Source organism: Kolteria novifilia, assembly GCA_007748055.1.
Lineage (GTDB): Bacteria > Planctomycetota > Planctomycetia > Kolteriales > Kolteriaceae > Kolteria > Kolteria novifilia.
The window spans coordinates 2,191,519-2,249,189 of sequence record CP036279.1 but is presented as its reverse complement, the minus strand read 5'-3'; the positions used below and the strand labels follow the sequence as shown (position 1 = coordinate 2,249,189).

Here is a 57,671-nt window from a genome sequence, read left to right as displayed (position 1 = left end):
CTCGGCTAGACCAAGTTGCTCCGCTACCTTCACTCTCGGCTAGACCAAGTTGCTCCGCTACCTTCAATCTTGGCTAGCCCAGATTGCTCCGCTACCTTCACTCTTGGCTAGCCCAACTGCTCCGCTACCTTGACTCTTGGCTAGCCCAGGTTGCTCCGCTACCTGGGCGTGCGAAGCACGCAAGAAGCCTCGGAAAAACTCCCACCCAAACGGTTCATCAAAGCTTACCCAACGCGTGGTGAGTCAAGACCCACCCTGCGTTCGGCTAGCCCAACTGCTCCGCTACCTTCAATCTTGGCTAGACCAAGTCGCTCGTCAATCAACCCTTTCAACATCCGCTCGCAATTTGCCTAACAGAATGAGTCAAGACGCAACGTTCGGAAATGAAGCAGGATGATGATCCGGAGGACGCCCCGGTGTCTCCTAGTGACGGCATTCTCTCCTGAGCCGCGAAGCGGCAGTGGTTACTAGCCAGGGGTGGCAACCCCTGGAATGGAAACCGATCCATTCTCGAAGCCCCGACGGGGCGCAGGTCGTTCGAAGGATACCGGCGCCACCTTCGGGGCTTGATTCAAATCCTTCGTTCACCAGGGGTTGTCACCCCTGGCTACTAACCGGCGCCGCTTCGCGGCTGAGGCATTGCCAATCTTCTTCACTCACTTTCCGGGAATCGCTCCCTTTCGGTGGTGATGTTCAAAGGGTTGGTTGCTCCGCTATCTTCACTCTCGGCTAGCCCAGGTTGCTCCGCTACCTTCACTCTTGGCTAGCCCAACTGCTCCGCTACCTTGACTCTCGGCTAGCCCAACTGCTCCGCTACCTTGACTCTCGGCTAGCCCAGGTTGCTCCGCTACCTGGGCGTGCGAAGCACGCAAGAAGCCTCGGAAAAACTCCCACCCAAACGGTTCATCAAAGCTTACCCAACGCGTGGTGAGTCAAGACCCACCCTACTCGAAGATGGTGGTTTATGTCCCGCCCGAGGACTCTTTCTTGGTCGATCCCTCGGTGGACGAATTCTCCTCCTTCGCGGCGGCGTCTCCCCCTGGAAGTTCCTCCGCGGGAAGGGACTGGAGCGCGTCCGCGGACCAGGGATCCGATCGACTACCGACCGCGTCGCGGATGAAGGCAATCTGCTCGGGTGTGATCGCGGGGGCCGAGTTGCCCCACTCCTGACGGATGAACGAAAGAATCGATGCGATCTCGTCATCCTTGAGGCGGCCACCAAAAGCGGGCATGTTGCCGTTGTACGTCTCCCCTTTGACGCTCACCGGTCCCTGAAGCCCGTTGAGGAGGATTCGCCCCAACACCGACGGCGATCCGAGCACCCATTCCGAACCGGCGAGCGGTGGGAACTTGCCGGCCGCCCCCTGCCCCGACGCTTGATGGCACGCCGCACAGTTGACGGTATAGAGTCGCCGACCCACCGCGATCGGATCGGCCTTCTCGTCGGCCCCGCCGGGGGGCTTTCCGAAGTAGATCGCTTTTTCGTTGTAGACGTCCGGACGGAATCCGCCGCTATAGAGAGCCATGTAAGCACCACCCCAGAAGAGGAGAATGCCGTAGAAGATCGACATCCAGGGCGGCACCGGTTCGAAGCCGTCGCGGGGCTCGGCCTGTTCGCGAATGATCGGGGCGTGGAGATCCTGAACGTTGAACGGCTCGCCCGTCTCCCGACGTTGCTTGCTCGGGTCCATCTCGTTCGGTTCGGGTTCGGGCATCAGGTCTTGATCGGAAAGACTCACTGCTCCGCCTCCGGGAGGGGATAGGTTCGATCTTGCCTGAGAAGATACGCCACGAGCGCTCGGGCTTCCTCCGTCGGGACGATCTCGTAGCCCGGTTCGATGGCGTACTCCTCGGGAAGCTCAAGGGCGTCGTCGGAGGGTTGGCCGACGATCTTTTGCTTCCGGTAGAGGAACGCGTAGGAGGGCATGATCGAGCCCGGCGAGGTGATCCGCGGATTGTAGAGGTGAAGGTGATGCCACTCGACGCTCGGCTGCCGCACGCCGATGTTCGCGAGATCGGGGCCGGTCCGCATCGTCCCGAGCATCACTGGTCGGTCGTAAATGTAGTCGCGTGCGACCGTTCGCCGCGGCCCCCATCCTCGCTCGAAGTCCGCCCCAAAACCCTCTGGACGAACTTGCTGCGTATGGCAGTACATGCAGCCGTCGCGTGAGTAGACGCGTTGTCCGACCAGCGCGAGCCCGGCGATCGGTCGCGGGTAGCTCGATGCGGTCTCCCCGGACTTGGCCGCCGTGAGGTGCTGGAGCTGCACGTAGGGCGTGAAGACGAGCGCCAACCAGCTCGAGGCGAACGTGAAGAAGACGCCGAGGAAGATCAGCGGGCCATGATTCATTGCGGCGCTCCTTCCGACCCGATCATGTCGCGGTATTCCTTGACGTCGCCAAGGATCGTCGGATCACGTCGCGGCTCTCCCCTGTGAAGCAAGTTCAAGACAAACAGGTACGCGAAGACGAGGTGTCCCACCGCCAACATCACCGCGGCGATCGAGCGCGTACGAAGGTATGGCAGCGTGTATTTGACGATATCCATGAACGGGACATTGGCGTCATTGAGCATCTGTCCTTGATACCATCCTGCCCATGTCAGCGAGAGGAAATAGAGCATGATGCCGCCGGCGGTCATCCAAAAGTGAAGCCGGATCAGCCGGGCCGACGCCCACTCCCATTTGGTGAGCCGCGGCACGATGTAGTAGAGGCTGCCAAACATCGTCATCGTGAAAAAGGCGTAAACGCCTAAGTGAGCGTGCGCGACGGTGTAGTGCGTGAAGTGGCTGACCTCGTTGACAGTCCGCAGCGATTGAAGCGCGCCTTGAACACTCACCGCCGTGTAGCTCATCGCTCCAAAGACGATGAACCGCAGCGTCGGGCTGTAGAGGACGAGCCGAAAGTGGTTCACCGTCGTCATGTGATGGTTGATGGCGACGGTACCAACCGGAATGAGCATCATCACGCTCGCGACGATCGAGTACGTGATCAGCCACGCGGGCATCGGCCCGCCGATCAGGTGGTGAATGCCCGCGGAGTTGTAGAAGAAGGCGAGCGCCCAAAAGCCGATGATACTCAAGTAATAGCTGTAGACCGGCCGGCCGATCACCTTCGGTATCAAGTAGTACGCCGACGCGAGTCCGATCGGCGTCAAGTAGAGGCCCAAGTAGTTGTGGGCGAACCACCAGTTGACCGAGGCCTGCAGGACACCGCGCACCGGCTGAAAAAGAATCAGTACGTTCGCGACGACGTAGAGCCAAGGGAACCAGAAAAGCGCCCCGAAGAGATACCACTGCGAGACGTAGATGTGGCCCTCTTGCCGGTCCCCGAAGGTCGTCAGCGCGCTCATCGCGATGACGACGAACGCCAGCGCCAGTAGCGGCGCGACGAAAGGAGGAAACTCGAGCCACTCGACCGACTGCATCTGCCCACCGAGGACACCAATGGCTCCCGCGAGGACGGCGGCATTCCAGAGTCCCGCGGCGCCGACGAGGAGCCTGGGCCAGCGAAGCGGCGCCCGCGCCAGTCGTGCGATCAGCCAGAGAGAGACGCCTAGGCCGACTTGGGCCGTCCAGCCATAGGCCATGGTGTCGAGATGGGCCGAACGGGCCCGTCCGAAGGTCAGCCAAGAGAAGGACTCGAGAAATTCGGGCCAGTGCATCTTCACCGACGCGATGATCGCCAGCGTGGTTCCGACAAGGAGCCAGAAGACCGACGCGGCAAAGAAGGTCAAGACGGGCAGCCGGGTCGACGCATCGATGCCCGCGCGCTCGCGAGCGAAATACGCGCGGCGTTTCTCGGGGGTCCATTCGACGGTCGCGGCGACAGCGTCACTCATGACGAATTGAAGTTCCTTTCACGGTCGGGTCTGGTGGATCGAGTTTGCTCAACTCGTCCTGATCGCAGTCGAGCACTTCCGGTGGCGGGCCACTCTCGCCCGGAAAGCCATCGGTCATCTCGCCGACCGGCTCGTCCGGATCGAAGATCGACACCGCCCCTTGCTGGAACTTCTGGAACTGGTGGGTCCGTATCGCCCAGACAAAGGCGGCGACCACCGTCACTCCGAAGAGGATCACCGTTCCGTAGATCACCCAGTAGACGGCGTGCATCGATCGATCCGTATCTCCCAGTTTCCTCTAATGGGCCACAGGCCCGGCTTCCCTTCTCCCCCTTGGACAAGGGGGATCAAAAAGTCCTCCCCCTTGGACAAGGGGGACACCGATTCTCGTGGTGGGCCACAGGACCACCCTACTTCTCCGTGGCGGCCTCTTCGTCGCCGTCCTTCTTCGAGTCATCCTTGTTCGCGGCGGTGGGCTCTTTCCTCTCGGCCTCTTTCGGCGCCGCTTTGGGCGAGTCTTTCGACGCCGCTTTGGGCGAGTCTTTCGGCGCCGCTTTGGGCGAGTCTTTCGGCGCCGCTTTGGGCGAGTCTTTCGGCGCCGCTTTGGGCGAGTCTTTCGACGCCGCTTTGGGCGAGTCTTTCGGCGCCGCTTTGGGCGAGTCTTTCGGCGCCGCTTTGGGCGGCTCGGGAAAACGTTTGGGATCCTCGGCCAGCAAGGTCATCGCTCGCTCGATCGGGATATGGACGACGCCCTCTTGCTTGTTGACCCAGCCATAACCCTCGAGACGCGCGGCCTCGGACTGACGCAACTCGCGAAGCTTGCCCCGCATCTGTTCGACACGCTGCCGGTCATCATCGCCTCCCGCCCCGGCGATCAAGTACATCGCCGCCAATAGCAGCAGGACCAATCCCAAGCAGACCGCGATCGCAATCATCGTCAGTAGCGGCCGCGTGTGCGGTAGGCGGTTCTCGATCGGCGGCGAGTCGCTCAACGTTTCCTTCTCCTCAGAGGGGGAGGCACCGGGCCCCGATCAGACGTTCTCGAAGGCCAGGGATTCTTGAAGTCGCGGGTCTTGCTTCGGCACCAGCGAACGCCCATCGGCGACCCCGAGCGTCATCCACGCTCCCGCCGACAGAAAGAGCACCACATTGACGATGTCCAGCAGCGAGAAGACCGGGCCCTCGGGGCGGTAGACCGGTTCGATCTGCCAGTAGAGATCGAGCCAGTGAAAGCCGAGCAGCCAGGCGGCACTGAAGCCGAGAATCCAGACCGAACGCTTGGCGTCGCGCCGCAGTAGCAGGCAAAACGGCACGACGAAGTTCCCGATCCCGACCGCCACGGCGATCAACCCCCACGGGCCCTCGGTTCGGCGGATGTACCAGACCGTCTCCTCCGGGATGTTCGCGTACCAGATGAGGAAGTACTGCGAAAACGCGATGTACGCCCAAAAGACGACAAAGCCGAAGAGCAACTTCCCAAGATCGTGCAGGTGTTCCTCGGTGACGATCGCGTGGTACTTCGGGATCTGCCGCAGACAGAGGACCATCAACGTGATCATCGACAGCGACGCCACGATCGCTCCCGACCAGAAGTAGACGCCGAAGATCGTCGAGAACCAGTCGGGCTCGAGCGACATGATCCAGTCGATCGACGCGAAGGTGCTTGTCACGCCGAGCAAGATTAGGCCCACCGGCGCGATCCTGCGGAGCGAGAGGGTTTCTCCCACGTCGCCCGATTCGTCCTGCCGCCACGAGGGGGCGATCGCCCGTCGGGCGAGGTAGGCCCAGACGACGAAGTAAAAGACCGCTCGCAAGAGAAAGAACGGCGTGTTGAGGAAAGCTCGCTTCTCGGGAACAAAGTGGGTCGCGACATCGACCTCCGCGCCCGCCCAGGGGAAGATCCAGCCCATGCCGAAGACAATCGGCATGAAGAAGATCCCCACATAGGGAAGGCTCGCGGTCAGGAACTCCATCGGCCGGCGCACGACGACCGACCAGGCCGCATCGACGAGGTGGTGGATCAAGACCCAAAAGAGCGCCCCCAGAGCGATCGACAGCGCGAAGAGAAATCCGATCAGATACGACACGTAGAAGGACTGGGCCCAGAAGAGCCAGCCGATCGCGCTGAGGGCCGCCGCGCCGAGAAAGACGCCGCCCAAGATGACTCGCGCCCGGGCGACATGCGCGGGGTCGAGCCGGACGTTGACATCGCTGACGGTGTCGGTCTTACTCACCCTTCTCAAGCTCCGCGCGAAACTGTGTGGGGACGTCGTCCATGCTGGCGTTCTGACTCCATTGTAGCGCTCTAACGTAGGCCACCACCGCCCAGCGTTCGGCTGGAGGGATTTGGTGGCCGTAGCCATTCATAAGGCCCTTGCCGTTGGCGATGGTGTGATAGATCTGGCCATCGGGCATCGACCGGACTCGGGGATCGGTCAACTTGGCGATCTCGACGAATCCGTACTCGGTGAGGATGCCGTTGCCGCGCCCGCTGGGTCCATGGCAGACCGCGCAGTAGATGCCATACTGTTGACGCCCCGTTCGCAGCAGGGGCATGTCGGTCGACACCGGGCTCCGCTTGACGTACGTTTCCCCCTCCTTGCCCCGATAGAAAACGTCGTCGGCCTGCAGGAAGTCGGGGTTCGTCGTCGGCGCGCCGGCATCGCCGAAAAAGTCCGCCCCCCCGAACGCGACCGTTCCGGTCGGCGGGGTTCGCTGCGCCCGGCCGTCGCTGAAGAAAGCGCTCTGGCCCTGCGGCTGGTACTTCGGCTGGAAGTCCATGTCGAAGAAGACCATCAGCGGCCGGCCTGGGCCGAGATGCCCCCGAAAGCCGAGGATCCCAACGATCACGGCCACCAGGGCGCCAAAGATCAAGAGCACGCGAAGCACGGTTTACCTCTCCGCCGTCGCAGCGAATTCCAACGACTCAGTCAACGTGATCACTCCTACTTCCGATCGAGGACGCATACGTCACGTCCGCCCGACTCGCGCATTAGCTTGAGCGCTTCCCGAGCATCAAAACAATGATCGCGCGTGTCGAGCATCAGGAAGAAGCCGTCGTCCATCGACCGCTTGAAGATCTCCTTCTCGAAGACGCGATGATGGTAGCGAGGCAGCCCGTTGAGCGCGAACATGCCCAAGACCGCCGCGAACGCCGAGAAGAGAATCGTCACTTCGAAGACAATCGGAATCAGCGGCTCGATCGCGCCGTAGGGCTTGCCCGCCGTGATCAGCGGATACTCGACCGTGTTGACCCAGAGCATTCCCACCAGCGCCAGCAAGGCGCCACTGACCCCCGCGACAAGGACCATGGGAGGGAGCTTCGACTTGCCGAGGCCCATCGCCTTCTCGAGCCCGTGAATCGGAAAGGGCGAGTACGCGTCAAAGTGCTTGTAGCCCGCCGCCTTGGCCTTCTTGCACGCCGCGTACAAGTCGCTCGCACTCTCGTAACGAGCCAGCAACCCGGGAACAAACGATCCATCGGTCGGCAGCGGATCGGCTTCCCCTTCGACCGGCGGGGTCGGCTCACGCTGCGAGTGCGGGTCGGCTTCCGGCAGCAGCGTTTTGACCTCGAAGATCGTGATCATCGGGGCGACGCGAATGAAGAGCAGAAAGAGCGTGAAGAAGAGCCCGAAACTGCCGATGAACTGGGCGAAGTCGACCCAGGTCGGGATGAAGTAGCCCCAGCTCGACGGCAAAAAATCGCGGTGCAGACTCGTCACGATGATGACGAACCGCTCGAACCACATGCCGACGTTCACCAAGATCGAGATCCCGAAGATGAACCACGGCCGGTTGCGCAACGACTTGAACCAGAAGACCTGCGGCGTCAGGACGTTGCAGGAGACCATGATCCAGTACGCCCACCAGTACGGCCCGAGCGCACGGTTGATGAACGTGAACTGCTCATAGGGATTGGCGCTGTACCACGCGGTGAAGAATTCCATCGCGTAGGCGTAGCCAACGATCATGCCGGTCGCCATCAGGACCTGGCACATGAAATCGAGGTGACGATCGGTCACCAGGTTCTCGAAGTGGAAGAGCTGCCGCGCCGGGATCATCAACGTCAGCACCATGCCGAAGCCGGAAAAGATCGCCCCCGCGACGAAATACGGCGGGAAGATCGTCGTATGCCAACCCGGAATCACCGAGGTCGCGAAGTCGAAGCTGACGACGGTATGAACGCTGAGCACCAGCGGGGTCGATAGGCCGGCGAGCAGCAGGTACGCGGTCTCGTAGTTGAGCCAATGGCGTGCCGAACCGCGCCACCCGAGCGAGAGGATACCGTACGACCAACGCTTCAGCGGCGTCGTCGCCCGGTCGCGCAAGGTCGCGAAGTCGGGCACCAGGCCGACGAACCAAAAGAGCGTCGAGACGGTCGCGTATGTGCTGACCGCGAAGACATCCCACAACAGCGGGCTGCGGAAGTTCGGCCAAATCGCGTTGGCGTTGGGAACCGGCGCGAGGAACCAGACCATCCAGATGCGGCCGACGTGGATCAAGGGAAAGAGCCCCGCGCACGCGACCGCGAAAATCGTCATCGCCTCGGCGAAGCGGTTGATGCTGTTGCGCCACCGCTGCCGGAAGAGGAGCAAAATCGCGGAGATCAGGGTGCCGGCATGGCCGATGCCGACCCAGAAGACGAAGTTGGTGATGTCGAACGCCCAGCCGACGGGGCTGTTGAGTCCCCAGACGCCGACGCCGGTGGTGATCAAGTAGAGCGCCGCGAAGCCGCACAGCGCGAGCAAGAGCGTGCTGACGCTGAACGCCGGCATCCACCACGCCGAGGCAGGCCGCTCGACGATCGCGCAGACCTGTTCGGTGATCGACGCGCAGGTGGGCGTTCCCGTCATGATCGGTTGACGCTCGAGCGTCTCCGGTCGCGTGGGTTCGGCTTCATGCGTCACAACGGCCTGAGTCACGTTCTTCGATCCTCGCGTTTTTCGGTCATCGCGAACTTATTGTCCGACGCTCGTGGGCCACCGGCCCTTCTCCCCCTTGGACAAGGGGGGGACAAAAGCGGTGTCCCCTTGGACAAGGGGAGAACTAGAGCAATGTCTTCCGTGGACAAATGGGGACACTGAATGCCACCTGGTGGGTCAAGCCCCACCCTACTCTGTCCTTTGTCAACCTCTCCTAGATGGGACGAGGCCCACTTTACTTCTCTCCTTCACCTTTCTCCTCACTCCCCTCTCCTCTCTCGCTGCGAAGCAGCGCCGTATTGGGGTTGCGGGCCCGAGCGAGGTACGTCGTCCGGGGACGCGTGTTGATCTCCTCGAGCAGTCCGTAGTGGCTCGGATCCTCACGAAGCTTCGAGATACGGCTTTCGGGATCGGAGAGATCGCCGAAGACGATCGCGTCGGCCGCACACGCCTGACCACAAGCGGGCGTCACCATGCCATCCTTGAGCGGTTGCCCGGAGAGCTTCGCTCCCGACTTGGCCTTTTCGATCCGCTGCACGCAGTAGGTGCACTTCTCCATCACGCCTCGCATGCGAACCGTGACGTCCGGGTTCTTGCCCATCTTCTCGGTCTCGGGCATCCCCGAATCGCCGAGGGGACCCAGATAGAGTTCGTTGAGCGGCCTCTCGTTGAAGTCGAACCAGTTGAAGCGGCGGACCTTGTAGGGACAGTTGTTGCCGCAGTAGCGGGTACCGATGCAGCGATTGTAGACCTGGAGGTTTAGCCCCTCGGGACTGTGGACCGTGGCGTTGACGGGGCAGACGATCTCGCAGGGGGCGTTCTCGCAGTGCATGCACGCCACCGGTTGGTGAACGACCTCCGGCTCGTCCGGCTCGCCTTTGAAGTAGCGGTCGATGCGAAGCCAGTGCATCTCGCGGCCGACGGCAATCTGTTCTTTACCGACGATCGGCACGTTGTTCTCGCTCTGGCACGCGATGACACAGGCATTGCAGCCGACGCAGGCGCTGAGGTTGACCACCATCCCCCACTGATGATCGCCATCGAGCGCCGGTGGGGTGACGATGTTCAGCGGGTCGGCGGCCTCGTGGCCCGATCCATGTCCTTGAGCGTGCTCGTGATCGTGACGGTGATCGACCGCCGCCTTCTCCTCGCCGGCGTGGTCGTCGTGATGCTCCATCTCGTGCGAGTCATGGTCGCTCTCGGCGCCAACGATCGTCTCGCGAACCAGGTCACGCCCTTCCATGCTGCCGTGATCTTGGGTCGTCGCGAACGCGTAGCGTTTGCCGGTTCGCTTGATCTCAAGGCCACCGGCGAAATAGGGTTCGGTGCTGGTACGCAGCGGGTAGGCATCAAAACCGACACCGTCACCGACACGTCCCGCACGGCGTCGGCCATAGCCCAAGGCGACCGAGACCGAACCATCCGCTTGTCCGGGAAGCAAAAAGACGGGCGCTTCGGTCACGCGTCCGTCGAGTGTCAACTCGACGACATCGCCGGTACGAACTCCCAATTCCCGCGCCGTCTGGGGACTGACCAGCGCCGCGTTGTCCCACGTCAGCTTGGTCATCGGATCGGGAGCTTCTTGCAACCAGCCGTTGTTGGCGAAGCGGCCGTCAAGGACCGAGGAATCGCCATGGAAGGAGAGCTCGTAGCCTCCCGAGAGACGACGGCGGTCCGATCGTAGCAACGTCGTGACCATGACCGCGGCGTTGCTGGAGAGTCTTGGCGTGATCGGTTTCGCCGCGGTCCCTTCCCAGACGCCTTCGTGGAGGAACCGACGGAATGCCTTGTCGCCTCCCTCGCCGGTTCGCGCCTTGAAGGCCTCCCGGACGAGGTCGTAGGAGAGCGATCGCTTGTCGCCCGCGAGGCGAGCCACGATCTCGAGCGGCGTCCGTCCATCAAAGAGCGGAGCGATCAGCGGTTGCACGGGAGCGTAGGTCCCATCGGGCGACTCGGAATCGCCCCACGCCTCGAGCCAGTGGGCCTCGGGAAGATGCCAAGAGCAGCCGGCGGAGGTCTCGTTGACCGAGACGCCCAACCGAATGGAGTTGGGAACGAGCGAAAGTGCTTCCTTGAAGTCGAGATCGACCGGCGCGTCGTAGGCGGGATTGCCGCCGAGCATGACCAGCGTGTCGACCTTCTTCGACTTGATATCACCGACCAACTCCGCAAGGCTTCCCTCGTCGGCCTTCGGCGCGTCAATGAACGTCACCGTCTTGCCGACGTTGCCAAGAGCGAGATTGAGCAGATTGACCAAGGCATGGACGCTTGCCGGTTGACGTCGCCCGGTGATGACTAGCGAGTGTCCCTCGTGGGCCCGAAGATCCGCGGCAACCTCCTTGACCCAGTCGGTCGGAAGGGGCTTCGCCTCGACCTGTTCGCGTCCCCACAGACGGTCGATGCCGACGATGTCCCAGGCATCGAGTTCGTTGGCGAGCGCCATGACGTAGTGAATGATCTGGCCCGCAGGCAGGCGCAGGCGATGGTCGGCCATGCTTCCGGTCGCCGTGAACGTGTTCTCGACGACGTAGAGGCGATTCATCGACTTGGCATCGTGGTGCTGGTCGTCGGTCCCAGCGTCATGGTGCTGGTCGTCGGTCCCAGCATCATGGTGCTGGTCGTCGGTCCCAGCATCGTGGTGCTGGTCGTCGGTTTCCGTGGTGTTCTCGGGACGGCGCCGCGAGGTGAACTGCCGGACATTGGTCACCGCTTCGGAATCGACGCCGAGGAAATCGACATCGAGCGCGAGGATGACGTCAGCGGCCGCCAGGTCGTGGCGAGGTCGCAACGGCTTGCCGAAGAGGACTTCACTCGCCTCGAGCGCGTCCTCGTCCTCCAAGGTCTCGTAGCGATGCCAGCGCGCCTTCGGGGCTTTCTCGAGCAGGCGCTGCCGCACCAGGTCCAAGCTCGGGCTCCGCCGCCGGTCGCTCAGGATCCGCAACCCTTCGCCTTGGTTCTCGAGGAGCTTCGCCGATCGCTTCGCGAGAAAGTCGTCGAACTCTTGCCAGCTCGAGACCGCGCCGTCGCGAAGAACGTCGCGCGAGCGATCGGGATCGTAAAGATCGAGGACCGCGGCTTGGGTGAAGGCGTCCGTCGCGCCAAGGCTCGCGGGATGTTTCGGGTTCCCCTCGATCTTGGTGGGGCGTCCCTGATGGCTCTCCACCAACACCGGGGCTTGGACGAACGTTCCGGGAATGCTCGAAGCGTAGAAAGTCGGCAATCCCGGTACGACGGTCTCGGGCATCTTCGCGTAGGGAAGAATCTCGATCTCGGGACGTCGGCAGCCGGTCGCCATTCCCGCGAGCCCGAACGACGCGGCCATCAATTGCACGAACCGGCGGCGCGGCACGGCGCCGCGTTCGACCTCGACGGCTTGAGTCGGGAACTCGCGGCGCAGAAACTCCTGGAACTCGGGCGTCTCGGCCAAATCGTCGAGACTGCGCCAGTAGTCGCGTCCCGTCGTGGCGGTCGCCTCGGTGGGAAGGTCAATCACGGGAAGTCGAGAATCGTGCGTCATCGGTGACACGCCTGACACGTCTCCGGAGGATTGATTAGCAGACGCTCCTGGATCTCCAGGCCAACTTGGGCCGCGGTCTTGCCCTCGGGCGGTTGCCAATCGAGATTGGTCACCTCGCTCGGGGGCCGAAGGTTGGGCGTCGGATTACGATGGCAGTCGAGGCACCAGCTCATGCTGAGCGACTCGGCGTGGAAGACGACCTTCATCTGGTTGACCTTGCCATGACACGAGATGCAACTGACGCCCCGCTGCACGTGGACGGCATGGTTGAAGTAGGCATAGTCGGGGAGCTGATGGATCTTCTTCCACCGCACGGGACGACCGCTCTCGTAGCTGGCCCGGACCTCGGCCAAGAGCGGACTGTTGGCTTGGATCTTGGCGTGGCAGTTCATGCAGGTCTGCGTCGCGGGAACGTTGGCGAAGACCGAGTCATCGACATGGGTGTGGCAGTAGAGGCAGGAGAGCCCCAACTGGCCCGCGTGAATCTCGTGGGAGAAGGGAACGGGCTGCTCCGGCCGATACCCGACCCGTGCGTATTTGGGGGTGAAGTAGTACCAGATCACCCCAATGGCCAGCGCGACGAAAAGGACGCCGGCCAGGCCGACCTGAAGGCGTAATTCTCGATCGGTTTTCTCGCTCAAAAGACTCGGCATGAGCCTTTCCTACCTCATTCCTCGACAGTCAAACTCGCCCCTCGGGAGCGTGCTCAAGGGCATCGTATAAGTTGTCGCGACGCGACCAAGGGACAACGCATTGTCAGCCTCCCCCGTTCGGCGCCGAGGACGGCGCGGCGCGGTTTGTTGAACCACGGGTGAAGGCGACAAAGGCAACGAGTCGGCGGTCGCAAGACGGGGAAGAAAAAATCTCGGAACCGGCGAGCCTTGGAAGCGGACGTTCGCCCGTGGGCGGCGGTCTCGACTCCTCGACCCAATGCTAGGCGCGCCCGAAGCGATTTCAGGAATTGACGCGAAAGAAGATCGGCCCAAGGAGGAAGTTCCCCGGTGAGACGGCGGGGCTCGTCGCGCGTCGAGTATTGGTCCTGTTTGGACGCTTTTTTGATCGTTTTGGGGGCAAATGGGGTTCGGCGCGGGGCAAAAAGGGCGCAAAAGTCGTCCATTCTGGTTCAAATTCGGCGTGGGACGATCCATTCGGCCCCATCGCCCATCTCGACGCGAGGTGTCCCTTTCTTTTTCGTGGGCCGATCTGTTACCATTGTGTGGTGAGGGTTGGGTAACCCCTTCCCCTCGATTCACTTACGCCACTCGACGGCATCGTCCATGAGCAGTCTCGACGGACTCAACGCCAGCACCCTACTCGGATCGAGCGCGGTACGCCCAGTCAGCGGCGAATCGGGGTTCTCGTCGACGCTCGCCGATCACGGACGAAATGTCGCTTTCCTGGCTCGATTGGATTCCCATCTCGTCGAAATGTACCAGATGGCGTTCGTCAGTCTCGCGTCGCGTCCGGACTCGCTTCAGTTTGTCTTCGCGACGCTGATTCACTCTTCGATCGCGGGACTGCTGCATCGCCGGGTCGACCAGGACGAACGACGTCGCCGGCTCCGAGAGGTCTTCGATGAAATCCTCTCGGGGAAAGAAGTTACGCGCGACGAGCTGATGCGGATTCTTCGCGACGCGATGGGTGAGTATACCCCGGAGTTCCCGAAGCGAGAGGAGGCGAACGACGACTCCTCCGACGAGCGAGCGAACCAGGAGGAGCCTAAGCGGTCCGACTCCGATTCCGACGAACGGCCGATGCTGGACTTAGTCGTGTGATTGCAAGGAGATAGAGAACCAAACTTCATCAACAGGAGAATTTGCTGACCGGTCGAGGGCCGGGAAACTGATGCCCCCTGTGCGAGTGCCGCGTTGTCGACGGCGAGCAACTTCATTCCCGAACACGGGTTGCGATGACCCGACTCGGTGCGTCCAACGGCGCATCGAGCCCGCCGGGCAACTCGGTGGTACCGATGGACAGGGTTCAAAACGCCCTCTTCCAGTGACTCCGCCAGTGCTGTAGCGAGGGCCTCCACAGTCGAGGAGATATCCCCTACGATTTAGCAGACTTTTTCATCCTGTCGTGACCTATACTTCGGAAGCGATTGCAGCAACTCTGAACGGCTTCTCGCGTCGGCCGAGCGAGAAGGGGCGAACGTGCCGATGCGGCGCGACCGAGAGAGATACCCTCGGCGGGATGATGACGAGGGTCCGCGGCGATCAAGGGACACAGATCGAGAGACGGAAAGAATACGGATGTCGACCGAGTCCAAGGAAAAGCCGATCCTCGCGCGCCACGTGGCCGAAACGCTCATCGTCCCCCCCGAGCAAGGCGACACCCACGCCAATACCAGGGAGACGATCGACCCCGAGGCTCCCACCTCGGTCGAATTCACCAACGATACCGATCACGAGGAGATTCGCGTCCAGCAGGGAGACCTGCGCGGGCTTTCGCTGGGCGAATACGTCATCGAGGGGCAACTCGGTTCCGGGGGCATGGGCGTCATCTACCGGGCCCGTCATCGCCGGATGGACCGCGAAGTCGCTCTGAAGATCCTGCCGCTGCACGTCAGTTCCTCCCCCGACATGGTCCGACGCTTCGAGATGGAGGTCGTCGCGGCGGCCCGCTTGATACACCCCAACATCGTCACCGCCTACGACGCCAGCCAGGACAAGGGACTGCACTATCTCGTCATGGAGTACGTCGAGGGAATCGACCTGGCTCGACTGCTCGACCAGCGCGGCCCCCTGCCCGTCGCCGAGGCGGTCAGCCATATCATTCAAGCGGCCGAGGGGCTCGGGTACGCCCACGCGAAGGGCGTGGTTCATCGAGACATCAAGCCGTCGAACCTCTTGCTCGCCAGCGACGGCACCATCAAGATCCTCGACATGGGCCTCGCGCGACTGGAGTCCGACGCGGCCCGACGCGCGAAGCGATCCTCCGCCGGCCCCCAGGCTCTCGGCGTCGCCGGCACCGTCGACTACATGGCTCCCGAGCAAGCCCGCCAGTTCGACTCGACCGACCAGCGCGCCGACATCTACAGTCTCGGCACCACGCTCTATCATCTCGTCACCGGCAAGGTCCCGTTCCCGGGCGAATCGCTCATCGACAAGCTGATCGAGAACGCAGACGTCGTTCTTCCCAAACACGATCGGCTTCCCTCCTCGATTCACGCCGTGCTCGCGAAGATGACCAAGCGAAACCGGACCCAACGCTACGAGAACGTGGTCGAGGTGATCGACGCCTTGCGGCAAGCGATGGAAACATCAGGTAGCCAAGCCACCGAGTCGGCGGCCCGCCCCACGACGAGCCCCCACGCCCCGACTCCCCAACCCTCACGCGCCCCGTCGAGGGCCGACAAGCGAGCAATCGCCGACGGCCTCCGCGCCATCTCGATCAGCGAGCTGCCCCTGTGCGACACGCTTGAGTTCCCTCTCGAGGATCTCGGCGGCAGACGACTGCTCGAGGCCGGCTACCCGATCAGTCCGCGGCTCCTGCGAGAACTCAACGGCCAGAAAGTCGAAACGGTCTGGGTCCGCGAAAGCGACTGCGTGAAACTGCTCGGCCCCCACTACGCCGAGTCGTTCAACACCTGCCTCGCCCCCGAGACGCTTGATTCGGCGTCGATCGCCACCCAACGACTTGATCGGGAGATCCAACGCACCCGCGTCTCCGAGATCATCCACGGGGGACAAGCCTTCCGCGACCGCTGTCGCTCCCACGGGGCCGCCCCCTACGAGAAGAGTGTCGTCGCCGACTGCGAGCGTGTCTTCGAGGAGTCGCTCGCTCAACTCAATCGAATCATGGGGAACGTTCACTGCGCCGAGGATCAACGCAAGGGGGTGCTCGCTCAAGCAACCACGATCATCAAGAACCTGATGCGGATGCTGACGGTCGACGTCGACGTCGCGATCTCGATCGCCTCGAGACCGGCGGAGGAGAAGTACCTCCTTCGCCATTCCCTCAGCATGGCGACGCTCGGCATGGCGATGGCCGCCGATCTCGGCTACGACGAGAGCAATGTCGTGCTCATCGGCCTCTCGGGACTCTTCCACGACATCGGCATGCGCGAGATCCCCGCGAAGCTGACCCAGCTCCCTCGGAGGCTGCGCCAGCAGGAATACCAGGACGTGATGCGACACATCCAACACACCGCCGACGTGCTGCACCTCTTCCAGTTGCCGCGTTCGGTCCGCTTGGCGTGCTACCAAGTTCACGAGCGGGGCGATGGCAGTGGCTACCCGCGCGGCAAGACCCTCGGCGAGATCCATCCCTACGCCCGCATCTTGGCCGTCGCCGACAGCTATCTCGCCCTCATCTCAAGTCGCCCCTTCCGGCGAGCGATGCTTCCCTACTCGGTCGTCGAGTATTTGCTGCGTCAGACGAACGAGGGAGTCTTCGACCAAATCTCGGTTCGGTCCTTCCTTCAAGTCGTCTCCCTGATGCCGCTGGGGAGCTGGGTCGTTCTCAGCGACGATCGCGCCGGCCGAGTCATTCGGACGAACCCCGAATCGTGGGACGCGCCGGTCCTCGAGATCCACTTCGGAGCCGAGGGGCATGAGCTAACAACCCCCGAGATCGTCGATCTCAAAGAATCTCGGGTCCGCGTGGTGATGCCGATTCGTTCGCCATCGAACTTCCACTCCCTCTAGTGTCCTGATGGGCGAGTTCGTTCATGAAATCTCGGCCCTGAGATTGTGCGGAGGATTGCCCAATCATAGGCGTTTTCCGCATGCCCACGGCGAGCGTGGGACATGGCGCCCAAGCGACTTTTGGTCAATGAATTAACCAATCAGGACACTAGCAGTCCGTTGACTCAAGCGGACCAAGGCGAGAACGAGCCAGTTGGCCGAAATCGAGGAGAAGAAACGCAGGCGAATCCGTCGATTCGTCGAGTTTCGTCGACTCAAGGATCAGCCAAAAGGGCCGTTCGCAGCCGGCAGCAAATAGATCAACGTGCCGCAAGCGGACCTGATGGGGGCCGCCCCCCCGCGTTCGTTGTCACACGCTTCGGCCAACAGCGCCCAAACCGACCGCCGGAGACGGTCTCGCGACTCAACCGCCAAGGCGGGATTCGCTTGACTGTCCCGAGAAGGCTCGTTGAACGGCCGAACGATGAAATACCTTAAGCTCTTCGAGTTGCTCCTGTGACTGCTTGAGCATTGAAGGAATGGCAATCGTCTCGAAACGCTCGTTATCTCCAATCACGGAGTCGAGCGACATCCACAGTGCAATCCGCTCCAAGTTCGCCGCCATCAAACCTTCCAACTCGACCAAACGGCTGAGATCGGAGTATTCCAACAGCGAATCATTCGGCTTGAATCGTCCAAGCTTCTCGGCGAACCACATCGCTCCTTGTTTCAAGGATCTCGAAACGCCGTGGTCGCGTCCGAGGCTACTTCGGATGTCTTCCACCAATGTCTTCTGGGTGTTCACCTCGCCCATGAGTCGGCCGAGGAACTGGCCGAGTTCGTAGCGTTGATTGCTTCGCTGGCAGCGCCCGATCAACTCCATTTCACCGACAATCAACGCCAGATGGTCATCTAGGTAGATACGCAATCGCTCTTCATTCATTCCATCACCTCGCCCCGCGATTACCCGCTCCATTCTCCCCCTCGAACACGTCTTTCCCGCCCATCCCCTTCAGGGGTTGAAGGTCACTTCCCTCCAGGGTCATCGGAGTCAACTCTCGGCAGGAGCCGCTCAGATAATCGGGAAGCGTGGACGCCGTTTCTACTCCTCGTGGCCGCGCTTCGGGAACGAAACGTTCGAGTATCTCAATCGACGTGGTGTTGCAAACGGCTTGCCAACCGGAACGGCACTTGCATAGGTGCGCCCGCGTCGGATGGTGATTGGTTTCCGGTACCAATCACAGGTCAAGTGGGTCTTCACTCGAGGAGGGAACAGATGTCTCACGAACATTTCGCGGCCTGCATTGATGCGTGCGTCAAATGCGCTCAGGAGTGCGAGCATTGCGCGGACGCGTGCCTGACGGAGAAGGAGGTCGCTAGGATGACCGACTGTATTCGAACCGATCGAGACTGCGCGGCGATTTGCTGGGACGCGGCGGCCTTCATGAGTCGAGGGTCACAGTTCAGCGAATCGATCTGTCGACTCTGTGTGGAGATCTGCGAAAAGTGTGCGTCGATCTGTGGTCAACATCAGACGGAGCATTGCAAACGCTGCGCGAATGCCTGTGGTCAATGTGCCGAGAAATGCCGCGAGATGGCCGGCGCGACCGTGTAGGAGTTGATGGCAAATAGGCCAGTATGGTCAACGAAGAACCAGGTCTTGAAGCAGACCGAATGGAGATCGTCCTCCCGTTCGGTCTGTCTTTCTTCGTCAGCTTCAGCAGCCAGCACGTTCGTTCGAGCGGACTGACACGGGAACGAGAGATCACGACCGAGATCCTGGTGAAGAAACGCCGAAATTAGCCAAACGGATCGTTCGTAGCCGGCAGCAAAGGAATCAACGGCCTGCGAGTGCACTGTCAAGCGTCCAAGTTCAAGTTGACGGTGAAACAACTCGTTCTCACTGGCTGACAAGCGGCCAGTGGCACCCGAAAATCAGGTCTTGACGGAGCCTAATGTCTTAGTTGGCAAGTTCGTTTCATGAACACTCGGCCATCAGATCGTGGGGAGAGAACCCAATAGAAAACGTTTCCCGCCTGCCCTCGGCCAGCGTGGGCAAGGCGCCAAAGAGTCTCTTGGGCAACGAGCCAATCAATCAGAGTTGCTAAGTTCGTGACAAGGAAACGGTAGGCGACGAAATCGCGTCAATGTCGAACGACCAGCGAAGACCGATCGACGTTGACGCTCTCTCGGGTTGGTGGGCATCAACCACGCAGGTCATCAATCGATACCAAAGCGATTCGATTGACAGCCGGTCAAGCGATGGCCCACTGTTCGACATAAGTTTCGCAGTGCGTCTCCGCGGCGCGATGCGATCCGCAGAAACCGGTCACGCGATGCATGCCGTCGTTCCACTCTTCCTCATCAATCGCGCCATCGAGAAAGGCGCCATGAAGTTGCAACAACAACGCGTCCTTCTCCAACTCACGACGGACGTATTGAAGGTAGAGAGATTCGACAAGTTGATGTTCGTGAAGCATCCTCTGCTCCTTCACCAGATGGCTGAACAGCCGTGAGGAGTTTCCAAGTCAGCGTTCGCGCACGAGCCAGCCCCTAACCTGCGCGAATGATGTGCTAACCCGGTTCCCAACATTCCCCTACCTTTTTTCTACCACCGTTTCCAGCGATCAGCAAGTGAGGACTTCTCATTAACGAGCCAAGTCCCGTCGAGGGGATGAACTACTCTTTCTCAAGTGGCATTCGGATCACGATCTCGGCGCCGACGTGCCCTGTTTCTCCGACGTCGATCGTGCCCGAGTGGGTCTCCACGATCCGCCGTGCGATCGCCATGCCCAGCCCCGTCCCCTGTGTCTTCGTCGTGAAGAATGGTTCAAAAATGCGCTCGGCCACGGGCGTCGGCAAACCAGGTCCATTGTCGCGCAGACGGATCTCCAACGCGGGCCGACCACCTATGCTGCCACGGGACCACGTCGCTTGAATCACGAGCGGATCGGCGCCGGCCGTGAGGGAGTTCTCCACAACGTTGCGAAAGACCTGTTGGAGTCGGTGACGGTCGACGTCTAGCTCGGGAACGACGCCACCGACGGCGGTGCGGTCATGCCGCAGGGATGCCGTTCGCCCGCGCCAGTGTCCGTCGAGATCCTCCCACACGCGATCCAAGAGTTCATCCGGCCGCTCGCGGCGGTAGTCCAACTGGATCGGTGCCGCGTAGTGCCGCACCTCCTCGTAGAGCCGGTGCAGGTGATCCTGGGCGTTCTGAATCCGCGCCACGAGGTCGAGCGACTCGGTCTGTCCATGCAAACGAAGCGACAGACGTTCCAAGCTGGCTTGGCTACGCTGCAGCGCATTGCGGCTCTCGTGAGCCAAGCCGGTCACCATCTCGCCGATGGCGGCCAAGCGTGCCGACTGCAGCAATTGCTGCTCGGCGCGGCGCTGCGGAGTGATGTCCTGAATCTGCACCACGCAATAGCTCGGTCGATTGGCCGCGTCGAGGACGAGCGAGGCATTGAACAACGTCCACACGACTTGCCCACGCCGGTCCAGCATTCGGCACTGCATGCGCCGGCGTTCCCCCTCGCCATGGGAGAACCCCACGAGTGCCGACTCGACCGCGGCGGCATCTTCCGGAGCCGTCAACGCGACGAGTTCGCGGTCGACAAGTTCGTCTTGCGCGTAGCCCAAGCACGCCGCCAGTGAGCGGTTCACCTGGAGGAGCCGCCCATCGAGGGCGACCAGCGCCATGCCGATGGGAGCGTGATCGAAGGCCGAGCGGAACCGGGCATCGCTCTCGCGCAGCGCCTCTTCGGCCTCTTGCCGGCTCGCGATCCGGCGCAGACTCGCCCGAAGCGCTTCGGGATTGACCGGCTTGATGATGTAATCGTCGGTCCCCAAACGAAGCGCCTGCAGCGCTCCGCCGAGGTCCGCGTACCCGGTCACGATGATGATCGCCGCGGCGGGAGCGACCTCCTTGAGGCGGGGTAGAAGTTCCTCGGCGTTCCCATCGGGAAGTCGACGGTCGAGAAGGATCGCGAACTGCTCGTTTGCGGTGGCGATCCGCAGGGCTTCGGCCGCGGTGGGGGCGCTCGCGACGAAATAGCCGTCGAGTTCGAGCAAGTCTTGCAACACCTCGCGGGTGTCCTCGTCATCGTCGATCACCAGGATGCGACGTTGTTTCGAGTCGGTCACGCGTGAGCTTCCCTTGGTATCCCGCTAGTGTCCTGATTGGTTCATTGATTGACGGAAAGACTCTTGGGGGCCATGTCCACGCCTGCGCCGAGCGATCATCCCGGAAGCACTCTTCCCGAGAACACTCCATGCTGAATCCTGGCCCGCGTCATCCGCCACCAAGAAGTCGGTACCAACGCACGAGACGGGCAACGTCATGGGGAACACTCGGGAAACGGCATGCCGTTACGTTCCGATCGCGAGAACGCACGGACCGTGTCGAGAAGTTGCTCCATGTCCAACGGTTTGGGATGGATGACGTCGACCCCAACTTTTTGGGCCTCCTCCGGAAGGCAATCCCGCGTCATTGGATCGGAGGAAATGAGGATCGTTCGCGCCTCGGGCCGGTCCTGACGAAACGAGCGAACAACCCTTCCGTTGTCCTCTTGTCCCAACTTGTAGTCGATCAAGATGACGCGAAACGGATGGCTCTGAACCATCTCGATGGCCCTTTGAGCATCACACGCCCAGCAGGCGCGGTACCCCTGGTCGGCGAGCACGTCCCAGAGCGACTCACACGTATCCTCATCGTCGTCCACCACGAGCACGAGCGGACGATCGAGTACTTCCTCCAGCAACTGGACAAGAGCGGACGATCTAATCGGTTTGAGCACGACTCGGTCGATGCCGACACGCCGCGCCTCGGTTCTTGTCTTGTCGCTCGCGTGGGCTGTCAGGAGCAAGGCGACGGTGGAACGATGATCCTGCTTAAGGAGTCGCCAGAAGGTCAGCCCGTCCATTCCCGGCATGAGCAGATCGATCAAGGCGATGTCGAACGGTCGCGATCCCGCACGGCAAAGGGCACTCTGCCCATCGTGGCAAACGTCGACTTCGTGGTCGAACTCCGTCAAGATGTCGCGGAGGTTCTCGCAAGCATCTCGGTCGTCGTCGACCACGAGAATTCGGGCGGCCGCACTCGTCATGACTCGTCCCCTTTTGGCACTCGCGGCACGCGAATGGTCATGGTGGTACCCTTCCCCGGGGTGCTCTCGACGGACAGCGATCCCTCGTTGCGATTGAGCAACAACTTGGTCAGCGCCAGTCCGAGTCCTATGCCGCGGGCCTTCGTCGAGTAGAGGGGCTCGGTGATCCGCTCGAGATCGACCGGTTCGACGCCGGTTCCCGTATCGCTCACCGAAAGCCGGATCGCGTTGGGCTCGGCGCGGGCTTCGAGATGCAACAAGCCACCCGACTCCATCGACTCGCCCGCGTTGCGGATGATGTTGGCGATCGCAATGCCTATCTGCGCCTTGTCTCCAATCGCCCTGGGCAGTGCGTCGGCACAGTCGACCCGGACATCGATCGTCGGGGGCAGCGACTCCTGGGCAAGGATCTCGTCGATGCAGGCGCGAAGACAGAAGGGAACTTTGGTGGGCATCGGCGTCCTGGCGAAGTCCGCCAACGCCGTGATCACCCGATCGGCCGTTCGGACTTGTCGCTCGATACGCAACAGGTGCTCCACGTACTTTTCGGGCGTGACGCTCTTGGCGTTGAGCAGGTAGTAGGCGGAGGTCCCGACCACGTTGAGCGGATTGCGCAACTCGTGGGCGACGCCACCGGCAACCTGACCGATCGTCGCCATGCGTTCCTGCTCCTGGAGCCGCGCCACGAAGGCGTCCTGATAGGCGTCCTCGATGATCGTCACGTCGAGGTCGATCAGCATGTTCAGCGAGCGGATCGCTTGGCGTTTCGCCTCGAGGTCGCCCGCCCACTCTTGTTCGAGCATCCGCATCAGCCCGGCGCGGAGCCTCGAGAGCGCCACGTTGGTGTAGACCTGATCGAGTCCGATCTCGACGTGTCGGGCACCGACGCGGCGCCGACGACGAACGTAGTCCTCCCCGTAGTCGCCGGAGAGGAGTTGTTCGAGCCAGCCGAGCAGACTGACGCGAAGTCGCTGAATTTGTTCCTGGCCTCCCACGATGACGCTGGCGACCTTCGGCTCGCGCTCGATCGTGGCGTAGAAGTCGTCGATCAGTTCGGGGAGTCTCGCGCGGAGCAGCGGCTTGAGTGAATGGACACGCTCGGCATCCTCGTCCGTCCAGCCGACATAGCGGCGCAGTTCGTCATAGCGAAGCCATTCCCGAGAAACCGTCACGGCGCCCCTCCGAAGTCACCCCTTCTCCCCATGATCGCCGCGTGGAGTTCCCCTCCCGGCGTGGCGACGATGGTGGAGCATCGGCCCAGAGTTCTTGTCTCGTCTCGAGACCGGATCGTTCACGTACCGCGATCGGGCACCACTTGGGTGGTGGCGATGATCGCTTCGGCGACCTCGATCAACCGTTTGTTTCGGCTACTGGCGATCTTCTGCATGGTGCGAAACGCGTCCTGCTCGCCAACGCCGTCGAGCTTCATGACGATCCCCTTGGCTCGCTCGATGATCTTTCGGTCGCGCAGCGCCTGGCGCAGGTTCGCGGCCTCGTCGTTGAGGGCCCGAAGCTCGCTGAATCGGCGCATCGCGATCGGGATCGTGGTCTGCAGATCGGCCTGTTTGATCGGTTTGACGAGATAGGCCAACACGAAGTCGGACTCGGCGCGGGCGACGGTCTCGGCATCGTGATAGGCCGAAATCAGGATGACCGGCAACGGCCGACGGCGACAGACCTTGGTCACCGCCTCGATCCCGTCCATGTCGGGCATCTTGATATCGGCGATCACCAAATCGGGATCGAATCGATCGCAACAGTCGACCATCTGCTTTCCGTTGGCGGCGGCGGCGACGAGATCGTAGCCCAAATGAGGCAGGATCTCTTCGAAGTAAGCCCGCATCTCGGGCTCGTCATCGGCGACTACGATCCGCAACATCGACGACCCAGTATTCTAGTGACTCGCGCGCAGGGCGAACCGTTTTCGCTCAAATGGTAGATCATCGGTACTAGAGCGGCAACTCGCCGCCTCCCAGCGGTGAGCGAAAGGGAGAAGAGGGTTCCGGTGGGCGGATCGGAGCACCTGTCAGTGGTCGCTCTTTCCGTGAAATGATAAGCCAATCGAGACCCATTGGGAATGCACGAGCCAGAAAAGACGCACGACGGGAGCTAGGGATGAAGATCGTGATGGCGGCCGATCACGCAGGGTTTCCGCTCAAGGAAATCGCGGTCGAGTATCTGCGCAAGCGCGGTCACGAAGTCATCGATCTCGGCACGCACGATCCCCAGCCCGGCGACGACTATCCCGACTTCGCCATCGTCGCCTGCGAGGCGCTCTTGCGAGGCGACGCCCCCAAGGCGGTCGTCGTCTGCGGCAGCGGTGTCGGCGTCTCGGTCGCGTGCAACAAGTTCCCCGGCATCCGCGCCAGCATTTGCCACGACGGCTACTCGGCTCACCAAGGCGTCGAGCACGACAACATGAACGTCCTGTGCCTGGGCGCCCGCATCATCGGCCGCGAACCGGCGCTGGAGATCATCCACGCCTTCGTCAACGCCGAGTTCACCAACGAGGAACGCCACGTCCGCCGACTCGCCAAGGTCCACGAGATCGAACAGCGTTTCCAAAAGACCGACGCGTAGGGTTGCGTTCGATTCCCACGACACTGTCTTGGGTGCCTGCCCACGCTTGCGGTGGGCATCCGGGACACGCTTGCGGTGGGCATGCGGGACACGCCCTTGATTCGCCAAACTCTCGCGAGGCTGCCACAGATTCCTTGTCAGCCAGTGACCACGCGGTTGGGTTTCCTCGACACCAAACCCAAACGATCGTTCGGCCTCTACGCTCCCCGCTCGACACTCGCTTGATAGACGCCACGAGCCTCCTTGCCGCCGCGTAGGACCGCTTCGAGCTGGGCCTTGCCCCCCGGAAAGAGGACGTCGCGGATCACGCACGTGCGCTGCCCCGGTTTGACGGTGGCCTCGCGCGTGTCGTCGCCGATCGTCACCGTGGCGGTCTCCGGCTGATCGCTCGGATCGAAGAGCAGCGTGACATCGTACGATCCGGGCTTCTCCACGTAGAGCTCCCAGTGGCCGATCGAGTTGGCCGCCCACGTTCCTCCACGCCAGTCCTGCCGGGTCAGGACGGTCGGGTTCTCCTTCGGGGAGCCGACATGAATTCGCGGGGGGGCGTAGTTGTCCGGGCGCGTCGAGGAGACATCGTCGAACCATTTGTCGTAGGCTTCCTTCAGCCGAGCGACGACCTGCGGTTTCTGCTTGTGGAGGTTTCTCTTCTCGCCCGGATCATCGGCGAGGTCGTAGAGTTCGAACTTCGGATCTCCCGCGAACGACTCCCGCCCGAAGCCGCTCGGATGGACGAGTTTCCAACGATCGTCGCGAATCATGAAGTGGTGATAGCGTTTCGGCTCGTCCCCGCGATGGGACTGGATGACGATCGTCCGCTCGGGCCAGTCGGCGTCCTTGTCGAGCAGGACCGGCAAAAGGCTTCGGCCATCCATTCGATGATCGGACGACGGAGTCACGCCGCACGCCTCGAGAATGGTCGGCATGATGTCGATGTGCGCGGCCAGTTGCTCGCGAGCGGTTCCACCCTCGAGCCGCGCCGGCCAGTGGACCCAGAGGGGCGAGCGAATGCCGCCTTCGTTCACGCCCCCCTTGTTGCCGCGCAAGTCGCCGACGTAGCGGCGCGAATTCGGTCCGTTGTCCACCATGTAGATCACGATCGTGTTGTCGGCGATCCCGAGGTTCTCGAGTTCCTTCATCAAGCGACCGACGTTTTGGTCGACATTGGTGATCATCGCCGCGATACGCGCGAGCTTGTCGGCCTCCGCTTGACTCCCCTTGCCTTTGCGTTTGGCGATCGCGATCTGATTCATGTCCTTCTTGGCGTAATGCTCGCGAAGGTCCTCGGGCACATCGTGGAAGGGACCGTGAGGCGCGTTGGTCGCGAGGTAAGCGAAGAAGGGACGATGCTGATCATGCTCCCGCTTCATGAACTTCATCGCGGCGTCGAAGTAGACGTCGGTGCAGTAGCCCTTGGTCTTCACTTCCTCGCCGTTGTGAAAGAGGATCGGATCGGTGTAGCGCCGATCGTTCTCGCGTGGCTCGGACGGCTGGGCGAGACCGCCGCCACGGTGGATGAGACTCTCTTGGAAGCCCTGGTCGTTCGGCCGCATCGGGTAACAGTCACCCAGGTGCCACTTGCCGAAGATGCCGGTCGCGTAGCCCGCCTTGGAGAGGGCCTCGGCGACGGTGACTTCCTCCGGGTCCATCATCGAGCGTCCTAAGTAAGTGTCGATGCAGCGCGTGCGGTAGTTGTACCTCCCCGTCATCAGGCACGCGCGCGTCGGCGAGCAGACCGGACTGACGTAGAAGTTGTCGAACGACACGGAGTCTCTGGCGAGGGCATCGATGTTCGGCGTCTCGATGACCGGATTGTTCATCACGCCAAAATCCCCGATCCCTTGATCGTCGGTCATGATCAGGATGACGTTGGGAGCGGTCTCGGACTCGGCCGCCGCAAGGCTCGTGGCCATTCCCCCCAAGAGACAAAGTGTCGTTAGCATCGCCCGCAATCTCATCGGTAAGTTGTCCTCGTACTTCCATTGCGCTTCCGCGCCACCACTGGCCCATGGAGCATGTAGCTTAACAACAACCTGCCAGTGGTGCGCCCACGGAGATGGCCAATCGCTGATAGCCGGCCGTGAATCGTCGCTTGTTAGAGACGGGAATTCGTCGCCCCGCTGATTTGGCCGGCGCTCGTTGAACAACGGGTTGCAGTGCGAGAAAGTTCCCGAGGCGCGCGACGTTTCCCCCCCCGAGGACATTCACCTTAATAGAATGATGGGAATTGAGTGGTCGGGATGCTGGGGAGCGATCCGTCTCGTTGCTGCCTCGCGTCTCGGATGAACCAGGTTCCTACTCGCGTAGGGTCGCAACCGACCATGGACTCAGATCATTCCGCTGCTCGCCACGCGGCGCGGTCGACTCTCGTCGTCGCCTTGACCTTCCTGGCGTGCACCTCCTCCCGGGCAGACGAAGACCAAGAGCGTCAGCCCGCTCCGCCTCCGGTGAAGATCGGCATCGCGACCTCCTCGCCGCGCTCGATTCAATCCGACGACGAGTGGGAGTTCCTGGCGAACGATCTCCAAAAAGCGATCCCCGATCGGCAGTTCCTCAGCGTGATGCTCACCGAGAACGAGGCGATCCGTCAGGGCGCGGAGGGCCAGCTCGACTTCGCCCTCCTTGGTCCCAGCGCCGTCGTCCGCGCGGAGAAGAGACTCGGAACCCGGCCGATCGCCACGATGGTCCGAGTCTTTGGCCCCTACAAGACTCCCTGGGTCGGCGCGACGATCGTCGTCCGTCGGGACAACGAACGGATCAAGTCGCTCGCGGACCTCAAGGGAGCGACCTTCGCCACCAGTGGCAAGACCTTCGTCGAGTTGCAGGTTCCGCTGCGCGAGATTCGCGAACAAGGCGTCGAACCGCGCGGGGACTTCGAGTCGTTTCGCGTCGAACAGGGGGCCGCGATCCGCGCGATCGAGTCCGTGCTCCGTGGTGAGCTCGATGCCGCGGCGGTCCGAGCCGAGATTTTCCGTCGGTTTCAACGCCGGGCACCCGGCAGCGCGAACCAGTTGAGGATCCTCGGCGAACGCAACTTTCCAGACTATCCCTTCAACGTGAGCACGCGTCTCTACCCGGGACTGAGTCTGGTCGCGATGCCTCGAACGCCACCGGAGTTGGTCGCCGCGGTGGAGAAAGCGCTGCTCGAAACACCTCCCCCAGGAGATCTGAAATCGAGCGTCGCCGCCGGCTGGATCGAGCCGCTCGACCATGCCGAAGTCGACCGGCTGCTGCTGGGCTGGCAAGACGATGTGGCGACGCGGGAAGGAGTCGACCTTTCGACCACCACGACCTTGCCCCGCCGGAAGACCTCGATCGACACCTCCACCACCACGCAACAACGTCCGATCGAGCGAACGGTGGGTGGGGAGAACATCTTCGCGTCTCCCTGGACCTTTTACGTCAGCGCCCCGCTCTTCCTCATCGGACTGACGATTTTCATGTACTTCATGCTCCGAACCAATCGTCGACTTCGCTCCCTCCAAACGACGCTGGAATTGGAGTTGACGCAGCGCAACGCCGCCGCCGCGGCCCTCCGCCGGAGCGAACATCGCCTTCAGATGGCACTCGACGCGGCCAAGCTCGGCACGTGGACGTGGAACATCGAGACGAACGAGGTGACGTTCGATGACCGCTGGTACCAAATGATCGGCTACGACCCAGTCGCGATGCCTGCCTCTTACGAGATGTGGCGTCGGCTCGTTCACCCCGAGGACATCGAGCGGGTGGAAGGGATACTCGCCAAATCGATCAACGGGCAATTCTCGACCTACCGGACGGAGATGCGTCTAAAGTCGGGAGAGGGGGCGTGGAAGTGGATCCTCACGTCGGGGGAGACCGTCGAATGGTCGCGTTCGGGTCGCGCCTCGTTGATGGCGGGCGTTCATGTCGACATCGACGAAACCAAACGAGCCTCGACCGCCCTCGCCGTCGCGAAGGAGAGTGCCGAGACGGCCAACCGCGCCAAGAGTGAGTTCCTCGCCAACATGAGCCACGAGATCCGCACGCCGATGACCTCGATCCTCGGCTTCGCGGAACTGCTGCTGGACCGAAGCACTTCCGAGGAAGAACGCGACGAGGCGATCCTGACCATCATGAGGAATGGACGGCACCTCATGGCGATCCTCAACGACATCCTCGACATCTCCAAGATCGAGGCCGGTCAGCTCCTCCTGGAGAACGTTCGTTTCTCCCCCATCGCGATCGTCGATGACGTCGCCTCCTCGATGCGGGTCAAAGCTCTGGAAAAAGGACTCGAGTTCGAAGTCGTCCAAGAGCCTCCGATTCCCGAGGAGATCGAGGGCGACCCGACCCGGCTCCGACAGATCTTGCTCAACCTGATCGGCAACGCCATCAAGTTCACCGAACGCGGCAAGGTTCGGGTCACGATGCGACTCTTCCCGGGAGATCCGGAAAAGCTCGAGATCACCGTCTCGGACACCGGCGTCGGCATGAATCAGGAGACGGTCGACCAGCTCTTCGAACCGTTCCGACAAGCCGACGCCTCCACGACGCGACGCTTCGGCGGCACCGGTCTCGGCCTTTCGATCGCCAGGCACCTCGCCAAGCGGCTAGGCGGGACGATCAACGTCACCAGCGAACCCGGAAAGGGAAGCACCTTCTCGCTCGTCATCCGAACCGGCATGGGCACGATGTCCCTCGGCGCCTCCCAAACCGACGCGACGCCCGCCGCCGACGAACGGCCCGCCACCGACGCCACGTTGAAGGACTCGCGCATCTTGCTCGTCGAGGATGGCGAGGACAATCAGCGTCTGATTCGCTCCTTGTTGGCGCGGCGCGGATGCGAGGTGACGATCGCCGCCAACGGCAAAGTCGCGTACGAACTTGCGTTGGCGGCCGAACACGAAGGCAAACCATTCCATGTCGTGCTGATGGACATGCAGATGCCGGTCATGGATGGGTATGAAGCGACCCGTAAGCTACGAGCCAAAGGTTTTGGGCGACCGATCATCGCCCTGACCGCCGATGCGATGGCAGGGGCGCGAGAGCGCTGCATTCGCGTTGGCTGTGCGGACTATGCCAGCAAGCCGATCGACAAGGTTCGTCTGCTCGAACTCGTCCGCGCGTCGATCACCCGTCGCGAGATGGCCGAACCTTAGCCATCGGATTGGTTCGTTGATCGCTCAATAGGCTCTTGGGCAATGAATGAATCAATCAGGACACTAACGCATCATGGCGACAAAGGTCGCCGCCAGTTCGGGATCGAACTGCGACCCACCGAGTTGAGCGACTCTCGCGAGTGCTTCGTCGATCGAAATCGGACCGCGATAGGTGCGCGACTCGGTCATCGCGTCGAAGGTATCGACCACGGCGATGATGCGAGCGAAGAACGGAATCGCTTCCCCTTCGAGGCCGTACGGATAGCCCTGGCCGTCGAATCGTTCGTGGTGGTGCCGAACCGCGAGCGTCACCTCCTGACTCCGCACCAAGGGACGGAGAAGGTTGGCCCCCAACACCGGATGCGCTTGCACCAGCGTCCATTCGGGAACATCCAACGACTCACGCTTGCGGAGCACTTCCCGAGGCAGAGAGGCCTTGCCGATGTCGTGAAGGAGCGCCGCCTGCTCGAGACGGGCCTGGGACGTCACCTCGAGTGCCAGTTCGCGTCCGAATCGCGCCGCGAGCCGAGCAACCCGCTGTGAGTGGGCGGCAGTCTCGGGAATCCGTTGCCGCAAGAGATGCCAGAGTCGCAGCACGCCGTCTTCCCGCCGCGAGCTTCCGGGAGAAGCCTCCGGGAGAGCAACGAGCACCTGTTTCTCGTCGTGAGCGTCGTTCGATGAAGCACGCCGTAGATAGATTCCGAACTCGTCGCTCTTGATCCGGCTAGACGATCGTCCCGACGCGAAGAGCTCATCGAGCCCCTCGGAACGATCGACCGAGTCGGAGAGAAGAAAGCTCGGGACGGGCGAATTGGCTCCCTGCCGCTCGGTCAGACGTACGTCGACGACGACGATGGGGGCCGTTTGCCGCTTCCAGAGTTCCTCGAGTTCCGTTCGCCCCACCGCGGTGAGCACGCGATACCCCAAGGAGGCGGCTTCATACGCCATTGTCGCGAGCTTGCCCGCATCCGGAGACGCGATCATGACCGTCAGGGGAGACGGGCCACGTCGCTCGATGGCTCCTGGAGGAGATTCATCCTTGGCTCGACGGCTGCCGCCACGAGGAGGAAATAACCGAGAAGAATGTGTCAATGTCATACGACCAGCAAAGAGCACGAGGGGAATACTCCTTGAGGCCCGGTCTCTCCGGGTCTTCGACGATAGATCCCCCGATTTCCATCTCGCTGAAAATCGAGTTGGCGAAGTCGGCCTCTTGCCGTACCGAGAAGTGGCACGACAGGATTTGCGACGAAGGCTCGACGCTATCGGAGGAAGGAAAGTCATGCAATCGAATTCTCCCTCAAAACATGGTTTCCTCGGTCGGCGTCGGAGACCTTTCGCGTCGTGGAAACTTGACCGATTTCTCCCGTCGGTCAATTTGGGCAAGATTGCTCGACGGGGAGTTCTCTCGATGGCGAGCGCCCCGGAGAAAGGTCACTCCCGATCGGCCCGCGCGTCGGCTTGTCCGTGGTGATGCCCCAATGAACCGAAAGAGGACCGCGGCAGGCGGCAAGCAGCTCTTGAGTGATTCCTCCGATCGCATCCGCTCCTCGGACCGGCCGCCAGCTCGGCGGGCGCGTGACGTGAAGGTCCATGTCGACTCGATCGGCCATCTCGTCCGTGCCGAAGGGATCACCCGGCGACGACTGCCGGAGTCTCATCAACCCTGGATCGAGCAGGCCTCCTCCTCTTGGTCCCGGGGAGCGAGCGTCTCAACCGACGAACCATCCGTCGCGCTGGCGACCTACTCCCTCTTCTGCCGCCAACTCCTCCTCCATGCCTGTGAGCTCCCGCAGCTCGAACACCTGACATGGGCATGGCCGACATGGGCGCCCCCCACCCAATGGCTCGACGCGCTGGCCCTCGCTCTCCCCGACATGCCGGAGCTGGCCCCCGAGCGACTGGGCCCGTCGAGCGACCTAGGCGATCTCCCCCGGCTCGCCTTCGAGCACCTCATTGCCCCCAACGCTCGGCGGGCGCTCGGCGAGTTCTATACCCCCGAATGGCTCGCCGACCATCTCGTCGAACAACTTTGGGAACCGAATAGAACCTGGGTCGATCCGACCGCCGGGAGCGGCGCGTTTCTCCTCGCGCTCGGCCGTCAGCGGGCGCGGACCCGAGCCGACGCCGAGATGCTGGCGATCGATCGTGCCCCGTGGGCGGCTCTCGCGGCCGCCGCCAACTGGGCTTGGGCGACGCGACGGCTCCAAGGCCATCCCATCGCCGAACGACCGATCCCCGTCGCGTGCGCGGACCTCCTCGACGAGCCGACGATCGCGGACTCCCTTCCCCGATCGGACATCGTTGTCGGCAATCCCCCTTGGATCACCTGGGACCGACTCCCCGAAGAGCAGCGGACCGCCCTTCGCCCGCTGTGGGAGCACTACGGGCTACTGGCCGAGCGAGGCATGGAGAGCATTCTCGGAGGAGGGAAGAAGGATCTCTCCATGCTGATCGCGTCCGTCGCGATCGACCGACTCCTCAAACGCGATGGGGGACGACTCGGCTTCGTCCTCCCGACCACGCTCTTTAACTCGGCGCGAGCCGCGCGCGGATTCCGTCGCTGGAAACTCCCCGACAAAACCCCGTGGTCGGTCGATCGCGTCGACGACTTCTCGGCGATGACGGTCTTCGCGGGGACCGCGGTCCGTTCGTCGACGTTGGTCGGCCATCTGGGAACATCCACCCGCTACCCGATCGAGTATCGCCTCTGGAGCGATCGCTCGGTGAAGACGACGTGTTGGGCCAGCCCCAGCGACCACGACGACCCACTGTCGGCCTGGAAGCGTTCCGACGAACGGGACTCCGAGCAGCTCGACGCCACGCTCGGCCCCTGCGACTACCACGCCCACCTCGGCATCAACACGGGCGGAGCCAACGGCGTTTACTGGCTCGAACGGATCGGCGTCGTCGGCGACCAGCGCTGGCGGATGCGAAACCTCAGCCATCGCGGCCACCGCCCGATCGCCCAAATCACCGCCGACCTCGAGTCCCACTTGCTCTTCCCGATCCTTCGGGGCAAAGAGGTTCGGGCCTGGCACGCGGAGCCCTCCGCGTGGATCTTGATGGTCCAGGATCCTCGCAAACGGCGCGGTCTTCCCCTCGAGCAAATGCGTGAAGAGGCGCCCCGAGCGCTCGACTACCTATCGCGGTTCGAGGCGACGCTACGGGAGCGAGCCGCCTTTCGGCGCTACTTTCAGCGAACCAGCGGCGAGGCCCAGCTCGTCGACACCGGGCCGTTCTACTCGATGTTCGACGTGGGCGACTACACGCTTTCGCCGGTGAAAGTCGTCTGGAACCGGATGGGTCACCGGCTCGCCGCCGCCGTGGTGACCTCGCGAGAGGGCCGGGTGATCCTCCCGCAGGAGACGCACGCGATGTTTGGACTCGAGGACGAAAGCGAAGCGCACTTTCTGGCGGCGCTGCTCAACAGCGTCTCGGCCCAGCGGGCCCTCGAGAGCTTCGCGCAGGTTGGGGGAAAGAGCTTCGCCACCCCTCGCTCGATTCACCGCCTGCGGCTGGGGCGCTTCGACGCGAAGGACGCGGCCTGCCGGGAGCTCGCCACGCTAAGCCGTCGCGCCCACGAGGAAGCGGCCCAAACGGGGGAAGCATCCGAGCGAACGCGGGAGCTGGTCGACGCCGCCGCCGCCGGGTACTGGGGGCGAACGTCATGACCCTTTCGGCGTCGCCGAACGTCGGCACGGAGATCAAGTGCCACGCGAACGTCACCGCGGCGGGATGGCATCGGCGCGCGAGGCGTGACGGGGCCGGCGGCGGGAACAAAGTTTTGTGAAAATGTCATGAACTCTTTGCGAGGTTGTGCTCTCTGTGAAAAAGTCGTCCCTCTTGGTCAGGTTTCCTGCAGTTTTGTGGGGGTCCAAACGCTCCAAACAGCGGGACTTTGGCCTAAGCGGTTGACTGGTCCCAGGCTAGGAGTCCACGAGGATTGGTCAGTTTGCTTGACGGCTGGTCCCGGCCCACGTATTCTGACGGACTGAGGCCGAAGTGGCGGAATTGGCAGACGCGCTAGGTTGAGGGCCTAGTGGGGATTAAACCCCGTGCAGGTTCAAGTCCTGTCTTCGGCAGTGTGTGATGGAGGGGAAAGGCTTCGCTGAGCGTCACGCGGGTATCGACGCTCGAGAGCGAGATTCGCAAGTACGAACGTGGGCCAGAGTCCCTCTGCCGAGTCGATCGTGGTGGTGGCCTTTCAATGCGGTCGCCGCCACTAACATGCCAGCTTCCGTGCCGCACCGCCTTGCATGGGAGTGACAAAGGGAACCGTTTCCGCTTTCCCACACCGGGAAAGAACGGTACCGTTGTCCTTTAGGTGAGACGGGGTCGACAACGGGTGCTTAGTTTTGTTTGTCTGGCAAGTGTTCGGTGGAGAGGGTGATACCAATGCCGAAGAAGTTGTACGTGGGCGGACTCCCATGGTCTGTCACGTCGGAAGAGCTGGAGCAGTACTTCAGCGCTCATGGGACCGTGCTTTCCGCGACGGTGATCAAGGATCGTGAGACCGGGCGTTCCCGAGGCTTCGGGTTCGTCGAAATGGATTCGCGCGAAGAAGCTGACCAAGCGATCGAGACCCTCAACGGGTCGAGCATGAACGGTCGCACCATTACCGTGAACGAGGCTCGCGAACGGGAGCGTCGTGGCCCCGGAGGACCCGGTGGCGGCGGTGGTGGACATCGCGGTGGCGGAGGAGGCGGCTTTCGCGACCGTTATTGATCAAGCCAGTTTGGGGTGAAGACAAGGAAACATGGAAGTCGCGATGGTCACGAACTGGTGACTTGGGCACCAGTGACCCTCCTCGACTAGCGTCTCGTTGACTCGCTCTTCGGCATTGATTCAGTCACGGCAAGGACCGGAGATCCTTCTCCGGAGCTTCGTTTGTACCGGACCTACCACTGACGTTTGTTTGTATTCGGTTCCGGTCGTAGATACCATGCGACCGACATCGCAGGATCGTTCAACTTCCGCGGGGGCTTCGCGATGGATCGACGATGCCCTCCCCCTATCTCTTTCTGCTAAGCGGCGTTGAGCGAATCGTCCGTTCGCTCTGCGTCCGTCGCTTCTCGACAGCGAGCGCTCGCGTTGCTCCTACCGTTGAGTCCGCGCGCTCACCCAGACTCATTCCGTTTTGTCATCTCGAGGTGATCTCTTTGACTCGTTTTCTATGACGTCAGAGGGCGCGATCCCTTCCGATCGGTGAGCGCCTCCCCTCCGCGCCCTAGCCGTCCGAGAGATCCTGAGCAATGTTGACCCGCGAGGACCTTCGATTTGCCGTCGTCGCTCTTCAGTTCGGGATCGTCGATCGCGAGGAGTTCCTCGACGCTCTCGATGCCAGCCGTCGTGATGCCCGACCATCGCTGATGGAGGACCTCATCGCCTCCGGCCGTCTCGACGAGGAAGCTCGCCACCAAATCGAACGCGAACTTCAGCGACGTGACTCGACCGTCCCCGAGCTCGTCGACGCTTCGCCCGGTTCCACCAGTCCCGATGCCGAGCGAGGAGAGCTCAAGGGAGACGTCTCCTCCAGACTCAAACGAAAACACCTTCATGCCGAAGGGGCCCTAGGACGCGTTTGGATAGTCCATGACGACACCCTCGGGCGCCAAGTCGCTCTCAAGGAACTCAAACCGAGATATGCCGCCGACCCCGACGCCCAACGCTACTTCCTCCGCGAAGCGCAAGTCGCCGGCCAGCTCGAACACCCAAACATCGTTCCCGTCTACGAAGTCGGCATTCAGGAGAATGGCGATCTCTACTACGCAATGCGGCTCATCGATGGTCGTACCCTGGCCCAAGCGATCGACGAACAACATCAACGAGTCGCCAGCGACGCCGCGCGCGCCCTCGACCTACAAGCCCTGCTCGAGGCCTTCGTCAGCGTTTGCCAAGCGATCGCGTTCGCCCACAGCCGAGGCGTCATCCATCGCGACCTCAAACCCGACAACATCATTCTCGGCGAGTTCGGCGAAGTCATCGTGCTCGACTGGGGAACCGCCAAACAAATCGCCACGAACACCCCGTCCCCGGAAACAACCAGCGACGGCGACTCCATCGTCGGCACCCCCGCCTACATGTCACCCGAGCAAGCGCTCGGCGACGACCGACAGACCGACCAGAGGACCGACATCTACGGGCTCGGGGCAATTCTCTTTCACATCCTCACCGGAGAGCCCCCCCACCGCCAAGAGATCGGGGAGAGCCAAACCGTCGCGTTGGCGAACATCGTCCGCCAGCCAACCCCCAGAGCCCGTAGCCGAAACCATCGCGTGCGGCGCGCTCTCGACGCCGTCTGTTCCCACGCCATGGCGGCGAAACCAAGCGATCGCTACTCGAGCGCCGTCGATTTGGCGCGCGACATTCGTTGCTTCCTCGCGGGCGTTCCGGTGTCGGTCTATCGCGAGCCCCCCATCCAGCGTCTGGCGCGGTGGGCGGTCCGTCACACGTTTCTCACTCAAGCGATGGCGCTGCTCGCGACCCTGCTGATCGCCGTCGGCATGTCGATCGTCGTCCAATCGTGGCAGGGGAGCAACTCGGCCGGCCGGCTCGAGCTGATGAACCTGAAGTCCGAGGCCGAGGAACTCGCCTTTTCGATCAATTCCAAGCTGAAGCGACTCCCTTCCCTGGTCGTCCTCTGCGGCCAGCTAAAGAGTGTCTCACGCCTGATCGATACCAAACTCGAGGGAGAGACGAAGAAGTTCGAGGAGGCGCGCCGCCAGTTGGCGTTCGACTTCGCGGCGACGATCGAAGGAAACCCGGACATCTACCAAATGATGTTAATCGATGCCCAGACGGGGCGGCAGTTTCTTTCCGTGAGCCGTGCCTACAACGAGCAACACGCCGAGAGCAGTCAGAACCACCTCATCATCTCCCCACCCGCGAGACTTCGGGTCGAGGAGGGACGACGTTTCTTCGACGAGCCGATGAGCGCGGAGTCGGGCACGGTTTTCATGGAGGAGGTAATGCTCGCGGGGCCCGGCATCGCGGAGGGCCACGACGATGTCGTCGGCATTGGCGCCTCCCAAGCCATCGTCTCGGAGAAAACCGGCGAGAAGGAGGCGGTCCTCGCCATCCTGATCGACTTCGATCTCGCGTTTCCGGGAGTCGTCACCGCCGATCCGGCCAGAGCCATCTACATCGTCGATCGGGATGGCTACGTTTTGTTCGAACCCGATCCGGGGCCGGTGACGAGTCTCTCGGAGGGAACGCGCGAAAAGGTTCAGACCGTCTACCCGAGTCTCGATCCCCTCTTCACCGGCAACTCCTCGGAAGTCGCGATCCTCGGCTCGACTCATGGCGATCAGATCATCTACGGGCAGCGCGTCGTTTGGGACGAGGATCGGCCCGACGAGTACCTCGCCGTGATCGCCACCTACTCCTGGGACGCACTCCTGTCGTCGACCGAACGCTCGCGGCTGATCGTCATGGTCCTGACACCACTGTTGGCCATGCTGGCGATCGGAGGAAGTTACCTCTTCTCGCGGATCCTGACGCGAACCGCGAGCGGACAACTCGGTCGATAGTCTCTTGATTGGCAAGTCCGTGACGTGGAATCGCGTCCACCCATCGTACGGGAACTCGCCGAATCGAAGACGCTTCCGGCATGCCCACGCAAACGAGTCCCTTTCGCATGCCCACGCGAGCGAGTCCCTTTCGCATGCCCACGCGAGCGAGTCCCTTTCGCATGCCCACGCGAGCGTGGGCGTCGACACCCAAAAGTTTTCGGGCAATGAATTAACCAATCACGACAATCGGTCGGCTACTCCTCCGAGTCCGTCTTGTCCTCTTCCTCGTCGAGCACCAGCGAGGCCGAGTTGATGCAGTAGCGGAGCCCGGTCGGCTCGGGGCCATCCTTGAAGACATGACCCAGGTGGGCGTCGCAGCGGCTGCACAAGACCTCGGTGCGCCGCATGAAGAGGGTGTTGTCCGCCTCCTCGCGAATGCTTTGCCCCTCGACGGGCTCGTAGTAGCTCGGCCAGCCTGTCCCCGAATCGAACTTGGCATCCGAATCGAAGAGAGGCTGATTGCAGCAGACGCAGCGATAAACCCCATCCTTCTTGCAGTCGTGATACGCGCCGGTAAAGGCTCGCTCGGTTCCCTTCTGCCTGGTGACGTAGTACTGCTCGGGAGAGAGCTTCTCCTTCCACTCGGCGTTGGTCAGTTCGACACGATCAGATGCCACGTTGTTGACTCCTTCGGGTTTCGGATTCGTCTTGACCACCGCTTGTTGTTGACAGGCGGTCAACGACAAGAACACAGCCGGGACGAACATGCTGGCGACGATCCAAGGCCCTTTTCCCATAGCCGATTCCCTCGTATCCGTGCTGATTCCATACGATGAGTTATTGTAGCGGGCCCTCCCCGTCCTTTCTCGACTCATTCGGCGGCGCTCGAGTCAATCCCGCGCGGAGGCAAATCGTTCATGGACCCTCGACGCCTTGCCATGATCGCAAGTCTCGTCGTCTCGGCCGTGATGCTCTCGGGAAAGTCGTTCGCCTTTTTCCTCACCCATAGCTCGGCCCTGCTCGCCGACGCCCTCGAGTCGGTCGTCCATCTCGCGGCGACGGGATTCGCGGCCTACAGCCTGTGGTACGCGGCTCGACCGGCCGATCGAGACCATCCCTACGGGCATGGCCGCATTGCCTATTTCTCCGCCGGTTTCGAGGGAGCCCTCGTCTTCGCCGCGTCGATCGCGGTGATGGCCAGCGCCGTTCACGGATTCCTTGCCGGGGAACAACTTCACGATCTTGGCATCGGGTTCGTCATCGCGGTCGGTCTGGCCGTGTTGAACCTCATCCTCGGCATGGCGTTGGTCTGGGTTGGGCGAAACCACCACTCGCTCATCCTCGTGGCCAATGGCAAGCACGTCCTCGCCGATGTCTGGACGACACTCGCCGCGATCATCGGTCTCGGGTTGGTCATGCTCACGGGCAACGTCTGGATCGATCCCCTCGCCGCGGGACTGATCGGACTATTGATCATGTGGAGCGGCTGGTCGCTGATTCGGCGGTCGTATCTCGGACTCATGGATCGCGTCGATCCCGAGCAGAGCCAACGCTTGGTCGGCGTCATCGAAAGCGAAGTCGAACGGCTTGGCATCAGCTCGTTTCACCAGCTCCGCTACCGCATCATCAACGACCAGGTCTGGATCGAGTTGCACGTGCAAGTGCCGGGTGATATGAACGTGACCGAAGCCCACCGACGGGTGACCAAACTCGAACACGCCGTCCGCACCTTCTTTGACAACCGGCTCGTCTGGATCGTCACCCATATCGAGCCGATCGACCATCACCGTGCCCATCCTCACGAACACAGAGGGATGATCGATCCGTTGCAATTCGGCACCGAAACGTAGTGAACGAGCCCCTCGCCAACGAGGGATCGAGGAATGAATTGGTCGAGTGGTGAGCGTCAGTTCCGCTCGGGCATCAGGATCATCGTCCGAGGCTTGGGCGCGACGAACGTTTCTCCATCACTTTCGAGACGAAGAATCCGCCGACGCATGTCGATGGTGACCCGATAGCCCGAGAGCAAATCGTGTCCCATCACGATGTCGACGAGGTCGATGCCTTGGAGCGTGACCGGCGGCATGTCCATCGCGGGCCATGGCGGCAAGGTCTTTCCCCCGAGCTCGAGTCCCTTGATCGTCACCCGCGGATTGCTCAACGCATAGAGAAAGACCGACCCCGACGGCGCGCCGTGGTTCGGAAGGTTCTCCGAAGCCCACGTCGGCCAAACGAGAGTGTACGCGAAGTTGCCCGAGTCGATGAGCGTGCGGGCGAAACGGTTCGGCCCGATCTTGCCCTCACTAAGTACGTGCTCGGAAAATGGCCACAGCGGAATGTCCCAAACCGCGTCGGGGTTCTTTGGCTCGGGGAGCGGCTCGTCGGCGCTGACGACCGTCACTTTGCTGTTCGGATAGTCGATCGTGAATCGAAGATGGTGCATCAGGTCGACGCCCAACGCGGCTTTCGCCTTGGTCATCACGAGCGGAGGCGGATTACCCACGTTGATCGGAATGTCCTTGAGGACGAAGTCGCCGATCTTCAGTTCGCGAGCGAATCCCGATTGAGCGGTGAACGAAAGCGAACCGGCCGCGCTGCGGGTCGCGCCGCCGATCTCGACGCCCGCCGCCTCGGCGATCTCACGACTAAAGAGCGTGTGAGACGCCCCGGTGTCGATGATCGCTAGCGGAACCTCCATCCCGTTGATGCTGACCTTGATGCCGTGCATCTTGTACGGGAGCAGCCCAAAGAGGACTCCCGAGGCGTCGAAGGGAAGCTCGCTGCGCTTGCCGGAAGCGATGCGGTAAGGCTCACGACCGTCGAGTTTCGAACGCCAGAATTGCAGGCCCTTCACCCCTTTCTTGTCCCAGACAACGCTGTTGAGCCAAGTGCCGAGGCTCGGATCGGTGAGCGGTTGTCCCAGACGAAGCTGCGCCGTTGCCCACTGCTGAAGAGCCATGACCGTCAGGTCGGTCATCTTGAGCCCGAACGAGAGCGACTCGCGAGCCGTCTTCGACGCGATCGCGGATGCTTCCTCATTCTTACCCGTCGCGAGCAGCGCCTCGGCCTGATCGAGGCGTGCCTGGGCGGTGTTGGGATGGAGCTTCGCGAGCCGCAGCGCTTCCTTCACGTAGGCTCCGAAGTCGCCGAGCTTGTAGAGATAGTCGAGCCGCTGAAACGCGAACTCCGCTTGATTCGGATACGCGGCGTCGGCCCGCTCGAGTTCCGCCAGCGCCTTGCGGCGATCCCCGGCAAGCCAGTACTGACTGATCATCTCCTTGCGAAGCAGCGGGCTGTCGTGCTCGGCTTGCAGTTCCTGGAGATAGGCCAACGCCGACCGATAGGCCTCCGCGGTCAGATCTCCCGTCCAGACCGAGAGAGTGACCGTCGCGGTCTTTGATTCTCCGCCACGCAGGTAGTCGATCGAGACTCGCTGTCCCGGATCGAGATCCTTCATCGTCTTGGCCAGGTTGGCGAAACTGCTGACCGCGTGGCCGTCGATCGACGTGATGATGTCGCCAGGCTCCAGCCCCGCGACGCCGGCCGGCGAGTTGGGAACGACCCAGTAGATCGCCGCCCCCTTGTCGACGAGCCCCGTCTTCTCGGCGAGTTTCTCGGGGTAGCGATGAACCCCGAGCTTGGCCTCTCCGCGAGCGGAATCGACGGTCGAGACGCTGGCCCCGAAGACGATCAGGGCCGTGAAAGCGATGCGATGAAGAGAGAGGAGATGGGATTGGTTCATGGAAACGCCTGGCGAATGACGGTCTTGTGGCACGAGGCGGCGAGTCGCCGCTCCGCTTTCATGTTAGCCTAGCGCGTCCATGCTCTGTCGATTATTCTTCCTCGGTTGCCGCGGAGATTGTCTCGTCGCTTCCCTCGGTGGTCTTGTCTTGAAGCTGGGACGCGATCCGATCGAGCACCCCATTGGCGAACGCGACCGACTCCGCCGAGGAGTAACGGCGGCAGATCTCGAGCGACTCGTTGATCACGACGGCGACCGGGTTCCCCCGCTCGACGGTCAATTCGTACACCGCGAGGCGTAGGACGTTGCGATCGACAGGCGCCAGACGTCCCATCCGCCAGTTCTCGAGGGCGTCGGTGATCGTCGCGTCGATCGCTTGCCGATTGGAGCGCACCCCATCGACGAGTGAACGACAGAACGTCTCCAGTTCGGGGAAGTGAAGCCTCCCGCTTAGGAACGCGTCGATCTCCTCGGGCGACGTGGTCGGATTGACGTCGTAACGGAAGAGGGCCTGCATGGCCACTTCGCGGGCTCGGCGACGGGTGCTCATGAGTTGCTCCCTGGAAGTGCCTCGAGAAGATTGACCATCTCGATCGCGGCGACGGCCGCTTCGAAGCCTTTGTTGCCCGCCTTGGCCCCCGCTCGATTGACCGCTTGCTCCACGGTGTGCGTCGTGAGGACCGCGTTGATCACGGGGATGCCGGTCTCGAGAGCGACCTGGGTCAGTCCCTTTGCCGACTCCCGCACCACGACGTCGTAGTGATCGGTTTCGCCGCGAACGATCGCCCCGAGGCAGATGACCGCCGCGTACTCGCCGCTCTCGGCCAGCCGTTTGGCCACCAGGGCGATCTCGAGGGAACCGGGAACGTGAATCGTGTCGACATTCGCGTCCGCGACGCCATGTCGCCGCAAGCCATCCTGCGCTCCCGCGACCAGATGCTCGACGATGAAGCTATTGAAGCGGGCGGCGATCAGCCCGAACCGCCCCTTGGGAGTTTGAAACCCGCCGCTGAAACTTGCCATGCACCCCTCACTGCCATGCTGATTCCGCACGGCTGCTCGTTGAAATGTGGTCACACGGCTCTTCCGCGCGTGTGAGCTTCCATCCGAGAGGTCATTTTACGGAAGCGCGCCGGAGAGGGCAGCTTTCCAAGGGGAGCTACTTTGGGCAAGAAACGAAGCGAAGCCGGCAGAACCGGCTTCCATCGTTGGTCGAGCGTCGTGGCCGGGCCTTGGGCTTGGCCCGACCTTGCAACAAGAGACCCAGCTTCTAGAAGGAGATCGGGAAGGGATTGTCCTTGCTCGGCGACATCGCCTTTTGCAGGTCACGCTCGACGTCGTTGGGCGTCTCTTCGAACAGTCCGTAGCGGACCGCGTACTCGCGGGCCAAATCAATACGGCGTTGAGCCTCCTTGAACTGTCCCTGCTCGATCATTTCCCGAGCCTCGACGAGGAGCCGCTGGGCCCGCTGCTTGCGATCCTTTTCGCTCATCGCCGAGCGATCGGCCCGACGCGTTTGCTTCTCGGACGACGCGGCCGACGTCGTACTCGGCTTGCGCGAGACGCTTTGTTGACGCGTCGGCGCTTGGGCCACACGCTGCTCGGCGGGACGCGACGAAGCGCGGCCTCCGAGAAGTCCCGCCGCGAGTCCCTTGTGCTCGGAATGATCCTTGCTCTCGCTCTCCTCACGTTTCGGGCTAGCCGTCGTCACCTTCGCGGAATCGGACGACGTCGACGCCTCCTCCTTCGCGCTGGAGCGTCCAAAGCGGAACATGCGGCTCAGGGAGACGAGCTTCACGTCCTTCTCGGGCTCCGAGGGCGCTTTCTCCGCCGCGATGCGAGCGGCCGTCGCGACCACGTCGGTACTCTCGGACGTCGAGGCCAGTTCCTTGCGAGCCGCCGGCACCACATCCGGATTGGTCATCTTCTTGGCGACGGGAATGTCGACAATCGTCGGCTTGGCCGGCTTCGACTCGAGCGCTCGGGGCGTCGGCGGAGCTTGAGAGATCTTCGGCGTGGTGGTCTTCGCCATGGCCGGTGACTTGGTGACGGTTTCCTTGGTCACCGCGACCTCCTTCTCGGTGTCGCTACCCTCGTTGAAGAAGAAACGCTTGATCGGCGATGTCGTCTTCGTCTCCTCCTTCGCGACCTCGACCGGTTGCAACTTGGTCACGGGAACCCGCTTCGCGGGCGTCGCCGCTTGAGTCTGAGACGGGACGGCCGTCGCGTTGGCCACCGCCGGCGACGCTTGGGGCATCATGCGCGGCTGTTGCTGGTAAGGCACTTGCGGCGTTTGCGGGACCTGGGGCCGTTGCGTCTGGGCATACGCCTGCGACCCGGCGTACTGCCGACTTCTGGCCGCATGCTGGACCGGATACTGGTTCATCGTCGACTGTTGCGGAACCTGGTTGGGAATCTGCTGAACGCCGTACTGGTTGGCATTCGGCACCGCTTGCTGATACGGGTTGGCGTTCTGGGCAGGCATCGCGGGCTGGAAGCGGGCCTGGCTCACCGGCTTTTTCAGTCGGCCGCGAGCGGGCAGGACCGAGCCCTTGCGAGCCATGTACTCGACCGCCGTGCGGGCACGTTCGCGGACCTTCGGGTCTTGGTCGGTTTCGGAGACCCTGATGAGGACGTTCATCGCCCGTAGTTTGTAGCTCTTGGCTCGCGCGAGTTTCTCCACGACCTCGAGCCGGACATCGGGCTCGGGATCTCTAGCGAGCACCATTTCGAGGGCATCGAGGGTCCCTGGCGCCGCCCGCCGATCGAGTCGTCCCATCCGTTTGACCGCCTTGACTCGCTCGGAGGCGTCACTGGCGAACAGGCCAACCGTCTGGCGATTGACCGGCCCATACTGGGCTTGGGATGGGCCCGCCAGACTGGCCAGAAAGAACATGACCATCATTGCGGTGCGTGCTTGTCCCATGTTCATCGGCTCCTCTTCCCTTACGAGCGATACGCGAACGACGGGGGAATCCCCATGCTGGTCCCGCGAGTGGCGACTTCCCGGAGGAGGCCGAGCCCACGCGGAGACCATCGGTCATTTACTCTTCGTTCCCTCACGACTGGAGTCTTTAGCAAGACCCGAAAAATCAGTGGTTCCCACCTTTCCCTCCCGACGCGTCTCCCTGGTCCACCATGACTCACTCTTCCCCATCTCGACTCCGCAAGCGAGGCGATTGGGGCCGGCAAAATGCTCGGGCGCGGATGGGCGACATCAATTGGTTTGATTGTGGAGAGGGGTTTTTGCCGATGTAGTCGATGAGCGCCCACTGGGCCAAGCCAGGAATGTTGGACGACGCGGGTCATCGTGCGAGGTTGGAAACGATGGTGAACTCTCGAAAGTTTTGGGCCGTGGTGACGCTCTCGGGCATCACCGGCATCGCATTCCTAGGCGGTCAACTCGTCGCCTCCGACGATCACCCCGATCAGGAGCAGTCTCTCGTTCAGCGAGTGCATGAGGCACGCGACGCCTATCAGGCGAGTTTGGAGCGTTTGCGAGCCTACTACGTCCAAACCCAGGACAGCGAAGCCCAGCGATGGGTCGAGCAGGAGCTCACGGCGTACCACATGATTCTCAAGACGCCGTACATTCTCAATCTCGATCTGCCGAGCCGCGATCTCAGGCCCGATTCGAGCATCATCAACGCCAACCAGATCTTCCGGCAGGCTCTCGATTGGCTCAACAAGTCGTCCTTCACCGAGCGTGAGGCCAATTACAAGCGTGCGGAGCTGCTCCTACAGAGGTTGGTTCACGACTACCCGCGCAGCGACAAGCTCGACGAAGCTTGCTACTACTTGGGCCAGATCTATTCGAGCAAGTACTTTCAGCAGTACCGCCGGGCCGCGGCCTACTACGAACGTGTCTTCCACTACGAGCCGAACACCAATCTCGATGCCCGCAACCGCGCGGCGTTTCTCTACGAGAACTACATCGCCGATCGCCGCCGGGCCGTGGAGTTGTACCAAGAGGTGCTGCGTCGGGAGGTCGATCCCGAGAAGACTCGGGAAGCCAACAAGCGGCTAAGCGCGCTGCTCAACAACCGCACCGCCCAACGCCAGTAGGGAATGAGTCGGGTTCGCCGAGTGTGGTAACCGTGTTCGATCGACTCGTGAGGCCACCGCCGGCTGATTGCCAGCCAGCAAGTAAGAACGATGTCATTGAGGATGTCGGGCCATCACGGCCCTACGAAGTTCGCGATTGGAGCCCGCTCACTCCTGGCCCCTCTCCCATGGGGAGAGGGGGGAATGAAGAGCATGGAGAAGATATGCGGGCGCGACCGGCTGCTTCCAGCCAGGCAAGAGAGTAAGCACGCTCCCTTCGGCTACCCGGACGTTATGGCTTCAGGAAGCCCTTCTCTTCGAGATAGTTCACGACCTGCGCAACGCACTCCGCCACGGAGCTCTCGGCGGCCTTCAGCGTCAGCTCGGCCTTGGCGGGAGCCTCGTAGGGATCGTCAATCCCCGTGAATCCCTTGATCTCCCCCGCGCGAGCCTTCTTGTAGAGCCCCTTCGGATCCCGCTCCTCGCAAACCTCCAACGGCGTGTCGACGAAGCATTCGATGAAGGGCAGCTCTCCTTCGTCATGCAACTTGCGAGCATCGTCGCGGTCGGCACTGTAGGGGCTGATGAAGCTGGTGACGGTGATCATCCCGGCGTCGGCGAAGAGCTTGGCCACTTCGGAAATCCGACGGATGTTCTCCTTGCGATCGTCCGCGGAGAAGCCGAGGTTCTTGTTGAGCCCGTGGCGAACGTTGTCCCCGTCGAGCACGTAAGCCGCATGGCCGCGCTGGTGAAGCACTTGTTCGAGGGCGACGGCGATCGTGCTCTTTCCGCAAGCGGAGAGCCCGGTGAACCAAACGGTGCATCCCTTCTGCTTGAGCAAGTCGCGTCGTTCTTGGCGAGAAAGATGGCCGCTATGCCACGTGATATTGGTCGCTTTGACTTCCGTCATGACGTGAACGCTGTCCTTTCCTGTACTGCCTTCCGGGTTGACTAGGTTTTCTATCTCTTCACCGCGGATCGCGAGGGGAGCGGCTTTCGCCACCTCGCGGACCCTGTTCGAGCACCGATCCGGAAAACCAGGCACTCACGGCATGTTCGGCGTGGCGGGCAATCTGCTGCGCGTCGGAGCGTGAATCTCGAGCCGCACGACCCGCCGAGAAACAGCTAGGATACCGAACCTCAAGGGCACGTCCACATCCTCGAGCGGGAGATCGGCCGCCGCACGCCCTGGAAGCCGTGGCACTTCGGGAAAGTCCGGCCGAGAAAGTTGTCTGGATTTTTTCGCCCGCGCACCCTATCCCCCGACCAAACCAGATTGGCTCTCTCCGTCGTTTGGCGACGACCGAGCACGTTCGACGAGAGGACCCATCCCCATAGCCGAGGCCTCAACAAGACACGAGCAGGCGGCTCGCGCGAAAGGTTTTCGAATGGCCAGCGAACGTTCGACGCAATCATCGACCGACCCGAAGGTGACCATCCACATCTTGCGGGGACGAGCTACGCGGAACTCGCGACCGATGAAGGGACCAACCCTTCTGATCGGTTCGCAGAGTCACTGCGATGTGCAAATGCGCTCTCCCGAGGTCGCCGGCAAACACTGTCTGATCAGCCGTCGTCGTCAACAGGTCCTGGTCACTCAACTCGACCCAAACTTCCCCGTTCTGCTCAACGGTTCCGCGGTCGCCGAAGCCCCGATTCAGCACGGCGACAAGCTCACAATCGGGCCCTTCGAACTCTCGGTGACGATCGAGGGAGGCGTCGCGGTCCCGGAAGAACCCGAAACGACCAACGTTTCCCGACCGGAAATGCCTAGCGCTTCCCAGCCGGCGATGAAGCCGCTGCCTTCCAAGACGACGGCTCCCCCGTTGGCTACGCCCGGCGAGAAGGTCACTGCCGGCACAGCGGACGGACCGCGTCCGGTCTACGCGACGCAAGACACCGATGAGCGCCGCCAGAAGGAGGAGTGGATCCGCCTCGAAGCCGAACGCAAGGAACTCGAGCGTCTCAAGCAGAAACTGCAAGAGCAGCGCGAGGGAATCGATCGTGGCTTCCGCGAGCAATCCGATCGCGAGCAGGAACTCGTCGCCAAGCAGCGAGAGATGCACGAACAGGAAAAGCAGCTCGCCGCCTCCGCCCAAGAGATCGAACAGCAACGTCTTTCCGTCACCGAGGAGATGCTCGAACTCGACAATCGTCAACGCAAGATCGACCACTACAAGAGCCGGCTCGGACGCGTGCGCCGGCGCGTGTTCGAACAGGCCCGCGACCGACGCGGTGGCCTCGGCGAGCGTGCCGCGGAACTCGAGAAGAAGTCGCGCGAAGTCGAACTCCAACAGCGAGAGCTAGAACGGGAGATCGCCCACTGGAAGCAGGTCGGCCAGGATCTCGCCCAGCGGGAAGCCCAGATCAACGAGCGGGCCGACCTCTTTCAGACGCGCAAAGTCGACATCGACAAAGACGAGCGTGAACTGATCACCAAGCGAAACAAGCTCGACCAGGAACTGCAGAACGTCCGCGTCAAGGAACGCTCGCTCGAAACCCTCAAGGAGGATCTCCAACAGCGAAAGATCCGACTCGTCGAGGAGGAGGTCGCTCTCAAGACGGCTCGGGAGACGGTCGACAAGGAGTTCCAAGAGGTTCGCGAACGGGCCGCGGCGGTCCAGAGCCGCCACGAGGAGGTCGAGGGCAAGTCGCGCCTGCTCGAGAAGCAAGAGCAGCACCTCAAGGAACGCGCCGTACAGATCGAAGGGGAACGACTCGCCCATCTGGACCGCGAGCGAGACATCGCCGGGCGTGGTTCCGAGATCGAACAGCGGGAAGCCAACTGCAAGACGCGTGAAGAGGAGTGCCGACGCCGCGTCGAGGAACTGAACGTTCGCGAGCAGACGCTCCTCGAACAGGTCCGCCAGTTCGAGAAGCGCGAGAAGGAACTCGAGCAGGTCTCCGCCTACCACGCCCAGCGCAGCGTCGAGATCGATAAGCGTGCCGCCGAACTCGAAGCGAGCACCAACACGATCGTCGTCGAGTTGGATCAGGACCGCGCCGCGCTCAAGCGCGATCGGGAAGAACTCGACCGGGAGAAGAGCCTCCTCGACCAGGAACGCCAGCGACTACTCTTGCAGCAAGATCAGTCCCTCTCGCGCTTCAGCGAGGTTCGGGAGAAGGCGGTCGAGCTGGCTCAGCGAACGAGCATCCTCCGTTGTCGCGAGGCCTCCATCGATTCGGTCTCGCGTGGCCACCTGGCGCAATTGGAGGAGATCGACCGCGGCCGCAAGGAGATCGAAACGACCCGCGCCGATCTTCAGCTCCGAAGCGAAGCGCTCGAACGTCAACAGAAGCGTTTGGGCGACCAAGCCGAAGCTCAAAGCGCCGAGTCAAAACGGCTTGAGGAACTCGCCAACGCTCTCGAGTCGCGTCAGCAGGAGGTTCTAGGCCGCGAACACGACTGGGTCGACGAAGTCCGAAGCCGCCGGGACGAACTCGAGGAGCTTGCCGGCCAACTCGAGCGAAAACGGCAAGTCCTCGATCGCGACATCATGGCTCATCGCCGCCACGTCAACAAACTCCGCGAAGTCAGTCTCAAGGTGGTCCAGCGCCGCCGCGACATCCACAACGAGATGCGCGACTTCCAGACCACCGAGACGATCAATCGGCAGCAAGTCGAACTGCTTCGCGACAACCTTCGCCGTCTGCGAAGCACGGTGGCGAGCTACTTGGAGGACTCCTCGCGCCGCGATCGCGAACGCGACGAGTGGATGCGAAGCGTCGGCGAGGACAACGCGGTGCTGGGCGAACTCAGTGGCGAGGTCGCCGACCAGATGAACGCGATGCTCGGGCAGATCGAAACGCGGATTTCCACCAACGGCTCGAAGATGGACGGCGACGCCGGGGGAGCGATCTGGAGCGAGGTTCGCGGCTTGGTCACCTCCCTGGGAGCCTGGTCGGAACGTTTCACGCGCATGAAGGAAACATTCCGCGGGCGAGCCGCCTCCGAGGCACGACATGCCGAGGCGATGGTGTCGGGACGCAACACCCTCTCCCGACTCATTCATCTCATCGAGGAGACGGGCGAGCGCAACGAATCGGTCTTCGTCGTCGCCGAGAAGTCCCCGCAAGAGCCAGCCGCGGAGAGTCGCCCCGCGATCGCCGAGCATCACCAGTTGCCGATCGAACTCGAACACGACGACATTCCGATGGTGACGCACGAGATCGCCACGCCAACTCCCCGTGATGTCGCGCCGGCGACTCCGGAGATCGCGAGCACACCTCCCGGCGCCGAGGTTCCAGCGGAAGAGCCCGAGGAACCAGTCGTCTCCCTGCCCATGACGGGCATGGAAGATCGCGAGTTCGTTCAGCGACTGATGCAAACGGGACTCTGCGACGAGACGGCGCTCAAGAGCCACGAACATGAGGCGGCCAACCGTGGGACAACGCTCCAAGCACGCCTGTTGGAAACGGGAGCCCTGAGCGAGTACCAGCTTGGTTGTCTGGCCGAGAACCGGCTCGACGAGTTGAATGTCGGTTCGGCCACGATCCTCGACCGTCTTCACCGGGGAGCGACGGCGACCACCTACAAGGTCAGGCTCGGCGGTTACGATCAACCGATGGCGCTTCGGATCCTCGATCCGCGTTGGAGTCGCGACGAGTCGATGCGCAGCACCTACGCGATCACCGTCAACGCGATGACCGACTTCCGGCATCCGAACGTCGCCAACCTGCACGAACTCTTTGTCACCGACGCCGGCTTCGGTGTCGTTTGCGACTACGTCGACGGTTGGTCGGTGGGCAAGCTCTCCGGATACGGCGTTCCCACGAAAGCGATCGTCCACATGTGCCACCAGGCAGTCAGTGCGATCGCCGCGGCGCAGCGTCGTGGCTTCGTTCACCACAACTTGCGGCCGAGCCGCATCATGATGACCCTCTCGGGCGAGACCCGACTTCTGGGGTACGGCGAGCCGGCTTGGCTCAGCAAGATCCACCGCTGCGAACGCGGGCGGGCCATCACCTCCTACTTGCCGCCCGAGGAACTTCTCACCGATGGCTCCGCGGACGCGCGCGGCGATCTCTTCTCGGTGGCCGTGATCGCGGCGGAACTCGCCACCGGCACCCGAGCGGCCGTCGGCCAGAAGCTCGATCTCCCCGGCGACTTCCCTCGCGGGTTCTCGGCTCTGCTGACGCGACTGCTCCAGGAGCGTCCGCAACAGCGTTGCTCCTCGGTGGGTGAAGTCCTCGACATCCTCGAAGAGATGGTCCTGCAACCCTCGATGGAGGGTGATCCCTGGCCCGAGTTGCCGCAAGTCGTCAACCAGCTTGCCAACCAACCCTCGGAGCAATCGAGCCGAAAAGCGGCTTAGTATTCGGTCCAATGAAGATCTAGGGGCCACTGACTGCACGTCGGCCAGTGCCAAAGCGATAGGTCCCCACCAACACCAGCTTCAAGCTGGAACAGAGCACCGGTGTCCTGATTGGCAAGTTCATCGCATTGGGTCTCGGCCGCTGATCGTGCGGGAGCTTGCCCAACCACACGTGTTTCCCGCATGCCCACGGAGCGCGGGGCACCGCCCCCTCCAAGAGACCCTTCGGTAACGGATCAATCAGTCAGGAGACTACCAACACGAGGTCAGTCGGACGCTTCGGTCGTCGGGACGTGTAGGAAGTAGACCGTGCCATCCCCGTTGCCCGTGGCGACATAGTTGCCACTGGGACTGAAGGCGACGTCCGCCACGATCCCTCCCGGAGGCCCGACGCGGTGAGTCGCCTTCAAGACGCCGACCCGAGCGTCCCATAGATGAACCGCCCCCCGATCGTTGCTGGTCACGAGCGTCTTACCCGTCGGATGAAAGTCGAGGGCGTTGGCTGGAGGCTGCCCCTCGTCGGTCGACCACATCAGGTTCCCGCTCTCGGCGTCCCATGTGTAAATGCGACCCTCCGCGTCCAGCGCGGTCAGTACCCGGTCCGACGGACTGAAGACGACGCGCGTCATCGGGTCGCCCTGCCCCTCGAGACGTCCCCAATTTTCGCCCGTTTCGGGATCCCAGAGAAGGACACTCCCATCCACCATCGAGCCAGCGTCGTGAGGCGCGATGGCGGTCGCGAGGATGTCTCCCGATGGGCTGAAGGTCAAGTCGCTGGCGTGAATCCCCTTCTTGAGCCTGATCGTTCGGGCCGGGGTGATGCCCTCGAGACCGAGGTTCCACAGCAGGATCGCCCCCTGTCGCGTCCCCGCCGCCAAGCGCGTCCCGTCGTCGGTCAGTGCCATACTGACGACATCGCCCTTCACCGGAAAACGTTCCGGGAGGAGCCAGGTGCTCGTGTCGAGCAGCGAGATTTCACCTTGATCGTTGGCAAAGGCGATCAAGGGAGCCAAACGGGCCGCCGTGAGGAGATTGGCGCGATAACCCGGGTCGATGGGGTCGAACTCCTCGCCCGAGGGGACGCTCCAGTGTCGCAGTCGCCCACCCAGGTCCAGGGTGAGCATGTGCCGCGCGTCGCGAGCGAAGACGCACTGTCTCACGCCGGCGATGGGTACGGGGGCGGCGGCCGTTTGATCGGAATCGGCGATCTCGACCAGGTGGTCGCGTGTCCCGAGTGCGATGTGCCTGCCGTCGAGCGATAGCTGGATCGCGGCGATCTCCCCGAAGTCGGTACCTCTTGTCTCGACATCGTTGGCCCGTGGAAAGCGACCGACGACGTACGTTCCCGCGCGTGAACTCACCGCGAACCGATCCCCGCCCGATCCGAGCGAGGTGGTCGCTCCCTTGGGAATCTTCCCGCTGTTGACCTTCGTCCCGTCGCGACGCTCCCAAACCGACAGCGTGCGGCCATCCCCACCAATCCCGACCAACCAACTGGCATGGAGGCTGAACGCGAGCGCATCGACCACTTCTCCCTCCGCCCGAAGCGAGCGCGGCTTACCCGAGCGCAGTTCGACGACGACGATGCCCCCCGAGTCGGCCGCGGCGGCGACGACGGTTCGATCCGGCGAAATCGCCACCGCTCGGTAGCCACCGGGTACGGGGGGAAGGAGTTCTCGCTTCGGAGCGTTCGTTTGCCAATCGAGAACCACCACCGCTCCCTCAAAGGGGCGATCGGCGGCGCGCTCGTTGTCCTCCGATCTCGCGACCTCGGCGACGATCAACTCGCCCTCGGAAGCTCCGGCGGCGACCGCCCCCACTCCCTCGCCCAGGTCGGCGATCAGTTCTCCGGTCAAAAGGCGCCAAACCCGCGCGCGCGACGAGGCACTGACGGAGACGAGGTGTTGGTTGTCGTCGAAAAAGAGGAGCTGCTCGACCGACTCTTCCTCGGAGGGCCACTGTCGCAGGAGGGTCCGCGACTCGACATCCCAGAGCTTGATCATCCCATCGGCACCTGCTGTGGCGACGCGGTCCCCTTGGAGATTGAACGCGACGGCGCCCACCGGTGCCCAGTGTCCCAGTTGCTTCGCGGGCACTTCGAGCAACCCGACCACTTTCGTCTCGGGCGAGAGAAACGACGAGACGGCATCGGTCGTGGTGGTGACGGCGTCGAGGGGACTTGGAAGCAGCGAAAACAGCTCGGCCGCCTTGAGCGACTCATTGGTCCTGGCCCACTTCGAGACGAACTGGTTCAACCGTGTTCGCAAGTCATCGAGCTGGGCCGAGGTCGCCGGCGTTTCGCGAATCGCCGCTACCTCGCGCGTCAACTGCTCGAGCCCGTTGCGACGAACCGTCCTCGGCGTCGGAATCCACTCGGGAACGGTGCTACGTACTTCGCCTCGTTCCAGAAACCAGCGATAGACGACCAACTCATAGCCAGGCCGGTGCAGACGAATCACCCGAAACCCCCAGGAGCCGTCGATCTCGATGGGGCCTTTTTCGGGGACGGGTACACTCTCACCATCGACGATCATCGCGACATTCTTGCGTTGATGCTCGGGCCACTCGAACGTCATGGTCGTCCGCCCCAGCCAGTGCCAACCACCGACAAGCGACGCGATCAGTACGGCGCCGGCGAGGGCGATCACCAGCGCACGCGCGTGGCGCCAACGCTGCTCCGGCGGCCGAAAGGCGGATAAATCGAACCGGGGCTCGCCCAACCATTCGGGCAAGTCGTGCGACTCCACCCGGCGGCCTTCCCGAGAGGCTCTCGGGCGAATGACGGGGCTGGCGACCGTCACGTCGGTCGAATCGAAACCGATTCGGCGCTGCCAACCGCGCAGGGCGTCGTGCAACTCGTCGGGCGTGGCGTAGCGATCGGCCGGCTTCTTCGCCAGCATCTTCGCCAGGATCGCCATCAACGAGGGATCGAGCCCCTCGATCGGCACGATCGGATCGTTGACGTGCTTCATGAGCATGTCGAAGTCGCTGTCGGCCTCGAAGGGAGGATGGCCGGCGAGCAACTCGTAGAAGGTGCACCCCAACCCGTAGATATCGCTCCGGATGTCCGCTTGGCGCGTGTCCTCGGCCTGCTCGGGAGCCATGTAGTCGAGCGTGCCGACGAGGATGCCGGTCTTGGTCAATGCCGTGCCGTCGGAGCCGTCTCCCTCGTGGCCGCCGGTGAGACGAGCGAAGCCGAGGTCGAGGATCTTCACTTCACCCTCGGGAGTGACCAACAAGTTCGAGGGCTTCAGGTCGCGATGAATGACGCCATGCCGGTGGATGCAAGCGAGCCCGTCCGCCGCTTGCGCGATGTAGTCGGTCGCCTGCTCGGCCGAGACAACACCCAAACGGGTCACGAGCTCCTCGAAGTCCTCGCCCGCGACGAGTTCAAATGCGATGTAGTGCAGCCGCCCGTCGGTGCCGATACGCAGGGCGCGCACGATGTTGGGATGCTCGAGTCGCGCGTTGGCGACCGCTTCGCGTCGGAAACGTTTGAGGGTGTTGGGATTACGGCTAACTTTGTCGGGACGCGGGATCTTGAGGGCCACGGTCCGCTTGGTGATGGTGTCGCGCGCGGCGAAGACCGCTCCCATCCCTCCTTCCCCGAGTTTGTCGAGGAGACGGTAGCGGTGATCGATGACGAGACGTCGTCCGCGCGAGGTGTGGATTTGGCGAGCCTGCCACTCGGTCAGCAACCCGTGACGAACGAGTCGTTCGGCGAGATCCTCGGCGTCCTGCCGCTTCAGATCGTCGATGTCACGACAGACGCGTTCGAGGTCTTCGGGGGAAACGAGTTCGCTCTTGAGGACAAGTCGGCGGTATTCGTCGGCCGACATGGGATGAGTCCTTTCGATGCCGACATCGATCGACGTTCGAAGCGATATCCGACACCTTGATTCGCGGGCTAAGAGGCCGTCAATTCCTTGACGACTTGGGCCAGCAACTTGGGATCGCGTCGTTCCAGTAGATGCTCAATCCGTTGTTGCGGCAAACCGGCTTTCGCCAGCGCCTTCTCGGCACGCTTCCAGAGACTGTCCGCCTTTTTCCCTTCGGCGAGGTAAATCTCGGTCGTCAGTTCCGAGAGCCGCTGGCAAAGGATGCCATCGATGTTGTTGTAATAGCGACGGATGATGCGCTTCTGATGCGGCGAATGATCCGCCATGGCTCCATTTCCTCCTCAGGGGCAAAGTTCGTCTTCGCGGCGGCTGGAGTCTGATCGAGTGGGATCGGACGTCTGGCTCGGTCGGCCATCGATTACGACGCTGCTCTCGCGAGATGGAGTCACCTCTAGCTTCCCGTCTTTGCGTCGAACAGTCCAACCCAATCCTTCGGTACTCCACGCGTCTATCAACTCGAGTCTCGGCGGCGCGGTCTAGGTAGGTTGATCGGCCCCGTCGCCGTCGACAGGGTTCGGTTTGCCAATGAGGTTGAACTGACCGTTGCGGAAAGCTTTGGCGATCGCCATGGGGACATCGGCCTCGGCGAGGACGACCTTGGCGCGGTTCTCGACCACCGTCGCCTTCATCTCTTCCTCACGAGCGACCGCCTTGGCGCGTCGAATTTCCGCGTGGGCTTGGGCACGCCGCGTGTCCGCTTCGGCTTGGTCGGCCTGCAGGCGGGCCCCCACATTCTCTCCCACCTCGATATCGGCGATGTCGATCGAGAGGATCTCGAACGCCGTCCCCGCGTCGAGTCCCGAGTTGAGGACCCGTTCGGAAATTCGCTCCGGGTGGTCGAGGACGTCCATGTAGGTATTCGCCGACCCGATCGTGGTGACAATTCCCTCGCCGACGCGGGCGATGATCGTGTCCTCGGTCGCTCCGCCGATCAATTGGTCCAAATTGGTTCGGACCGTAACGCGGGCCCGCGCCTTGAGTTGAATCCCGTCCCTGGCGACGGCATCGATCGTCGTTTTGCCTTTCGCGGGGTCGGGAACGTCAATGATCTTCGGATTGACGCTTGTCTGCACCGCCTCCTCGACATTGCGGCCGGCCAAGTCGATCGCCGAAGCTCGCTTGAAGTCCATCGGGATGTCGGCGCGGCTCGCGGAGATCAACGCCCGCACGACATTGGGAACATTGCCTCCCGCGAGGTAGTGCGACTCGAGTTCCCGGCGGCTGATCTTGATGTTCGACTGGACCGCCATGATGCGTGCCCGCACGATCAGGTCGGCGTTCACCTTCCGGAGGTCCATCCCGATCAGATCGAAGAAGCCGATTCCCGCCTTGGTCGTGAAGCACTGAATCCAAAGTCGGAAATAACGGGTGAAAACAAACAGCATCACCAGAAGAACGATGATGACGACAAAGATGATCAGCCAGGCGATCTGCGGCATGCTCGGCGTTCCTTGATACCGGGTCGCGGTGAATTTGGTTCCCCCACCGCCGTTCCGGTCGTACCTTGGTCAGTTGTCAACATTGTAGCGACTGTCCCCACCGACGTCAGTTCGTCACTCGGAACCGTCCTTCTGAGTTGATAGGGACTTGAAGCGAGGCAAGCGAGACACAATTTCCCATGGCACTCTCCGCTCTCCCACTCTCCTACTGCGCCAACGTTCACCCGGGACGCACCTTCGCGGAAGTGGCTGAAGGACTCAAGCGATACACCGCCCCTCTCCGGGAGCGATTGGGAACGCCGATCGCGGTCGGGATGTGGATGACCCGCGACGCCCTCACCGAGGTCGCGACCGACCCCAAACTCGTCGACTGGCTGCAAGGTTGGCTCCGCGAACACGACTTGACGTGCTACACCATGAACGCGTTCCCGTTCGGTAATTTCCACGCCGAGCGCGTCAAGGAGAACGTCTACCTCCCCGATTGGACCGACGTCCGGCGCGAGGAATACACACGCGACGTCGCCGACCTTCTCGCTCGGCTCTTGCCGGAGGGCGTCGAGGGAAGCCTGTCGACCTCTCCCTGCGCCTTTAAGGCCCTTCACCCTCAAGGCGCGGACGTCGACGTCTATTTTCCCCGCCTCGTCAGCATCGCCCGCCATCTCCAGGACCTACGGCGGCGCACGGGCCGCACCATCCGACTGGCAATCGAACCCGAACCGGGCTGCCTCCTCGAGACGACCGACGAGGCCCTGGGGTTCTTTAAGGATCTGCGCGGCTGGGTGAAGGAGGCCAAGGATGCCGACGCGGTGCGGGAGCACCTTGGGCTCTGCTACGACATCTGCCATCAAGCGGTCGAGTTCGAGGATGTCGCCGAATCGATCGACCGACTCGACGCGGCCGAGATCAGGCTCGTGAAAGTCCACGTCACGTGCGCCTTGGAACTGACCGATCCTCGCGACGAGGCCGCCAGGGAGCACCTGGCACGTTTCGTCGAACCGCGCTACCTTCACCAGACCACCGCCCTGACCGACGATGGACGGCTGCTTTGGTCGACCGACCTGTCGCGGGAACAGACCTCGGCGCCGGCGGAGGACTGGTTGGGCAGCCGGGCGTGGCGGATTCACTTCCACGTGCCGGTCCACGAGGAGTCGCTCGGTCCCTTGGGAACGACGCGGCACGTTCTCGACCGCGCACTCCGGCAAGTGGCGCGACTCGAACAAACACCGCATCTGGAAGTCGAGACCTACACCTGGAATGTCCTTCCGACCGAGCCACAAAATGGCGCTTCGTTTGATCTTGTGAAGGGCCTCTCGGCTGAGTTACAACGGACCACCTCGTTTCTCGAGCAGGTTCGAGCCGAGCAAGGTTAGAGGAGACGCCGGTGACCAGTGCGATGCCCAACGAGTCAGCCCAACAAGAGAAGAGCGGTGGCGAAGGTCTCGGTGGACTGATCGCGATCATCGTCGGCATCGTGCTCGGCGTCCTCCTCGGAGGCTTCTACGGCCGGCAGATGTGGATGGCCCTCAACGGGCCGCACGAGCGGGTGGAGCGGTTGGAAGCGACCGCCGCCCAGAAGGCGCTCTTCGCCGAACGGGCCGACAAAGCCGCCGCCGAAGCGCGTGCCAAGGGCGACAACGCCGCCGCCGACCGCGACGAAGCGAAGGCCAAACGCTACCGAGACGCGATTCCCAAAATCAACAACGAGCGCGAGCGCATCGTGAAGCTCGCCAACGACGCCGACGCCCAGATGAAGGCCGGCCAACTCGGGTTGGCTTACTCGCTGGGCGTCTTCACCTCCTTCGTCGGCGACATCTTCCTGCGCATGCTCAAGGGAATCGTCATCCCGCTCGTCTTCACGAGCATGATCTGCGGCATCACCTCCCTTGGCGACATCCGCCGGGTCGGGAAAATCGGCATCGGGACCGTCGCCTACTACATGCTGACGACCGCGGTCGCGGTCTTCATCGGCATCCTCCTCGTCCAGATGATTCAACCCGGCGTCG

General features: G+C 62.4%; 41 protein-coding genes, 1 tRNA gene and 1 pseudogene (1 of these 43 running past the window's edge). 15 read left to right on the top strand and 28 right to left on the bottom strand.

From position 1 onward, the window contains the following. Positions 1-962 precede the first annotated feature (962 nt). The 11 genes and pseudogenes from Pan216_RS08280 to Pan216_RS08235 all read right to left on the bottom strand — a co-directional run bounded on the left by Pan216_RS08280 (position 963) and on the right by Pan216_RS08235 (position 12,932). Positions 963-1,739, bottom strand: a complete 777-nt coding sequence (locus tag Pan216_RS08280; protein ID WP_145257397.1) for a c-type cytochrome — start codon at positions 1,737-1,739, stop codon at positions 963-965. Beyond that, positions 1,736-2,350: a cbb3-type cytochrome c oxidase subunit II gene (locus tag Pan216_RS08275; RefSeq protein WP_145257394.1), complete on the bottom strand. Its 615-nt coding sequence runs from the start codon at positions 2,348-2,350 to the stop codon at positions 1,736-1,738. Before Pan216_RS08275 ends, Pan216_RS08280 begins: the two co-directional genes overlap by 4 nt. Next, entirely contained in the window at positions 2,347-3,840 is a 1,494-nt protein-coding gene (locus tag Pan216_RS08270; protein ID WP_145257391.1) for a cbb3-type cytochrome c oxidase subunit I, read from the bottom strand. The genes Pan216_RS08275 and Pan216_RS08270 overlap by 4 nt, the downstream gene beginning before the upstream one ends. Next, entirely contained in the window at positions 3,833-4,111 is a 279-nt protein-coding gene (locus Pan216_RS08265) for a cbb3-type cytochrome oxidase assembly protein (protein WP_145257388.1), read from the bottom strand. Before Pan216_RS08265 ends, Pan216_RS08270 begins: the two co-directional genes overlap by 8 nt. A 139-nt stretch (positions 4,112-4,250) precedes the next feature. After that, complete coding sequence (locus Pan216_RS08260; RefSeq protein WP_145257385.1) at positions 4,251-4,832, bottom strand: hypothetical protein; 582 nt, start codon at positions 4,830-4,832, stop codon at positions 4,251-4,253. Positions 4,833-4,871: 39 nt separating this feature from the next. Beyond that, complete coding sequence (locus Pan216_RS08255; RefSeq protein ID WP_145257382.1) at positions 4,872-6,074, bottom strand: quinol:cytochrome C oxidoreductase; 1,203 nt, start codon at positions 6,072-6,074, stop codon at positions 4,872-4,874. After that, positions 6,067-6,729, bottom strand: a complete 663-nt coding sequence (locus tag Pan216_RS08250) for a c-type cytochrome (RefSeq protein ID WP_145257379.1) — start codon at positions 6,727-6,729, stop codon at positions 6,067-6,069. The genes Pan216_RS08255 and Pan216_RS08250 overlap by 8 nt, the downstream gene beginning before the upstream one ends. Before the next feature lie 56 nt (positions 6,730-6,785). Further along, complete coding sequence (locus Pan216_RS28115) at positions 6,786-7,301, bottom strand: DUF3341 domain-containing protein (protein ID WP_419193659.1); 516 nt, start codon at positions 7,299-7,301, stop codon at positions 6,786-6,788. Positions 7,302-7,376: 75 nt separating this feature from the next. Beyond that, positions 7,377-8,693 (bottom strand): annotated as a pseudogene (nrfD, locus tag Pan216_RS08245) (NrfD/PsrC family molybdoenzyme membrane anchor subunit); the annotation flags it as partial. A 304-nt stretch (positions 8,694-8,997) separates the two neighbouring features. After that, a complete protein-coding gene (locus Pan216_RS08240) occupies positions 8,998-12,279 on the bottom strand; it encodes a TAT-variant-translocated molybdopterin oxidoreductase (protein ID WP_145257376.1) in 3,282 nt (1,093 codons plus the stop codon). Beyond that, positions 12,276-12,932: a cytochrome c3 family protein gene (locus Pan216_RS08235; RefSeq protein WP_145257373.1), complete on the bottom strand. Its 657-nt coding sequence runs from the start codon at positions 12,930-12,932 to the stop codon at positions 12,276-12,278. Before Pan216_RS08235 ends, Pan216_RS08240 begins: the two co-directional genes overlap by 4 nt. A 624-nt stretch (positions 12,933-13,556) precedes the next feature. Here Pan216_RS08235 and Pan216_RS08230 point away from each other — a divergent pair. Then, positions 13,557-14,054, top strand: coding sequence for a hypothetical protein (locus tag Pan216_RS08230; protein ID WP_145257371.1), 498 nt, complete (start codon positions 13,557-13,559; stop codon positions 14,052-14,054). Positions 14,055-14,531: 477 nt separating this feature from the next. Then, positions 14,532-16,928: a protein kinase domain-containing protein gene (locus tag Pan216_RS08225; RefSeq protein ID WP_419193403.1), complete on the top strand. Its 2,397-nt coding sequence runs from the start codon at positions 14,532-14,534 to the stop codon at positions 16,926-16,928. A gap of 403 nt (positions 16,929-17,331) precedes the next feature. On the opposite strand, the gene Pan216_RS08220 is transcribed toward Pan216_RS08225, so the two are convergent. Next, positions 17,332-17,625, bottom strand: coding sequence for a hypothetical protein (locus tag Pan216_RS08220; RefSeq protein WP_145257366.1), 294 nt, complete (start codon positions 17,623-17,625; stop codon positions 17,332-17,334). A gap of 30 nt (positions 17,626-17,655) precedes the next feature. On the opposite strand from Pan216_RS08220, the gene Pan216_RS28110 reads away from it, so the two are divergent. Further along, positions 17,656-17,823, top strand: coding sequence for a hypothetical protein (locus Pan216_RS28110; protein ID WP_419193402.1), 168 nt, complete (start codon positions 17,656-17,658; stop codon positions 17,821-17,823). Between the two features lie 360 nt (positions 17,824-18,183). After that, complete coding sequence (locus tag Pan216_RS08215) at positions 18,184-18,522, top strand: four-helix bundle copper-binding protein (RefSeq protein ID WP_145257363.1); 339 nt, start codon at positions 18,184-18,186, stop codon at positions 18,520-18,522. A 640-nt stretch (positions 18,523-19,162) separates the two neighbouring features. On the opposite strand, the gene Pan216_RS08210 is transcribed toward Pan216_RS08215, so the two are convergent. From Pan216_RS08210 to Pan216_RS08190, 5 genes are all read right to left on the bottom strand, one after another. Beyond that, positions 19,163-19,387, bottom strand: a complete 225-nt coding sequence (locus Pan216_RS08210; RefSeq protein ID WP_145257361.1) for a hypothetical protein — start codon at positions 19,385-19,387, stop codon at positions 19,163-19,165. A 199-nt stretch (positions 19,388-19,586) separates the two neighbouring features. Further along, positions 19,587-21,053: a hybrid sensor histidine kinase/response regulator gene (locus Pan216_RS08205; protein WP_145257358.1), complete on the bottom strand. Its 1,467-nt coding sequence runs from the start codon at positions 21,051-21,053 to the stop codon at positions 19,587-19,589. Between the two features lie 194 nt (positions 21,054-21,247). Beyond that, complete coding sequence (locus tag Pan216_RS08200) at positions 21,248-22,015, bottom strand: response regulator (protein WP_145257355.1); 768 nt, start codon at positions 22,013-22,015, stop codon at positions 21,248-21,250. Continuing rightward, positions 22,012-23,187 (bottom strand): protoglobin domain-containing protein, encoded by a 1,176-nt coding sequence (locus Pan216_RS08195; RefSeq protein ID WP_145257353.1) that lies wholly within the window; start codon positions 23,185-23,187, stop codon positions 22,012-22,014. Before Pan216_RS08195 ends, Pan216_RS08200 begins: the two co-directional genes overlap by 4 nt. Before the next feature lie 119 nt (positions 23,188-23,306). Next, a complete protein-coding gene (locus Pan216_RS08190; protein ID WP_145257351.1) occupies positions 23,307-23,894 on the bottom strand; it encodes an ANTAR domain-containing response regulator in 588 nt (195 codons plus the stop codon). Positions 23,895-24,130: 236 nt separating this feature from the next. Here Pan216_RS08190 and rpiB point away from each other — a divergent pair, with 236 nt between their 5' ends. After that, positions 24,131-24,595 (top strand): ribose 5-phosphate isomerase B, encoded by a 465-nt coding sequence (rpiB, locus tag Pan216_RS08185; protein ID WP_145257348.1) that lies wholly within the window; start codon positions 24,131-24,133, stop codon positions 24,593-24,595. A 197-nt stretch (positions 24,596-24,792) separates the two neighbouring features. Here rpiB and Pan216_RS08180 read toward each other — a convergent pair whose 3' ends face one another. Continuing rightward, on the bottom strand, positions 24,793-26,538 hold the full coding sequence (locus Pan216_RS08180) for an arylsulfatase (protein WP_419193401.1): 1,746 nt from the start codon (positions 26,536-26,538) through the stop codon (positions 24,793-24,795). Positions 26,539-26,916: 378 nt separating this feature from the next. Here Pan216_RS08180 and Pan216_RS08175 point away from each other — a divergent pair, with 378 nt between their 5' ends. Further along, the gene (locus tag Pan216_RS08175) at positions 26,917-29,715 is read left to right on the top strand and encodes an ATP-binding protein (protein ID WP_419193400.1); all 2,799 of its coding nucleotides are present in this window, start codon (positions 26,917-26,919) and stop codon (positions 29,713-29,715) included. A gap of 63 nt (positions 29,716-29,778) precedes the next feature. Here Pan216_RS08175 and Pan216_RS08170 read toward each other — a convergent pair whose 3' ends face one another. Continuing rightward, entirely contained in the window at positions 29,779-30,699 is a 921-nt protein-coding gene (locus tag Pan216_RS08170; protein WP_419193399.1) for an HD-GYP domain-containing protein, read from the bottom strand. Between the two features lie 497 nt (positions 30,700-31,196). Between Pan216_RS08170 and Pan216_RS08165 the strand changes: the two genes are divergently transcribed. The 4 genes from Pan216_RS08165 to Pan216_RS08150 all read left to right on the top strand — a co-directional run bounded on the left by Pan216_RS08165 (position 31,197) and on the right by Pan216_RS08150 (position 37,247). Next, positions 31,197-33,389, top strand: a complete 2,193-nt coding sequence (locus Pan216_RS08165; protein ID WP_419193398.1) for an N-6 DNA methylase — start codon at positions 31,197-31,199, stop codon at positions 33,387-33,389. Between the two features lie 325 nt (positions 33,390-33,714). After that, positions 33,715-33,800, top strand: a tRNA-Leu gene (locus Pan216_RS08160). 313 nt (positions 33,801-34,113) lie between these two features. Further along, positions 34,114-34,443, top strand: coding sequence for an RNA recognition motif domain-containing protein (locus tag Pan216_RS08155; RefSeq protein WP_145257335.1), 330 nt, complete (start codon positions 34,114-34,116; stop codon positions 34,441-34,443). A 527-nt stretch (positions 34,444-34,970) separates the two neighbouring features. Continuing rightward, complete coding sequence (locus Pan216_RS08150; protein WP_145257332.1) at positions 34,971-37,247, top strand: serine/threonine-protein kinase; 2,277 nt, start codon at positions 34,971-34,973, stop codon at positions 37,245-37,247. A 236-nt stretch (positions 37,248-37,483) separates the two neighbouring features. On the opposite strand, the gene msrB is transcribed toward Pan216_RS08150, so the two are convergent. Beyond that, entirely contained in the window at positions 37,484-37,906 is a 423-nt protein-coding gene (gene msrB, locus Pan216_RS08145) for a peptide-methionine (R)-S-oxide reductase MsrB (RefSeq protein WP_419193397.1), read from the bottom strand. A 240-nt stretch (positions 37,907-38,146) separates the two neighbouring features. Between msrB and Pan216_RS08140 the strand changes: the two genes are divergently transcribed. Continuing rightward, complete coding sequence (locus Pan216_RS08140; protein ID WP_145257329.1) at positions 38,147-39,079, top strand: cation diffusion facilitator family transporter; 933 nt, start codon at positions 38,147-38,149, stop codon at positions 39,077-39,079. Between the two features lie 56 nt (positions 39,080-39,135). On the opposite strand, the gene Pan216_RS08135 is transcribed toward Pan216_RS08140, so the two are convergent. The 4 genes from Pan216_RS08135 to Pan216_RS08120 form a co-directional block, all read right to left on the bottom strand. After that, on the bottom strand, positions 39,136-40,971 hold the full coding sequence (locus Pan216_RS08135) for a PDZ domain-containing protein (protein WP_145257326.1): 1,836 nt from the start codon (positions 40,969-40,971) through the stop codon (positions 39,136-39,138). Positions 40,972-41,062: 91 nt separating this feature from the next. Continuing rightward, the gene (gene nusB, locus Pan216_RS08130) at positions 41,063-41,521 is read right to left on the bottom strand and encodes a transcription antitermination factor NusB (protein ID WP_145257323.1); all 459 of its coding nucleotides are present in this window, start codon (positions 41,519-41,521) and stop codon (positions 41,063-41,065) included. After that, on the bottom strand, positions 41,518-41,994 hold the full coding sequence (ribH, locus tag Pan216_RS08125) for a 6,7-dimethyl-8-ribityllumazine synthase (RefSeq protein ID WP_145257319.1): 477 nt from the start codon (positions 41,992-41,994) through the stop codon (positions 41,518-41,520). Before ribH ends, nusB begins: the two co-directional genes overlap by 4 nt. A gap of 247 nt (positions 41,995-42,241) precedes the next feature. After that, positions 42,242-43,897: a HEAT repeat domain-containing protein gene (locus Pan216_RS08120; protein WP_419193396.1), complete on the bottom strand. Its 1,656-nt coding sequence runs from the start codon at positions 43,895-43,897 to the stop codon at positions 42,242-42,244. Between the two features lie 401 nt (positions 43,898-44,298). Here Pan216_RS08120 and Pan216_RS08115 point away from each other — a divergent pair, with 401 nt between their 5' ends. After that, positions 44,299-45,036 (top strand): tetratricopeptide repeat protein, encoded by a 738-nt coding sequence (locus tag Pan216_RS08115; protein ID WP_145257313.1) that lies wholly within the window; start codon positions 44,299-44,301, stop codon positions 45,034-45,036. Between the two features lie 271 nt (positions 45,037-45,307). On the opposite strand, the gene cysC is transcribed toward Pan216_RS08115, so the two are convergent. Beyond that, entirely contained in the window at positions 45,308-45,925 is a 618-nt protein-coding gene (gene cysC, locus Pan216_RS08110) for an adenylyl-sulfate kinase (protein ID WP_145257310.1), read from the bottom strand. Positions 45,926-46,403: 478 nt separating this feature from the next. On the opposite strand from cysC, the gene Pan216_RS08105 reads away from it, so the two are divergent. Continuing rightward, on the top strand, positions 46,404-50,330 hold the full coding sequence (locus tag Pan216_RS08105) for a protein kinase domain-containing protein (RefSeq protein WP_145257307.1): 3,927 nt from the start codon (positions 46,404-46,406) through the stop codon (positions 50,328-50,330). A 266-nt stretch (positions 50,331-50,596) separates the two neighbouring features. Here Pan216_RS08105 and Pan216_RS08100 read toward each other — a convergent pair whose 3' ends face one another. From Pan216_RS08100 to floA, 3 genes are all read right to left on the bottom strand, one after another. After that, the gene (locus Pan216_RS08100; protein WP_145257304.1) at positions 50,597-54,169 is read right to left on the bottom strand and encodes a WD40 repeat domain-containing serine/threonine protein kinase; all 3,573 of its coding nucleotides are present in this window, start codon (positions 54,167-54,169) and stop codon (positions 50,597-50,599) included. A 68-nt stretch (positions 54,170-54,237) separates the two neighbouring features. After that, positions 54,238-54,495, bottom strand: a complete 258-nt coding sequence (locus Pan216_RS08095) for a hypothetical protein (RefSeq protein WP_145257301.1) — start codon at positions 54,493-54,495, stop codon at positions 54,238-54,240. Positions 54,496-54,705: 210 nt separating this feature from the next. Next, positions 54,706-55,668 carry a flotillin-like protein FloA gene (gene floA / locus Pan216_RS08090; protein WP_145257298.1) on the bottom strand — a complete coding sequence of 321 codons (963 nt, stop codon included), beginning with the start codon at positions 55,666-55,668 and terminating at the stop codon, positions 54,706-54,708. Between the two features lie 179 nt (positions 55,669-55,847). Between floA and eboE the strand changes: the two genes are divergently transcribed. Continuing rightward, positions 55,848-57,038 carry a metabolite traffic protein EboE gene (eboE, locus tag Pan216_RS08085; protein ID WP_145257295.1) on the top strand — a complete coding sequence of 397 codons (1,191 nt, stop codon included), beginning with the start codon at positions 55,848-55,850 and terminating at the stop codon, positions 57,036-57,038. Positions 57,039-57,049: 11 nt separating this feature from the next. Next, a protein-coding gene (locus Pan216_RS08080; protein WP_419193395.1) for a dicarboxylate/amino acid:cation symporter crosses the window boundary here: on the top strand, positions 57,050-57,671 show its beginning. Its footprint extends 959 nt past the window's final position; the window shows 622 of its 1,581 coding nt (coding positions 1-622); its start codon is at positions 57,050-57,052; its stop codon lies beyond the right edge, outside the window.

Bases quoted from the DNA above. Each gene is read 5' to 3' on its own strand.
- Pan216_RS08275 (WP_145257394.1), bottom strand. From the start codon at position 2,350: ATGAATCATGGCCCGCTGATCTTCCTCGGCGTCTTCTTCACGTTCGCC.
- Pan216_RS08270 (WP_145257391.1), bottom strand. From the start codon at position 3,840: ATGAGTGACGCTGTCGCCGCGACCGTCGAATGGACCCCCGAGAAACGC.
- Pan216_RS08265 (WP_145257388.1), bottom strand. From the start codon at position 4,111: ATGCACGCCGTCTACTGGGTGATCTACGGAACGGTGATCCTCTTCGGA.
- Pan216_RS08240 (WP_145257376.1), bottom strand. From the start codon at position 12,279: ATGACGCACGATTCTCGACTTCCCGTGATTGACCTTCCCACCGAGGCG.
- Pan216_RS08235 (WP_145257373.1), bottom strand. From the start codon at position 12,932: ATGCCGAGTCTTTTGAGCGAGAAAACCGATCGAGAATTACGCCTTCAG.
- Pan216_RS08230 (WP_145257371.1), top strand. From the start codon at position 13,557: ATGAGCAGTCTCGACGGACTCAACGCCAGCACCCTACTCGGATCGAGC.
- Pan216_RS08225 (WP_419193403.1), top strand. From the start codon at position 14,532: ATGTCGACCGAGTCCAAGGAAAAGCCGATCCTCGCGCGCCACGTGGCC.
- Pan216_RS08220 (WP_145257366.1), bottom strand. From the start codon at position 17,625: ATGTGGTTCGCCGAGAAGCTTGGACGATTCAAGCCGAATGATTCGCTG.
- Pan216_RS08215 (WP_145257363.1), top strand. From the start codon at position 18,184: ATGTCTCACGAACATTTCGCGGCCTGCATTGATGCGTGCGTCAAATGC.
- Pan216_RS08210 (WP_145257361.1), bottom strand. From the start codon at position 19,387: ATGCTTCACGAACATCAACTTGTCGAATCTCTCTACCTTCAATACGTC.
- Pan216_RS08200 (WP_145257355.1), bottom strand. From the start codon at position 22,015: ATGACGAGTGCGGCCGCCCGAATTCTCGTGGTCGACGACGACCGAGAT.
- Pan216_RS08190 (WP_145257351.1), bottom strand. From the start codon at position 23,894: ATGTTGCGGATCGTAGTCGCCGATGACGAGCCCGAGATGCGGGCTTAC.
- rpiB (WP_145257348.1), top strand. From the start codon at position 24,131: ATGAAGATCGTGATGGCGGCCGATCACGCAGGGTTTCCGCTCAAGGAA.
- Pan216_RS08180 (WP_419193401.1), bottom strand. From the start codon at position 26,538: ATGCTAACGACACTTTGTCTCTTGGGGGGAATGGCCACGAGCCTTGCG.
- Pan216_RS08175 (WP_419193400.1), top strand. From the start codon at position 26,917: ATGGACTCAGATCATTCCGCTGCTCGCCACGCGGCGCGGTCGACTCTC.
- Pan216_RS08170 (WP_419193399.1), bottom strand. From the start codon at position 30,699: ATGATCGCGTCTCCGGATGCGGGCAAGCTCGCGACAATGGCGTATGAA.
- Pan216_RS08165 (WP_419193398.1), top strand. From the start codon at position 31,197: ATGAACCGAAAGAGGACCGCGGCAGGCGGCAAGCAGCTCTTGAGTGAT.
- Pan216_RS08155 (WP_145257335.1), top strand. From the start codon at position 34,114: ATGCCGAAGAAGTTGTACGTGGGCGGACTCCCATGGTCTGTCACGTCG.
- Pan216_RS08150 (WP_145257332.1), top strand. From the start codon at position 34,971: ATGTTGACCCGCGAGGACCTTCGATTTGCCGTCGTCGCTCTTCAGTTC.
- Pan216_RS08140 (WP_145257329.1), top strand. From the start codon at position 38,147: ATGGACCCTCGACGCCTTGCCATGATCGCAAGTCTCGTCGTCTCGGCC.
- Pan216_RS08135 (WP_145257326.1), bottom strand. From the start codon at position 40,971: ATGAACCAATCCCATCTCCTCTCTCTTCATCGCATCGCTTTCACGGCC.
- nusB (WP_145257323.1), bottom strand. From the start codon at position 41,521: ATGAGCACCCGTCGCCGAGCCCGCGAAGTGGCCATGCAGGCCCTCTTC.
- ribH (WP_145257319.1), bottom strand. From the start codon at position 41,994: ATGGCAAGTTTCAGCGGCGGGTTTCAAACTCCCAAGGGGCGGTTCGGG.
- Pan216_RS08120 (WP_419193396.1), bottom strand. From the start codon at position 43,897: ATGGGACAAGCACGCACCGCAATGATGGTCATGTTCTTTCTGGCCAGT.
- Pan216_RS08115 (WP_145257313.1), top strand. From the start codon at position 44,299: ATGGTGAACTCTCGAAAGTTTTGGGCCGTGGTGACGCTCTCGGGCATC.
- cysC (WP_145257310.1), bottom strand. From the start codon at position 45,925: ATGACGGAAGTCAAAGCGACCAATATCACGTGGCATAGCGGCCATCTT.
- Pan216_RS08105 (WP_145257307.1), top strand. From the start codon at position 46,404: ATGGCCAGCGAACGTTCGACGCAATCATCGACCGACCCGAAGGTGACC.
- Pan216_RS08100 (WP_145257304.1), bottom strand. From the start codon at position 54,169: ATGTCGGCCGACGAATACCGCCGACTTGTCCTCAAGAGCGAACTCGTT.
- Pan216_RS08095 (WP_145257301.1), bottom strand. From the start codon at position 54,495: ATGGCGGATCATTCGCCGCATCAGAAGCGCATCATCCGTCGCTATTAC.
- floA (WP_145257298.1), bottom strand. From the start codon at position 55,668: ATGCCGCAGATCGCCTGGCTGATCATCTTTGTCGTCATCATCGTTCTT.
- eboE (WP_145257295.1), top strand. From the start codon at position 55,848: ATGGCACTCTCCGCTCTCCCACTCTCCTACTGCGCCAACGTTCACCCG.